This window comes from Paraburkholderia sp. RL18-101-BIB-B, from assembly GCF_046026985.1.
In the GTDB taxonomy this organism is placed as follows: domain Bacteria; phylum Pseudomonadota; class Gammaproteobacteria; order Burkholderiales; family Burkholderiaceae; genus Paraburkholderia.
In genome coordinates this window covers 1-53,897 of the sequence record NZ_JARESV010000041.1, presented here as the reverse complement: position 1 = coordinate 53,897, position 53,897 = coordinate 1, and the positions used below count along the sequence as shown (strand labels likewise).

General features: G+C 60.6%; 66 protein-coding genes and 6 pseudogenes (1 of these 72 running past the window's edge). 24 read left to right on the top strand and 48 right to left on the bottom strand.

Annotated features, from left to right (window positions below):
- The 11 genes from P0D73_RS35720 to P0D73_RS35670 form a co-directional block, all read right to left on the bottom strand.
- On the bottom strand, positions 1–761 hold the 5' portion of the coding sequence (locus P0D73_RS35720; RefSeq protein ID WP_408292494.1) for a F0F1 ATP synthase subunit gamma. The gene continues 85 nt to the left of window position 1, outside the view; the window shows 761 of its 846 coding nt (coding positions 1–761); its start codon is at positions 759–761; its stop codon lies beyond the left edge, outside the window.
- Positions 758–2,335: a F0F1 ATP synthase subunit alpha gene (locus P0D73_RS35715; protein WP_408292496.1), complete on the bottom strand. Its 1,578-nt coding sequence runs from the start codon at positions 2,333–2,335 to the stop codon at positions 758–760. The genes P0D73_RS35720 and P0D73_RS35715 overlap by 4 nt, the downstream gene beginning before the upstream one ends.
- Positions 2,313–3,062 (bottom strand): F0F1 ATP synthase subunit delta, encoded by a 750-nt coding sequence (locus tag P0D73_RS35710; protein WP_408319149.1) that lies wholly within the window; start codon positions 3,060–3,062, stop codon positions 2,313–2,315. The genes P0D73_RS35715 and P0D73_RS35710 overlap by 23 nt, the downstream gene beginning before the upstream one ends.
- A gap of 9 nt (positions 3,063–3,071) precedes the next feature.
- Positions 3,072–3,320: a F0F1 ATP synthase subunit C gene (locus P0D73_RS35705; RefSeq protein WP_054037454.1), complete on the bottom strand. Its 249-nt coding sequence runs from the start codon at positions 3,318–3,320 to the stop codon at positions 3,072–3,074.
- Positions 3,317–4,015, bottom strand: a complete 699-nt coding sequence (locus P0D73_RS35700; RefSeq protein WP_408319147.1) for a F0F1 ATP synthase subunit A — start codon at positions 4,013–4,015, stop codon at positions 3,317–3,319. The genes P0D73_RS35705 and P0D73_RS35700 overlap by 4 nt, the downstream gene beginning before the upstream one ends.
- Positions 4,012–4,293 carry an N-ATPase subunit AtpR gene (locus tag P0D73_RS35695; RefSeq protein WP_408295683.1) on the bottom strand — a complete coding sequence of 94 codons (282 nt, stop codon included), beginning with the start codon at positions 4,291–4,293 and terminating at the stop codon, positions 4,012–4,014. The genes P0D73_RS35700 and P0D73_RS35695 overlap by 4 nt, the downstream gene beginning before the upstream one ends.
- Positions 4,286–4,600, bottom strand: a complete 315-nt coding sequence (locus P0D73_RS35690; protein WP_408295680.1) for an AtpZ/AtpI family protein — start codon at positions 4,598–4,600, stop codon at positions 4,286–4,288. The genes P0D73_RS35695 and P0D73_RS35690 overlap by 8 nt, the downstream gene beginning before the upstream one ends.
- Positions 4,597–5,055, bottom strand: coding sequence for a F0F1 ATP synthase subunit epsilon (locus P0D73_RS35685; protein WP_408319145.1), 459 nt, complete (start codon positions 5,053–5,055; stop codon positions 4,597–4,599). The genes P0D73_RS35690 and P0D73_RS35685 overlap by 4 nt, the downstream gene beginning before the upstream one ends.
- Positions 5,052–6,545, bottom strand: a complete 1,494-nt coding sequence (gene atpD, locus P0D73_RS35680; protein WP_408319143.1) for a F0F1 ATP synthase subunit beta — start codon at positions 6,543–6,545, stop codon at positions 5,052–5,054. The genes P0D73_RS35685 and atpD overlap by 4 nt, the downstream gene beginning before the upstream one ends.
- 133 nt (positions 6,546–6,678) lie before the next feature.
- Complete coding sequence (locus P0D73_RS35675; RefSeq protein ID WP_408295671.1) at positions 6,679–7,116, bottom strand: hypothetical protein; 438 nt, start codon at positions 7,114–7,116, stop codon at positions 6,679–6,681.
- A gap of 22 nt (positions 7,117–7,138) precedes the next feature.
- A complete protein-coding gene (locus tag P0D73_RS35670) occupies positions 7,139–7,651 on the bottom strand; it encodes a flavodoxin family protein (RefSeq protein WP_408319141.1) in 513 nt (170 codons plus the stop codon).
- Positions 7,652–7,956: 305 nt separating this feature from the next.
- On the opposite strand from P0D73_RS35670, the gene P0D73_RS35665 reads away from it, so the two are divergent.
- Together P0D73_RS35665 and P0D73_RS35660 are read left to right on the top strand one after the other, a co-directional pair.
- Positions 7,957–8,196 carry a hypothetical protein gene (locus P0D73_RS35665; protein ID WP_408319139.1) on the top strand — a complete coding sequence of 80 codons (240 nt, stop codon included), beginning with the start codon at positions 7,957–7,959 and terminating at the stop codon, positions 8,194–8,196.
- Between the two features lie 101 nt (positions 8,197–8,297).
- Positions 8,298–8,672, top strand: a pseudogene (locus tag P0D73_RS35660) (universal stress protein); the annotation flags it as partial.
- 90 nt (positions 8,673–8,762) lie between these two features.
- On the opposite strand, the gene P0D73_RS35655 reads toward P0D73_RS35660, so the two are convergent.
- Complete coding sequence (locus P0D73_RS35655) at positions 8,763–9,239, bottom strand: universal stress protein (protein WP_408319137.1); 477 nt, start codon at positions 9,237–9,239, stop codon at positions 8,763–8,765.
- A gap of 188 nt (positions 9,240–9,427) precedes the next feature.
- Complete coding sequence (locus P0D73_RS35650) at positions 9,428–9,721, bottom strand: hypothetical protein (RefSeq protein ID WP_408294520.1); 294 nt, start codon at positions 9,719–9,721, stop codon at positions 9,428–9,430.
- Between the two features lie 39 nt (positions 9,722–9,760).
- Here P0D73_RS35650 and P0D73_RS35645 point away from each other — a divergent pair, with 39 nt between their 5' ends.
- Together P0D73_RS35645 and P0D73_RS35640 are read left to right on the top strand one after the other, a co-directional pair.
- Positions 9,761–10,543, top strand: coding sequence for a helix-turn-helix domain-containing protein (locus tag P0D73_RS35645; protein ID WP_408434962.1), 783 nt, complete (start codon positions 9,761–9,763; stop codon positions 10,541–10,543).
- Between the two features lie 92 nt (positions 10,544–10,635).
- Positions 10,636–11,667 carry an Acg family FMN-binding oxidoreductase gene (locus P0D73_RS35640; RefSeq protein ID WP_408319131.1) on the top strand — a complete coding sequence of 344 codons (1,032 nt, stop codon included), beginning with the start codon at positions 10,636–10,638 and terminating at the stop codon, positions 11,665–11,667.
- A 279-nt stretch (positions 11,668–11,946) separates the two neighbouring features.
- Here the strand turns inward: P0D73_RS35640 and P0D73_RS35635 are convergent, their stop codons facing one another.
- Entirely contained in the window at positions 11,947–12,126 is a 180-nt protein-coding gene (locus P0D73_RS35635; RefSeq protein ID WP_408294512.1) for a DUF2964 family protein, read from the bottom strand.
- Positions 12,127–12,479: 353 nt separating this feature from the next.
- On the opposite strand from P0D73_RS35635, the gene P0D73_RS35630 reads away from it, so the two are divergent.
- Positions 12,480–12,749, top strand: a complete 270-nt coding sequence (locus P0D73_RS35630) for a hypothetical protein (protein WP_408319129.1) — start codon at positions 12,480–12,482, stop codon at positions 12,747–12,749.
- Positions 12,750–12,754: 5 nt separating this feature from the next.
- Positions 12,755–13,423, top strand: a complete 669-nt coding sequence (locus P0D73_RS35625; protein ID WP_408319175.1) for a hypothetical protein — start codon at positions 12,755–12,757, stop codon at positions 13,421–13,423.
- 25 nt (positions 13,424–13,448) lie between these two features.
- Here the strand turns inward: P0D73_RS35625 and P0D73_RS35620 are convergent, their stop codons facing one another.
- The 7 genes from P0D73_RS35620 to P0D73_RS35590 form a co-directional block, all read right to left on the bottom strand.
- A complete protein-coding gene (locus P0D73_RS35620) occupies positions 13,449–13,724 on the bottom strand; it encodes a hypothetical protein (protein WP_408294507.1) in 276 nt (91 codons plus the stop codon).
- Positions 13,725–13,763: 39 nt separating this feature from the next.
- A complete protein-coding gene (locus P0D73_RS35615; protein WP_408319127.1) occupies positions 13,764–13,919 on the bottom strand; it encodes a hypothetical protein in 156 nt (51 codons plus the stop codon).
- 41 nt (positions 13,920–13,960) lie between these two features.
- Entirely contained in the window at positions 13,961–14,650 is a 690-nt protein-coding gene (locus P0D73_RS35610) for a CBS domain-containing protein (RefSeq protein WP_408294501.1), read from the bottom strand.
- A gap of 487 nt (positions 14,651–15,137) precedes the next feature.
- Positions 15,138–15,392, bottom strand: a complete 255-nt coding sequence (locus P0D73_RS35605) for a UDP-glucose 4-epimerase (protein ID WP_408294498.1) — start codon at positions 15,390–15,392, stop codon at positions 15,138–15,140.
- A gap of 57 nt (positions 15,393–15,449) precedes the next feature.
- A complete protein-coding gene (locus tag P0D73_RS35600) occupies positions 15,450–16,100 on the bottom strand; it encodes a BON domain-containing protein (protein ID WP_408294495.1) in 651 nt (216 codons plus the stop codon).
- Between the two features lie 34 nt (positions 16,101–16,134).
- On the bottom strand, positions 16,135–16,491 hold the full coding sequence (locus P0D73_RS35595; RefSeq protein ID WP_408319173.1) for an Hsp20/alpha crystallin family protein: 357 nt from the start codon (positions 16,489–16,491) through the stop codon (positions 16,135–16,137).
- Positions 16,492–16,667: 176 nt separating this feature from the next.
- Positions 16,668–16,820 (bottom strand): hypothetical protein, encoded by a 153-nt coding sequence (locus P0D73_RS35590; RefSeq protein ID WP_408319125.1) that lies wholly within the window; start codon positions 16,818–16,820, stop codon positions 16,668–16,670.
- A 295-nt stretch (positions 16,821–17,115) separates the two neighbouring features.
- On the opposite strand from P0D73_RS35590, the gene P0D73_RS35585 reads away from it, so the two are divergent.
- Positions 17,116–18,237 (top strand): PAS domain-containing sensor histidine kinase, encoded by a 1,122-nt coding sequence (locus P0D73_RS35585; protein ID WP_408319123.1) that lies wholly within the window; start codon positions 17,116–17,118, stop codon positions 18,235–18,237.
- On the opposite strand, the gene P0D73_RS35580 is transcribed toward P0D73_RS35585, so the two are convergent.
- The 3 genes and pseudogenes from P0D73_RS35580 to P0D73_RS35570 all read right to left on the bottom strand — a co-directional run bounded on the left by P0D73_RS35580 (position 18,200) and on the right by P0D73_RS35570 (position 20,864).
- A complete protein-coding gene (locus tag P0D73_RS35580; protein WP_408319121.1) occupies positions 18,200–19,042 on the bottom strand; it encodes a potassium channel family protein in 843 nt (280 codons plus the stop codon). The genes P0D73_RS35585 and P0D73_RS35580 overlap by 38 nt on opposite strands.
- Positions 19,043–19,472: 430 nt before the next feature.
- Positions 19,473–20,493 (bottom strand): annotated as a pseudogene (locus tag P0D73_RS35575) (alcohol dehydrogenase catalytic domain-containing protein).
- Between the two features lie 95 nt (positions 20,494–20,588).
- Complete coding sequence (locus tag P0D73_RS35570) at positions 20,589–20,864, bottom strand: DUF1488 family protein (protein ID WP_408294477.1); 276 nt, start codon at positions 20,862–20,864, stop codon at positions 20,589–20,591.
- Positions 20,865–21,098: 234 nt separating this feature from the next.
- On the opposite strand from P0D73_RS35570, the gene P0D73_RS35565 reads away from it, so the two are divergent.
- From P0D73_RS35565 to P0D73_RS35545, 5 genes and pseudogenes are all read left to right on the top strand, one after another.
- On the top strand, positions 21,099–21,434 hold the full coding sequence (locus P0D73_RS35565; RefSeq protein WP_408294475.1) for a c-type cytochrome: 336 nt from the start codon (positions 21,099–21,101) through the stop codon (positions 21,432–21,434).
- Between the two features lie 68 nt (positions 21,435–21,502).
- The gene (locus tag P0D73_RS35560) at positions 21,503–21,877 is read left to right on the top strand and encodes a DUF3564 domain-containing protein (RefSeq protein WP_408319119.1); all 375 of its coding nucleotides are present in this window, start codon (positions 21,503–21,505) and stop codon (positions 21,875–21,877) included.
- A gap of 37 nt (positions 21,878–21,914) precedes the next feature.
- A complete protein-coding gene (locus P0D73_RS35555; RefSeq protein WP_408294469.1) occupies positions 21,915–22,391 on the top strand; it encodes a hypothetical protein in 477 nt (158 codons plus the stop codon).
- A 554-nt stretch (positions 22,392–22,945) separates the two neighbouring features.
- Positions 22,946–23,193, top strand: a pseudogene (locus P0D73_RS35550) (transposase); the annotation flags it as partial.
- Between the two features lie 692 nt (positions 23,194–23,885).
- Entirely contained in the window at positions 23,886–24,608 is a 723-nt protein-coding gene (locus tag P0D73_RS35545) for an IS6 family transposase (RefSeq protein ID WP_408434960.1), read from the top strand.
- A gap of 225 nt (positions 24,609–24,833) precedes the next feature.
- On the opposite strand, the gene P0D73_RS47025 is transcribed toward P0D73_RS35545, so the two are convergent.
- Positions 24,834–25,019, bottom strand: a complete 186-nt coding sequence (locus P0D73_RS47025) for a hypothetical protein (protein ID WP_459252578.1) — start codon at positions 25,017–25,019, stop codon at positions 24,834–24,836.
- 260 nt (positions 25,020–25,279) lie between these two features.
- Between P0D73_RS47025 and P0D73_RS35535 the strand changes: the two genes are divergently transcribed.
- Entirely contained in the window at positions 25,280–25,465 is a 186-nt protein-coding gene (locus tag P0D73_RS35535; protein ID WP_408182695.1) for a hypothetical protein, read from the top strand.
- 113 nt (positions 25,466–25,578) lie between these two features.
- Here the strand turns inward: P0D73_RS35535 and P0D73_RS35530 are convergent, their stop codons facing one another.
- The 5 genes from P0D73_RS35530 to tnpA form a co-directional block, all read right to left on the bottom strand.
- A complete protein-coding gene (locus tag P0D73_RS35530) occupies positions 25,579–25,962 on the bottom strand; it encodes a response regulator (protein WP_408182697.1) in 384 nt (127 codons plus the stop codon).
- Between the two features lie 106 nt (positions 25,963–26,068).
- Positions 26,069–26,590 carry a sensor histidine kinase gene (locus tag P0D73_RS35525; RefSeq protein WP_408434958.1) on the bottom strand — a complete coding sequence of 174 codons (522 nt, stop codon included), beginning with the start codon at positions 26,588–26,590 and terminating at the stop codon, positions 26,069–26,071.
- A gap of 196 nt (positions 26,591–26,786) precedes the next feature.
- Positions 26,787–28,355: an IS66 family transposase gene (gene tnpC / locus P0D73_RS35520; protein WP_408295879.1), complete on the bottom strand. Its 1,569-nt coding sequence runs from the start codon at positions 28,353–28,355 to the stop codon at positions 26,787–26,789.
- A 30-nt stretch (positions 28,356–28,385) separates the two neighbouring features.
- On the bottom strand, positions 28,386–28,730 hold the full coding sequence (tnpB, locus tag P0D73_RS35515; protein ID WP_408295877.1) for an IS66 family insertion sequence element accessory protein TnpB: 345 nt from the start codon (positions 28,728–28,730) through the stop codon (positions 28,386–28,388).
- On the bottom strand, positions 28,727–29,161 hold the full coding sequence (gene tnpA, locus P0D73_RS35510) for an IS66-like element accessory protein TnpA (protein WP_408434956.1): 435 nt from the start codon (positions 29,159–29,161) through the stop codon (positions 28,727–28,729). The genes tnpB and tnpA overlap by 4 nt, the downstream gene beginning before the upstream one ends.
- Here tnpA and P0D73_RS35505 point away from each other — a divergent pair.
- On the top strand, positions 29,151–29,480 hold the full coding sequence (locus P0D73_RS35505) for a hypothetical protein (protein WP_408434954.1): 330 nt from the start codon (positions 29,151–29,153) through the stop codon (positions 29,478–29,480). The two genes, tnpA and P0D73_RS35505, sit on opposite strands and share 11 nt — an antisense overlap.
- Before the next feature lie 1,119 nt (positions 29,481–30,599).
- On the opposite strand, the gene P0D73_RS35500 is transcribed toward P0D73_RS35505, so the two are convergent.
- The 10 genes from P0D73_RS35500 to P0D73_RS35455 all read right to left on the bottom strand — a co-directional run bounded on the left by P0D73_RS35500 (position 30,600) and on the right by P0D73_RS35455 (position 38,761).
- Positions 30,600–30,920, bottom strand: coding sequence for a Rieske (2Fe-2S) protein (locus P0D73_RS35500; protein ID WP_408182701.1), 321 nt, complete (start codon positions 30,918–30,920; stop codon positions 30,600–30,602).
- Position 30,921: 1 nt separating this feature from the next.
- Positions 30,922–31,290: an SUF system Fe-S cluster assembly protein gene (locus P0D73_RS35495; protein ID WP_408294196.1), complete on the bottom strand. Its 369-nt coding sequence runs from the start codon at positions 31,288–31,290 to the stop codon at positions 30,922–30,924.
- A gap of 8 nt (positions 31,291–31,298) precedes the next feature.
- Positions 31,299–31,754 carry a Fe-S cluster assembly sulfur transfer protein SufU gene (gene sufU, locus P0D73_RS35490; RefSeq protein ID WP_408294193.1) on the bottom strand — a complete coding sequence of 152 codons (456 nt, stop codon included), beginning with the start codon at positions 31,752–31,754 and terminating at the stop codon, positions 31,299–31,301.
- Positions 31,751–33,004, bottom strand: coding sequence for a SufS family cysteine desulfurase (locus tag P0D73_RS35485; protein WP_408294190.1), 1,254 nt, complete (start codon positions 33,002–33,004; stop codon positions 31,751–31,753). The genes sufU and P0D73_RS35485 overlap by 4 nt, the downstream gene beginning before the upstream one ends.
- Positions 33,001–34,335 carry a Fe-S cluster assembly protein SufD gene (gene sufD, locus P0D73_RS35480; protein WP_408319106.1) on the bottom strand — a complete coding sequence of 445 codons (1,335 nt, stop codon included), beginning with the start codon at positions 34,333–34,335 and terminating at the stop codon, positions 33,001–33,003. The genes P0D73_RS35485 and sufD overlap by 4 nt, the downstream gene beginning before the upstream one ends.
- Positions 34,332–35,123: a Fe-S cluster assembly ATPase SufC gene (gene sufC, locus P0D73_RS35475; RefSeq protein ID WP_408294184.1), complete on the bottom strand. Its 792-nt coding sequence runs from the start codon at positions 35,121–35,123 to the stop codon at positions 34,332–34,334. Before sufC ends, sufD begins: the two co-directional genes overlap by 4 nt.
- 43 nt (positions 35,124–35,166) lie before the next feature.
- A complete protein-coding gene (gene sufB / locus P0D73_RS35470; RefSeq protein WP_408319105.1) occupies positions 35,167–36,615 on the bottom strand; it encodes a Fe-S cluster assembly protein SufB in 1,449 nt (482 codons plus the stop codon).
- Complete coding sequence (locus tag P0D73_RS35465; RefSeq protein WP_408319171.1) at positions 36,612–37,118, bottom strand: SUF system Fe-S cluster assembly regulator; 507 nt, start codon at positions 37,116–37,118, stop codon at positions 36,612–36,614. Before P0D73_RS35465 ends, sufB begins: the two co-directional genes overlap by 4 nt.
- Positions 37,119–37,312: 194 nt before the next feature.
- Entirely contained in the window at positions 37,313–37,771 is a 459-nt protein-coding gene (locus tag P0D73_RS35460) for a helix-turn-helix domain-containing protein (protein WP_408319169.1), read from the bottom strand.
- A gap of 336 nt (positions 37,772–38,107) precedes the next feature.
- Entirely contained in the window at positions 38,108–38,761 is a 654-nt protein-coding gene (locus P0D73_RS35455; RefSeq protein ID WP_408294177.1) for a protein-L-isoaspartate(D-aspartate) O-methyltransferase, read from the bottom strand.
- A 282-nt stretch (positions 38,762–39,043) separates the two neighbouring features.
- On the opposite strand from P0D73_RS35455, the pseudogene P0D73_RS35450 reads away from it, so the two are divergent.
- Positions 39,044–39,624: pseudogene (locus tag P0D73_RS35450) on the top strand (HoxN/HupN/NixA family nickel/cobalt transporter); the annotation flags it as partial.
- A 512-nt stretch (positions 39,625–40,136) separates the two neighbouring features.
- On the opposite strand, the gene P0D73_RS35445 reads toward P0D73_RS35450, so the two are convergent.
- On the bottom strand, positions 40,137–40,577 hold the full coding sequence (locus P0D73_RS35445) for an aminotransferase class V-fold PLP-dependent enzyme (protein ID WP_408320834.1): 441 nt from the start codon (positions 40,575–40,577) through the stop codon (positions 40,137–40,139).
- A 3-nt stretch (positions 40,578–40,580) separates the two neighbouring features.
- Entirely contained in the window at positions 40,581–40,904 is a 324-nt protein-coding gene (locus tag P0D73_RS35440; protein ID WP_408182717.1) for an aminotransferase class V-fold PLP-dependent enzyme, read from the bottom strand.
- Positions 40,905–41,391: 487 nt separating this feature from the next.
- On the opposite strand from P0D73_RS35440, the gene P0D73_RS35435 reads away from it, so the two are divergent.
- The 3 genes from P0D73_RS35435 to P0D73_RS35425 all read left to right on the top strand — a co-directional run bounded on the left by P0D73_RS35435 (position 41,392) and on the right by P0D73_RS35425 (position 44,250).
- Complete coding sequence (locus P0D73_RS35435; RefSeq protein ID WP_408294170.1) at positions 41,392–42,156, top strand: hypothetical protein; 765 nt, start codon at positions 41,392–41,394, stop codon at positions 42,154–42,156.
- 1,304 nt (positions 42,157–43,460) lie between these two features.
- A complete protein-coding gene (locus P0D73_RS35430) occupies positions 43,461–43,730 on the top strand; it encodes a hypothetical protein (RefSeq protein WP_408182720.1) in 270 nt (89 codons plus the stop codon).
- A gap of 304 nt (positions 43,731–44,034) precedes the next feature.
- Positions 44,035–44,250, top strand: a complete 216-nt coding sequence (locus P0D73_RS35425; RefSeq protein ID WP_408294166.1) for a hypothetical protein — start codon at positions 44,035–44,037, stop codon at positions 44,248–44,250.
- A gap of 79 nt (positions 44,251–44,329) precedes the next feature.
- Here P0D73_RS35425 and P0D73_RS35420 read toward each other — a convergent pair whose 3' ends face one another.
- On the bottom strand, positions 44,330–44,767 hold the full coding sequence (locus P0D73_RS35420) for a hypothetical protein (RefSeq protein WP_408294163.1): 438 nt from the start codon (positions 44,765–44,767) through the stop codon (positions 44,330–44,332).
- Between the two features lie 177 nt (positions 44,768–44,944).
- On the opposite strand from P0D73_RS35420, the gene P0D73_RS35415 reads away from it, so the two are divergent.
- Positions 44,945–45,337 carry a hypothetical protein gene (locus P0D73_RS35415; RefSeq protein WP_408294160.1) on the top strand — a complete coding sequence of 131 codons (393 nt, stop codon included), beginning with the start codon at positions 44,945–44,947 and terminating at the stop codon, positions 45,335–45,337.
- A gap of 253 nt (positions 45,338–45,590) precedes the next feature.
- Positions 45,591–46,586 carry a flagellar motor switch protein FliG gene (gene fliG / locus P0D73_RS35410; RefSeq protein ID WP_408294157.1) on the top strand — a complete coding sequence of 332 codons (996 nt, stop codon included), beginning with the start codon at positions 45,591–45,593 and terminating at the stop codon, positions 46,584–46,586.
- A gap of 69 nt (positions 46,587–46,655) precedes the next feature.
- On the opposite strand, the pseudogene P0D73_RS35405 reads toward fliG, so the two are convergent.
- A pseudogene (locus tag P0D73_RS35405) lies at positions 46,656–47,198 on the bottom strand (DUF2968 domain-containing protein); the annotation flags it as partial.
- Positions 47,199–47,328: 130 nt separating this feature from the next.
- Here P0D73_RS35405 and P0D73_RS35400 point away from each other — a divergent pair.
- Positions 47,329–47,709: a hypothetical protein gene (locus tag P0D73_RS35400; RefSeq protein WP_408294154.1), complete on the top strand. Its 381-nt coding sequence runs from the start codon at positions 47,329–47,331 to the stop codon at positions 47,707–47,709.
- 134 nt (positions 47,710–47,843) lie between these two features.
- On the opposite strand, the gene P0D73_RS35395 is transcribed toward P0D73_RS35400, so the two are convergent.
- Entirely contained in the window at positions 47,844–48,116 is a 273-nt protein-coding gene (locus P0D73_RS35395; RefSeq protein WP_408182728.1) for a hypothetical protein, read from the bottom strand.
- 131 nt (positions 48,117–48,247) lie between these two features.
- Between P0D73_RS35395 and P0D73_RS35390 the strand changes: the two genes are divergently transcribed.
- Entirely contained in the window at positions 48,248–48,511 is a 264-nt protein-coding gene (locus P0D73_RS35390) for a mechanosensitive ion channel family protein (RefSeq protein ID WP_408182730.1), read from the top strand.
- A 60-nt stretch (positions 48,512–48,571) separates the two neighbouring features.
- Here P0D73_RS35390 and P0D73_RS35385 read toward each other — a convergent pair.
- Positions 48,572–49,817 (bottom strand): annotated as a pseudogene (locus P0D73_RS35385) (AsmA family protein); the annotation flags it as partial.
- Here P0D73_RS35385 and P0D73_RS35380 point away from each other — a divergent pair.
- On the top strand, positions 49,786–50,091 hold the full coding sequence (locus tag P0D73_RS35380; RefSeq protein WP_408182738.1) for a BON domain-containing protein: 306 nt from the start codon (positions 49,786–49,788) through the stop codon (positions 50,089–50,091). The pseudogene P0D73_RS35385 and the gene P0D73_RS35380 sit on opposite strands and share 32 nt — an antisense overlap.
- 383 nt (positions 50,092–50,474) lie before the next feature.
- Here the strand turns inward: P0D73_RS35380 and P0D73_RS35375 are convergent, their stop codons facing one another.
- Positions 50,475–51,920, bottom strand: coding sequence for an IS1182 family transposase (locus P0D73_RS35375; RefSeq protein WP_408320838.1), 1,446 nt, complete (start codon positions 51,918–51,920; stop codon positions 50,475–50,477).
- Between the two features lie 325 nt (positions 51,921–52,245).
- Positions 52,246–53,268 (bottom strand): IS110 family RNA-guided transposase, encoded by a 1,023-nt coding sequence (locus P0D73_RS35370; RefSeq protein ID WP_132379554.1) that lies wholly within the window; start codon positions 53,266–53,268, stop codon positions 52,246–52,248.
- Between the two features lie 339 nt (positions 53,269–53,607).
- On the opposite strand from P0D73_RS35370, the gene P0D73_RS35365 reads away from it, so the two are divergent.
- Positions 53,608–53,897: hypothetical protein (locus P0D73_RS35365; protein ID WP_408321454.1), on the top strand; the 290-nt coding region annotated here is incomplete at its 3' end.

Below are 53,897 nucleotides of genomic sequence, written 5' to 3'. Positions count from 1 at the left end.
AGTTCATCGAGCGTGTCCCTCACGTTGGCGCGCGCAGCCATCATCGCGCGCACGCGCGCTTCGTTTTCGGCGGCGAACGAGAGCATCAGCGCCTCGCACAGCTCCACATAGACATAGGCTTCGACCAACCCGGCGAGCAGCCGCTCGGCCGGCAACGTGAGCAACGGCGGCTGGCTGCGCCGCACCGCCTGGAAACGCGAAAAATCAAACGGAATCAGGCGATGCTCGACGATCTCGCCATGCGCCGCGATGCCGGGCACCGCGTGAATGACCGACACCTTCGTAGCCGTCTGAGGCTCGAGACGTTGATAGAGCGCATCGGTGATACGGTTGGCCAGTGTGGCCACGTCGTCGGCATGGGACGCGGCCGGCGAACTCCATGCAAACGTGAGGTGACGTTCATTGGCGGCGATCTGGCCACGCGTTCCCACGAGCAGAACTTCGCTGTGCGCCGACGCAAGTCGGAACAGCGTGTGGTCGAGGATCTCTTCATTGAACGCGCCAACGAACCCCTGCTCCGCGCAGAGCACGATGAAGATCTGCGCGCCGTGATCCGGTGCACGCTCAGGCACTCCGCCGCCGTGAGCGAGTACGGCGCCAATCGCGGCGCCCACTGTCGACGCCGAAGAACGGATGCCGGGCAGCCGCTTCTGGGCTTCCCGCGAGCGAGCCGCGGCAATCCCACGCATAGCGCCGATGACGGCGTCGAGCTGGCGGGCGGTGACGCTGCGTGATTCGATTTCGGAGAGTTGGCCGCTCATGTCGGATTCCCGGTTCCGGAGGGCCCACCGGCGACCGGTGGCGTCATCTGTTGAACGAGCTCGCGAACCGTGACGACCAGTACAGCCTGGAGTGCTGCGTCAAACGGTGCGGACGATGAACGCGCGCGAGCCTGCGCCAGTTCCGATTGCACGCGCGGGCCCTGCAGTCGCGCGGCTAGTTGCGTTCGCACTTCAGCGATGATCGTGGCAGGCGCGGCGTCGAACACGCCTGCCGCGAGTGCCGTAAGCAGCGCGATCTCGTCGAGCGTGCGCAAGGCGCTGAAACGCGGCTGGGCAATCAGTGCGCGGATACGTTCGCCACGAGCGATCTTGCCGGCGACACGCGCGTCGGTCAGACCGCCAAAGCGGCTGAACATCTCGAGCTCGAGAAACTGCGCGTAATCGAGCCGCAGACGCCCCGATACGTCCCGCAGCGCCGGGTGCTGCGCCTTGCCGCCGACCCGGCTCACACTCAAGCCCACGTCGACGGCCGGGCGCTGGTTCGCCGCGAATAGCGCGGCATTCAGCACGATCTGCCCATCGGTAATGGAAATCAGGTTGGTCGGGATATAAGCGGACAGGTTGCCCATATCCGTTTCCGCGATCGGCAGCGCCGTCAGGGAGCCGCCGCCGAGTTTGGCCGACAGCCTGGCCGCCCGTTCGAGCAGGCGGGCGTGTACGTAAAAGATGTCGCCGGGATAGGCCTCGCGTCCCGGCGGTTCGCGCGTCAGCAGCGCCAGTTCGCGGTGGGTGGCGGCATGTTTGGTGAGGTCGTCGATAACGACCAGCGCGTGTTGTCCGCGGTCGCGAAAGTACTCGGCTATGGTGAAGCCCGCGAACGGCGCGATCCACTGCAACCCGGGCGCGGACGATGCGCCGGCGACCACGAAGATGCAGCGTTCGGGCGCGCCGTATTGGCGCACGGATTCGATCACTCGCTGCACGGCGGTCGTACGCTGGCCGATGGCGATGTACACGCAGATCATGTCCGACTGCTTCTGATTGACGATGGTATCGATGGCCAGCGCGGTTTTCCCGGTGGCGCGATCGCCGATAATCAGTTCCCGCTGGCCGCGGCCGATCGCGAACAACGCGTCGACGAGCAGCACGCCGGTTTCGACTGGCTCGCTGACCAGGTCGCGTTCGATGATCGCAGGCGCGGGCCGCTCAGCCGGCATGCGTCGCGCGGCCACGACCGGCTCGTCACGGTCGAGCGGCCGTCCGAGCGGGTCAATCACGCGGCCCAGCAGCCCCTCGCCAACCGGCACTTCAAGCACAGCGCCGGTACGGGTCACGCGAGTCCCTGCTTCGACTGCGCTGCCGTCGTCCAGCAGCACGACGCTGATTAGGTCCGTGTCCAACGTGTGCGCGAAGCCCGTCGCGCCGCTTTCGAAATGCAGCAGTTCGTTGAGGGCCGCATCAGGCAGCCCGGAGACAAAGGCGATGCCGTCCCCGAACCGTTCGACGCGCCCGAGCGTCTGCGCATGGGGCGCCACCGCCGTGCGGGTCAGCGTAGTGCGCTGTTCCGTCAGCCAGGGATCGTCGGCCATGTCAGCCGGGCGCATGGTCGCCATCCAGCAACGCCGTTCTGATTCGCGCGAGATCGGCCCCGAGACTGTTGCACACCACCGCATGGTCGGCCCGCAGTTCCAGCCCGGCAATGAGGAGAGGATCGACCTCGATCTGTAGCGACACAGGTCGCTCCAGGCTGGCCGCGAGCACCTCGCGGCAACGCTCCTGCCCCGGCTGCGTCAGTGCGCGCGGCGCGAAGACCTTGAGCGCGGTGCCGTTCGCACCGAGCTGTGCGCGAACCGCTTCGGGCAGCTGCACAATGCCTTCGGCGAGACCCTCGATGAATCCGCTCACGCGCGCACTTTCGGGCAGCCTGGCGAGCAACTTCGCCGCGATATCGACGGCCAGCTGCGTAGCCCGCCGCGCCACCAGTTTGTCCTGCTCGACGCGCGCCGCCCCGGCCTGGGCGATGCTTGTCGAGCGCACCTTGTCCGCCTCGCTTTGCGCGGCGCACAGTAGTGCCGCTTTCTGCGCCTCCGCCTCCACCGCGATTGCCTTCAAGGCGTCGCCGCGCGCGGCGGTGAGCTGCTGCGTTTCGCGAGCCGCGGTGTCGCGTTCCAGAACCGCCGCCCGCTTTGCCGCTTCGGCATCCGCTATCAGTGACTGAGCCGCCTTCTGACGCTCGGCGATGATCCTCGCTACCGGACGGAACAGGAAACGCGCCAGCAGCCAGATGAGGACCAGGGCATTGATCGTCTGCAGCGCGAGCGTCGACCAGTCGATTCGCATGACCGGCGCCTACTTGACGAACGGATTGGCGAACAGCAGCAACAAGGCGATGACGAGGCAATAGATCGCCATCGTCTCGATCATGGCCAGCCCGACGAACAGGGTGCGCGAAACGGTGCCAGCCGAATCCGGCTGCCGCGCGATCGCGTCCATTGCGGCCGCGACGGCGCGGCCTTCGGCCAGTGCCGGCCCGATCGCGCCGAACGACACAGCAAGCGCGGCGGCGGCGATGCTGACGACTTCAATGAGGTTATTCATGAGGTGTTGCCCTGTTCGACGCCGACGGGATCATGGGTATCGCTGATCGCTGCACCGATGAACACCATCGACAGCACCGCGAAAATGTAGGCTTGTACGGCGCCGGTGAGCAGATCCAGCGCCATCAAAGGAATCGGGACGAGCAGGCCCGCGAGGGAAAGGATGATGCCGATCACGAACACGCCGCTCATCACATTCCCGAACAGGCGCACTACGAGGGAAAACGTTCGCGTGATCTGCTCGACGACGTTCAACGGAATCATCACCCAACTCGGCTCGGCGAAGGCCGCAAAATAGCCCGCGGTGCCGCGCGTGCGTATGCCGTAGAAGATTGTGGCGCCCAGTACGATCAGCGCGAGCGCGGCGTCCGTTTCGAGGTGCGCGGTGGGTGGCGTCACGCCCGGCACCAGTGCGGACCAGTTGGCGATCAGCACGAACAGGAACAGCGTGCCGATCAACGCGCGATACCTGGCGGGACTCGTCTGCATGGTGTCGCGGATCTGCTGATCTATAGTGTCGACCAGCAGTTCCAGCACCGTTTGCGTCTTGCCAGGCGTGAGCGAGAGGTTGCGGCACAGCAAGGCGGACAACGCGGTCATCAACGTCATCAGTGCCCAGGTTGTAAGTACCGGCCCGGTGATGGAGAATACACCGACCTGCAGGAGCGGCGCGGTTGCCAGTGGTGAAGCGGTCATGGCCGGCCTCCGTGACGACGCATTGCGATTGCGCGCGCGAGCAGAATGCCTGCCATGCCCGTCAGCAGCGCCAGTGCGCCGAAATGCGCGAGCGTCAGCAGCAACGCACCTGTGAGCGCGAAACGGGCAAGCTGAAGCGCCAGCGCGGCTGCCGCGCGGCCTTCGGCAAACAGCGGGCCGTTCCAGCGCAGCGACATGAAATGCCATGCGCCCGCTAACGTGCCGACCGCGAGTCCAAGCGCGGCCTGCGCGACGATCGACGACGGTGCGCTATTCATGGTGCCCTCCTTGCTGCCGGTGCATCCATTTCCAAGCCGACCAGAAGCCGACTACGGCGCCGAGCATCAGAAGCGGTGCCGAAAAGAACACCCGCGTGCCGAAGGTTCGGTCCAGCCAGTGTCCGAGCGCGAGTCCCATCAGCGTCGGCAGGACGATCGCCCAACCGAGGATGCCAATCTGTCCGAGCCTGCTGCCGAGCGATGGCTCGGGTTCCGCCCGGCCGCGCGAATCACGCTCGGCGGCCTCGCGCGCTGCGCCGGCCATCCTGTCGTGCGGGTCGTGCTCATCGGTAGGGTGCGGGTTCATCGCAGATGCGCTCCCATGCCGGATCCATCGGCACCATCGATGCCCGGGCGCGGGCGCAGATAGCTCAGCATCTGACGCACTGCGCGCGCATGCAATCGCAATTGCTCGACACGGGCGCGGCGTGCCGCGTCGTCTTCATCGGCATGACGGCTGCGCACGCCGGCTTCCAGACTGTCCAGCGAATCACCGGGAATCGCCTCGCGGCAGGCGATCGACACCTGAACGCCGCCCGATACCAACAGCACGCCGCCGTCCACTGCGCAGTAATGGGTGACGCCGTCCGCACAGGTCCAGCGCACCACCGACGGCGTCAGCAGCGTCACGAGGTCGGCATGTCCGGCGCGGATGCCGAACGAGCCGCTTTCGTCCTGCGCGCGCAGGGAAACGATCTCGACGGCGTCGAACCACAGCGTCGAAGGCGTCGCGACGGTCAGTGTCAAAGGCGCGCGGCTCATGGCACCTGCTCCACGGCACGCGCGCTGGCGTCCGGTGCGACGGCGTCCTGTGCGGCGGCCGCCGCTTCCTTGCGGCGACCCTCGTCGAGTATGCCGATCATGTAGAGCGAGCTTTCCTGCCACGTATCGCACTCGCCGGCGAGGATCGCCTTGCAGCCGGCAATCGTGTCGGCGATCGCCACGGAACGGCCCGCTTCACCCGTGAAGGCTTCGGTGACAGCGAAAGGCTGGGTCAGAAAACGCTGCAGGCGCCGCGCACGCCCTACGAGCACGCGGTCGTCGGCGCCCAGTTCCTCGATACCAAGCAAGGAGATGACGTCCTGCAACTCGCGGTAGTGCTCTATGATCCGGCGCACCTCGATCGCAACCGCCGCGTGTTCCTCACCGACTACGAGCGGGTCGAGCAGGATCGATGAAGATGCGATCGGATCGATGGCGGGGTACATCCCCTCCCCGGCCATCGCGCGGGACAGCACGACCATGCTGTCGATGTGCGCTGCGATCGCGGTCACCGCCGGGTCGGTGAAATCGTCGGCGGGCACGTAGACGGCCTCGATTGCAGTGACCGACACGTCGCCAACCGAAACAATACGTTCCTGCAGACTCGCGACTTCGCTCGCCAGCGTAGGCTGATAACCGACTCTTGAAGGCATGCGCCCCAGCAGGCCCGACACCTCGGCACCCGCCTGCACGAAGCGAAACACGTTATCCATCAGCAGCAGCACATTCTGGCGGCGTTCGTCGCGGAAATACTCGGCGATCGTCAACGCCGTAAACGGTACACGCCAGCGTGCGCCGGGTGGTTCATTCATCTGGCCATATACCAGCACCGTGCGCGCCAGGACGCCAGACGTGCGCATGTCGAGCAACATCTCGTGCCCCTCGCGCGAGCGTTCTCCGACCCCGGCGAACACCGAAATGCCCTGATAGCGCTCGACCATTGCATGGATCAACTCCATGACCAGCACCGTCTTGCCGACGCCCGCTCCGCCGAACATTGCCGCCTTGCCACCCTGGGCGAGCGGCGCGAGCAGATCGATCACCTTGATGCCGGTGGAGAATAGCGTCGTCGAGCCCGTCTGCGCGGCGAGCGGCGGCGCAGCGCGATGAATCGGACGGCGCTCTATAAGCGCGGGAAGTGCGGGACCGTCGTCACGAGTCGCGCCCGTCACGTCGAGGAGCCTCCCGAGCACCGCCTCGCCGACCGGCGCCGCAATGGGACCGCCACAGGCTTGCACGCGCGCGCCACGCCGCAATCCCGCCGTCGCTTGCAACGCTAGCGCGCGCACCGTGGTTTCGCTCAGGTGTGTCTGCACTTCGGCGAGCACCGGCGCGAGATCGTCCGACAGGATGAGTAGTGCGTCTTCGATGGGAGGAAGCGGACCATCCGCAAACCTGACGTCGACGACCGCGCCCCGCACTGCGACGACGCAGCCGTCGTTTGCAGTCGACTGTCCTGCTGATGGATCTGCTTCTGGATGAGTCGACATAGGGATCCCGTAGCAGGTTCGAACAGTCGCAAGGTAACGCCGCGATCGGCCCGGAAAAATGACCTTTGTCAAACGTATCGCAGTTGATAACTTGCGATCCGCAGGCAGGAGGCTGGGCCGTCCTTGCCCATCGTCACGACGCGCCGACGAATGCGCGGAAATTCATTTCCACCGCACGGATCTGCTCGGCGCAACTTCTGTACAGCCAGCCCGGGTTGCCATCTGCCCGATACATACCCCGGCACAAACCCTTGAGGCTGATCGTCGAGGCTCCTCTTTCGTCGGTCGTCCGCGTCGCCCACACATAGACGGCGCCAAACATGTGTGGCTCGGCCGTTTCGATCACCGTTTCGTCGGCGTGGCGAATCGGCGTCACCGAGCGCAGTGCAACATACGTCCTGGTCAGGGTCCAAAGACGATCGCAATCTGCGCGCGTGGAACATTCCACCGACGCATGGGCGCGCGCTTCGTCGAGCTGAATTTCCGTATCGCGAAGCGCGGCAACGCGTGCCTCGGTGGTGCACGCCGCGAGTCCGGCGATCAGAAGGGCGAGGATCAATCTATTTTCCATGTCCGCTCATTCCCCCGACGAATCAACACGCCCATTCGAGATTTCGCGATTTGGCGATGTGCCGCTTGAGGTCACTGACAAACACGGCAAGGGCAGCGTGCACACCGTGAAGCGCCTCGCTCGCAATGACCTTGCATTCGGCGGCGGCTGGCTTGCCCACAATCTGCTGCATCTCACGCAGCGCTTTGTCAGCGCCCCGCCCGCCGAAGCTGCAAAAGAACGCCACCTGCGGCAACCGCGCTCGATTCTCCATGAGGTAAGAACGCAACGGGGCCGACACCGAACCCGCCCACACTGGCGAGCCGATGACAACGAGATCGTACGCCGAGACATCCCGCCCCGCCGGTACGATTTCAACGTGCCGCTTGCGGATCGCATCGACTAGCGAGCGCAGATAGCCGCCGGGTCCTTCGCGATTGCTGCAGTCGCAGATCTCCTCGAGATCGGCGTCCAGCATCCCTGCAAGTGCCGACGCAAGCGAACGCGTGGTGTCGGTGCGCGAGTAATACACGACAAGAACGTTAGCTTCGGACATTTTGATCTCCGTACCACGTGCCGTTATGCGTTCACATGCGGGATCCGCAGTACCTGTCCCGAGCATAGGCGTGGCTAGGAGAGTTCTCATGATCCATGTCAAGCATCGAACTCGACCGTCATTATTGCTCCATTGGCGTGTAGGGAATGCCTGACATGAGCGTAGGACGCCCTACGCGCAGCTCAGCGTCACCTGATTTCTATCCACCGTGCCCTGACCAATACTAACTTTCAGGACAGCAGCAATCGAAAGCCCTGCGACGCTCGCGATAAACGTGCCGAGGTTGACCTGTAAGGAGACCAGCCATGCCGAACGATACTTTATCCGTCCATGCCACTGCGCAGGCCGGACAAGCGCAGGACACACGCGATACCGCCAGCGAACTCGACGAAATTCTCGCGCTGGCCCGCGACTCCGGAATGCTGATCACGCTGGACGGGCAAATCGGGCGCGAGAAATACCAAAGCATCGCGGGCTCACTGCACGCCTTCAAACGCTTCGCTGAGGCGCTCTGCAACAACTTCGGTCAACGCGCGGCAACGTGACCAGCATGCGGCCTATTCACCAAAAGAGGTGAGGCATGAAGCTGACTTTTCTAGGCGCGGCAGAAACTGTCAGCGGCTCGAGGTATCTGCTGGAGGGAGCCGGCCTTCGGGTGCTGATCGCCTGGGACGGCAGCCGCGAAAGCGCCCGCGCCCTCACCGACGCGATGCAGGTTATCAAACATGCGAAGTTCGTCACCGTAGTGACCGTGGAAGCAGGGCCGACACACAGCGAACCTGCCGGCATCGACTTCGCCGCGTGGCTGGAACGGCACAACATTCAAGCGGGATTTGCGACCGCCCCCTGCGTGTCCGGCGTCTCCGCAGGTTCACTGCTACTGAATATGCTTACCGACCGCCATATCGACCTCGTGGTGATGGGCGCGTACGGCCATGCGCGCGTACAGGAACGACTTTTCGGCGGTGTGACACGAAGCATGCTTCAGTCGATGACGGTACCGGTGCTGATGTCGCATTGATCCGACGCCCGGGGACTCATGGGAGCACAGGGGTACGCGGAAAGAGCCCCTCGCGCAGTTTTGAAGCGCCTGCTTGCTGGGCGCTTCCCCTTAAAGGCTTGATGGGATCTCGTCGATCGCAAACTCGCGCCGAACCATGAGAACCGGTACTTTGGTACGGCGCAAGAGCGCTTCGGCCACGCTGCCCAGCAACAGGCGCCCGATTCCATGCCGGCCATGCGTGCCCATCACCACCAGATCGGCCTCGCACTCTTCGGCGGCACGGCAAAGCACACCGGCAATGTCCTCGCCATACGCATCGATGGTGCGCGTGAGGCCGCGCACCTTGCGCTGCTCGAACATCGCGCGCGCGTCTTCCAGCGTAGCCCTGGCAGCTTCCGCGTCGGCCGTCGTGCATGGCTGCGCATCGATAAGCCCGGTGCCGACATCGACCAGCCGCGCGGCATGTTCCGCTACGAACACCGCGGTCACGATCGCCTGCGCCGCTTCAGCGATTTTCAGTGCTTCTTCGAGCGCGAGCTGGGCCGCCTGACTGCCGTCGATTGCAACGAGAATCCGTTTGTACATGACTTTCTCCAAGAATTCGCCTCGCTGCAAATGGCTGCGGTCAGCAGGCGTTTCGTGCTTCAGTCTGCAGTTGCGCACCAAAACGCGCTTGACGAAGATCAAGCGCCGCAACCTGCCTCAACGTGATTGCAAGTCGACCGCGTTCCTCGCAACCTCCAGAACAAATGCTCAGTGAAATTGCCGATACGTTATGTGTCAGTAGCAAGACGGTGAGTACCTTTCAATTCCTGGATGCGCCAAAAAATCTCGCGTAGGAAATCCCCTACACGGCTTCGTGCTCGCCTACCTGAAGTTCGTTCCCCGCCGATATCAATTTGAGACAGCGCGACCGATACTTCAATCATGCATTCCAGCCACTCATCTTTGGCGACGGATGGCGGCACGCCCGGCCGCAGACTTGCCTCCCAAGCGTCGCGCGGTAGTTCTTCGACAAGACGAACGAATTTGATCTTGCCTGCAATACGATCAAACGCATTGCCCACGAGCTTTCGCACATGTCCTCTATTAGACAGGAACACACCATGTCCGACGTCGCTGAATACCCAGAAATCATGCCGATCGCGCGCGTCCCGCTGCATGTACTGAAGAATTCAGCGCCTGCAACGTCAGCCAGAGCCCGCACGGTTACCAACTGTTCCGCCTGTACGATGCACGCGCTCTGTATGCCGCAAGGCCTGACGCAGGCAGAAACAGACAGGATGGAAGCGCTGATTAGCACTTCGCGCACCATCAGAAGTGGAGAGTCACTTTATCGCGCCAACGACTCGTTCCAGAGCATCTACGCAGTGCGTGCCGGTTCATTCAAAACCATCGTCATGCATCGCGACGGGCGCGAACAGGTCACCGGCTTTAGTCTCGCTGGCGACGTGCTTGGCCTCGACGGTGTGTGCTCGGGAAGGCATAGTTGCGACGCCCTCGCCATTGAAGACAGCAAGGTCTGCATCAATGCCTTTCATCTGCTCGAAGCGATGTGCCGCGATGTGAAGACGATCCAGCAGCATGTGCATCGCCTGATGGGCGGCGAGATCGTCCGCGAGGCGACGCTCATGATGCTGCTCGGCACGATGTCCGCTGACCAGCGAGTCGCCGCATTTCTGCTGAATCTGTCGGGCAAGCTCAAGTCACGCGGCTACTCGCCGGCGGAATTTCATCTGCGGATGACGCGCGAGGAGATCGGCAGCTACCTCGGAATGAAACTCGAAACAGTCAGCCGGATGTTTTCCAGATTCCAGAAAGACGGGCTGGTGGATACGCACGGTAAGCAGATCAGGATTCTCGACATGGAAGGCCTCGCCCGTGTCTAGTTTGTGCCGCGGCTGAGATCGCGGGACGCGACAAGACTGCGCAAGATGGATTGACGAGACAGCACATCGAACACGCGCGAAGGAGACCCTGAATGAACGCAATTTCCCAACCAACGGCATGGTCCGTCGACCCCCGGCAGCTCGATGAGCATGCGAGTATCGAAGAAAAACTGCGCTTTGCGCTTCGCTATGCGGTGCTGGCGCCGTCCAACCACAATACGCAGCCTTGGCATTTCATCGTCGATGGCGACTGTTTGACGGTCTGTGCCGACCGCACGCGAGCGTTGCCCGTCGTCGATCCATTCGACCGCGAACTGATCATCAGCTGTGGCGCGGCACTGTTCAATCTGCGGGTTGCATTGAGCCGCTTCGGGCTGGCTTATGCGATCACGCCGTTTCCCGCGCCGGCCGACGTAGACGTGTTGGCGCATTTGCGCATTGTTCCCGAGGGCCACTGCGACAACAGCCTCATCCCGCTCTTCGACGCGATCCAGCAGCGCGTCACGACTCGCGACACCTTCGTCGACGAACCGGCGCCACCCGAATTCCAACGACGGCTCCTCGAGGCTGGGGCGGCGGAAGGCTGCGACATCGTCTGCGTCGAAAGCGCAGCTGGGCGCGAAGATCTCGCCGCGCTAATCGGGGAAGCCGATCAGACGCAATTCAAGGATCCGCGATTTCGCAGGGAGCTCGCCAGTTGGGTCCATCCTGGGCGCAACCAGGATGGCATGCCGGCGTTGTCGGCCGGCATGCGCGGCTTGCTCGATCTCGCGGTGCCGCTCGTCAGCTCGGTGATTCGCACGTTCGACCTAGGCGGTGGCGTGGCCGCGGCGCATCACGCACTGGCCATCGGCTCGCCGTTACTGTTGTGCATCACTACCGGAACCGACGACGCCCCCGCGTGGTTCACTGCCGGCCAGGCGCTCGAGCGGGTGCTGTTGACCGCCGCCGCCGCCGGCATGACGGCCTCCTATCTGAATCAGCCTATCGAATCGACGCCGCTGCGCGAGCGGCTGCGCGCCGTTCTCAATCTGGACGGCATGCCGCAACTGCTGATACGCGTCGGCCGCGGCGCACAGGCGCCCCATTCGCCACGGCGTCCGCTCGCCGACGTGATGTCGTAGCGCGTATACCCGCAGACCGCCAATCGCAGCTTTTGTCCCCGGCAAAAGGCATATGGCCGCTGCGCTCATGATCGGCTTGCCGCCGTTTTCGTGCAGGCTGCGCGCAGCCCGCTCGAGCGGATATCGTTGCGCAATGAACGCGCCACTTGCGTCGTCTTCGCATAACGTCCGCCAATTCACCAAAAGGCACTTTTCATAGTGGATTTTCACGCAGGGCGGCAAAAGCGCGGGCACTGACGTGGGGACGCCCCCCTTACCCGCGAGGAGCAAAGTGTCGTCTCAAGTCGTGGGCATCAGCAGAACAACGAAACTGGCGACGCCTAGAATCAGTGCCAACGCGCCATAGTCGATAAAAGCTTGACTGTCGAACAACAGGCCGCGGATAGTCGCTCCCATCCCTGCCAATGCCGTGAAAACGGCCGCCGCTGCCAGAATGATTCTGGGTTCTGCCCGGCCCATGATTCCTCCCCTGCCTCGATGCGCGTGATTCCCTACAGGTACGACATGCACGAGCCGTCAATGATCAGTTCACGATCGACGCAACGCAGGTATTGCGATTGATTTGCATCAAGCGCCGGCCCCTCTTCCCTCCCGCCCTTCCCGTCACTGATGTCGCGGCGATTGATCCCGGTCAACTCCTGCGGACACACAGCGCGCTTAATGGTTGGTGACGGTGTCGTTAGACCGTCGAGGACAGCCAGTTCGAAGACTGGCTGCATCCAATTGACAGGCCATTGCCCGCTACGAGGCTGGAACCGAAACTCGTCTCGCGTACCGACAGACACCCACCCATACCTCCTGGAGGTAACAGTATGAAACGAAGTATCCTGGTCCTATCAATCGCGCTGGCGACGCTCGGCACGACACCGGCGTGGGCTCAAAACGCGTCCGCGGCCGCCGCGCAAACCACGGAAAGCACCGACAGCATCGTCCAGATGAGGAGTGAGATCCGCGCCGCGAATTCCACATACAACGCAAGAGTGAAGGCAGCAAACAAAGTCCGCGATCAGGCGGTTGCCAAAGCGCGCGCTGAGCGCGACAAGGCCATCGATGCTGCGCGCTCGGGAAGCAGCACTAGTTGAGCGGCGTGTGGCCGGCTGTTGTAGTGTTTGTATGCAGCATCCGGCTGCTGTCCACGCAGCCCCAATCTCTTAACCGCAACGGAGTTCGTGTGGACAAGCGGATACAGCATATTTTGAATCAGATCAGCGCGCTCGAGTCGGAACTTCAGACCGAGTTGCATCAAAGGGAGACAAAGCTCTTTTATCGAATCACGGGCAAACGCGTTGAATTCGATGAAGCCGTTGGCAAGATTCACCGCGAGTCGAAAGCGGGCATCGTTCACTGGATTCTCGATAGCCGACCGCAAAATTCTTTCGCGGCACCGTTCGTCTACGTGCTCATTGTGCCCTTGGTGTTTCTCGAACTTTGCATCTCGATTTACCAGGCCCTCTGCTTTCCAATCTACCGCGTCGCTAAGGTCAAACGTGTCGACTACATCGTATTGGATCGCTCGCAACTCGGCCTTAACTTTATGGAGAAGTTTCACTTCGCGTACTGCGAATATGCGAATGGCCTCTTCGCATACGGTACAGAGATTGCCTCCCGCACGGAGCAGTACTGGTGCCCCATCAAGCACGCCCACAAAGTGCTCGGCACCCATGCAAGATACGAACGTTTCCTGGCCTATGGTGATGCGGAACAATATCAGGCGCGTCTGAAGCAGTTTCGCGAAGCGTTGCGCCAGCAGGAGTAATTGCGCGCTTATCTGTCGTCGATGTTTAAACCGCGCACAGGTGTCGCACCCGGTCGAATGGTGTCGGGCCATTCAGCCGTCGCAGTTGTGGTGTCGGCCAGCACGTCGCACAGCACGAGCGACTGGGTGGCCAGGCTGCCGAGCAGTTTGTCCGCGACATGCGCCGTGGCCGAACCACGCCAGCCGGTTGCGGCGGTGTGGAATCTCGCTGGAAATCAGACATAATCTCGAAGAACTGCTGGCTGTACGACAGCGCCTGGGCGAATCCCGCTGGCGCGAGCAAGGTCGACAGGCACAGCATCTCCGGCAGATTGCCCGCGACGCATGTGCGCGCAAGGCCCTACAGTGTCTCAACGAGGCCAAATAGGATTGCCTGAAGATTTGCCGCGGTCAGCCGTTCAAAAGCGTCGCAGCAAAGACTGGTGATGCCGAACAGTTGGTCGAAGGCACTGCGTTGCATACCGAGCCGTTCCGCGGGAATGGTCTGAGCCATCATGCCTCCAAGGCTTACGGCCGGCCTGTGCCGGCCGAAGTTTGCTAGATGCCCGGCATCACGGGATACGGCTCGGTGTGATCGGCCACGCGCTTGACACCAGGTATGTTTTGCGCGGCCACGCGAACCGCTTCGACGGTCTCCAGCGAATGGAATACGCCCCACAGATGCACGACGCCGTCGGCGACGACAATATTGCGCCCGGCGAAGCTCCATTTACGCCCCGCGAGTTCGCCCATTAACATCGCGCGAATCTCACCGTCAGAGAGCGACACATCCGACGCCGACTCCTCCGGCACGCTAGCGAGTGCCTGCACGACATTGGCGCGGCTCACGATACCCACGAGCCGTCCCGCTTCCGTGACGGGCACGCGTTTGATGCGCCGCGTCTCAAGAATGCTGGCCACTTCGCGAAGCGGCGTGTCGGGCTGAACGGACACCACCGCAGTGGTCATCACGTCGCGCACCTTTGCCGCATGGGTCTTGATGTAATCCCGTGCTTCGTGGCTCGCTGACCAGAAATCGAGCCAGGAGGCCCGTGGGCGCTCGTCGGTACCAATTTCGGTGCGGCGGAGCAAATCGCCTTCGCTGATCATGCCCGCGATCTGCCCGTCTGGATTGAGCACCGGCGCGCCGCTAATGCCGTTGCCGACAAAAATTCTGGCGACCTCTTGCACGGTCATCTCGGGTGTGACCGATATGACGTTACTGGTCATGACATCGGATACGCGCATGGTAAGCCCCCTGAACGGTTAGGATCCTTCAGTGTGTGGGGACGGCCCGTACCGGCCGTCTGTATCCGGCCATCGGCAAGCCCTCACGTGGTTTGAGATTAGGCCCGCCTGACATACCATCATTTGACATGGATCATATCGAAGGCCGTTGTGTGCGCCTGTCGATCCGCCCGCTGTAACAATGCCTCGCCGCCTGATTCAGTTCAGATCACCCGGCACCAGCCTTCTTGTCGAACAGGCGGCATACAGTTTGGTTTGTCCATGGAGCAAAACGATCAAGCTTTCAACGATGCGCAACTAGCCGCAACGGTTCCGAGCGCAGTTGCAGCGGTCCACGCCGAAATTCACTCGGACGAAAGCCATTCCAACGCCGTGAATTTCGACTCGGAGTTCGAGCGGGATGTGGGATTCGACAGTCTTGCTCGCGCAGACCTCTCTTTGCCCGGATCGAGCAAGCACTGCATGTGCGCGTGCCGCTCAAAGCGGTTCAACGGTTCTGACACCCGCTGATCGACAAAGTGTTGGACATCTTGAGCCGAAGCCACTCCATACCTTCGCGCAAGCCCGCCAGAACGGCTTCGCGCTCGGTCGGAAAAATACCGCTGTGCTTGAACTCGTGTTTGAAGATTCCATCTGATGTGTGATGGCTGAGTTGGATAGAGCAATCAAAGCCGCCCGCTGCGGGATGTGTGGTTGCGGCGACTGACCAGTCGCCGTCGCCCACGTTAGCTGAAAGCGTCATCAGTTGCTCCCTGTTGATGCGTCGTCGAAGTGAAGCACGCGGGGCAGGCAAGCATCTCTACACCACCGTCAGATTGTCGACGACCGCGCGCACGCCCGGTGCCGACCACGCCGCCCCGCGCGCGGCCGAGCGCTCAGCCATCGAGTCAACCATGCCGGTGAGCGTGACCTTTCCCTCGTGCACCTTCACGCCGATGTGTTTCGCCTCGCGTTCGGCGTGGCGTTGCAGCGCCTTGCCGATCTGTTCGCCGATATCCTGCGCGGCCGCGTCGCCGCCTATCTGAATGAGGTTCGAGACACCTGTCACGCCACGCATCTGTGAAATCGTGCGCGTGGCGACGTGACTCTGGTAGGCCCAATCGACTTCGCCGCTCAATGTCACCCAGCCCTTTTCGACCTGCACCTTGACCGCTTCCTCGCTCAACCCCACAGTCCAGTGCATGATCGCGCGAACGGCGTTGGCAACTTCCTCGTCAGTCCTCACGTCCGAATGCAACAGACGAACGTCCAATTCCACAACGACGGCCTTCACCCCGGCCACACGCTGTGCGGCTTTTTCCGCCGCGAGCTTCTCGGCATAGCTTGTCAGATGGCCCGATAGCGTCACGACGCGATCACGCACTTCGACGCCGATGTCCGTGGCGTTGACCGCCGGATCCCAGGTCAGTTCGTCTTCGACCTGCCGTTTCAATTCCATGTCCGACTTCATTGCGTGCTCCTCAGTTGCAAATAGCTATTCGGCGTCAGTTGATCTGCAAGCGCTTGCGTTCGGATGGCGCTCTCTTCGGCAGCGTCAGAGAAAGCACGCCGTCCCTGTACTCGTCCGCGACCGCCCTCTCATCGATTTCGCTTGCTAATGAAAACGCACGGCTGACGCTGCCCGTATCACGGCCCCGGCGAATCACATGCTCGCCGTCTTTCATTTCCTGATTCTGTTCGACTTTCATGCTGCTGATCGAAACTAGGTTGCCCTCGAACTTCACGTCGATGTCTTTGCTTTCAGCGCCCGGCATTCCCGCCTTCACGGTGTATGCGCTACCGCTTTCAGTTAGTCGGCCTCCGGCCCTGCTCCACACGGAACCGGGTCGAGGCCGGTGCATTCCGGCGGCGCTTCGTTGGCGGGCAATCACTGGTCTCCGCACTCGCATCGAGCATCCCATATGACTGACTTTAGGCTCGTCTGAGCGACACCGATTGACATGCATCAAGCGACACGCACCGCAGGCCAACGCACCTGAAAGCATGATTTCGGTCAAGCCGGAACAGGGGGCCGCGTCTATTCTGAAGCCAGGCTCGCACGTCGGATGCGCTGCATCTCGAACTCGTAGGCCTGCCGGCGCGCTTCCTGGCTGAAACTGGGCATTTGCAGCGCGAAGGCTAGATTCGCGCGGTACAGATCGAACCGTGTAACGGAATTGCCAGCCATCATGGATCTCCCGAGGTGGTGAAGCGGTCCGTGCGTGCAAAACGCGGGCGCGGCAGCGGTGCGTCCAATGTAGGCGCGGCTGTCAGAAGTCGGTTGACCTGAATCAATCGCAAGGCGGCTTGCCGCGACAGCGAGTGCAGTGTGCTCCGCCGGGCCGTTTTCGCGGTGCGCTTACAGCGGCGAAAACGCCCTGACGATAGGCGGCAGCAGCGGCATTATTCGGCGTAGACTTAGTTTGTTCCTGCTTTATCTGAATTGAACCGATCGATCGCATCTCACACCTTTGTCGGAGATACCGGTGGTTTTCAACTGGAACGATCCAAAGCGCAGTGCCGGATCGGCGAACGATTCCGACGTGCCGCTGGAGGACCGCTATCCGTTGCTGATAGACGCGGTGCAGGATTATGCAATCTTCATGCTCGATCCTACGGGACGCGTGGCAAGCTGGAACAGCGGCGCGCGCAAAATCAAAGGCTATGTGGCCGACGAAATCATCGGCCGACATTTCTCGATCTTCTATATGCCTGAAGACGTCGCCGCCGACAAGCCGGGCCGCGAACTGGTTCTCGCGACCGCGCAAGGCCGCGCGGAGGACCAGGGGTGGCGCGTGCGGCGCGACGGCTCACGATTCTGGGCAGACGTCACGATCACGGCCGTCCACGATACGTCCGGCGCCCTGCTGGGCTTTGCCAAGGTCACCCGGGATATGACGGAGCGCATGCGGCTCGCCGAACTCGAGCACGCCAGCGAATTGTCTGCACATATGCAGGTCGCCCGCGAAGATGAGCAAAGACGCATTGCACGTGAGTTGCACGACGATCTCGGCCAGCAACTCATTGCGCTCAAGATGGGCATCATTGCGCTCAGTCAGCGCCTCGCCGCAAATGGGACCGATCCATCCGGATCCGCCGCCGCGATCGCCTTGCAAGGTCAGATCGACAGCATGATCGCATCGCTTCGCCGCATTGCCGCGAATTTGCGGCCGCCCATGCTGGACGATCTCGGTCTCGCGGCGGCACTCGAATGGCTGGTGGACGATTTCACGCAGCGGTTTCACATGTCCGTCAAGTTCCATACCGATATCGACGACGCGACCGTCGCGCCGTTTGCGGCCAGCGCGCTATACCGCATCGTGCAGGAAGCGCTGACGAATGTGGCCCGGCATGCGCAGGCAAGCGAGGTGCTAATCGAGGCATCGAGCGATGCTGACACCTGCACGATTCATATCGAAGACAATGGCCGCGGTACGGTCGTGGCTGACGCTGGCAAGCGCGGTTCATTTGGACTGCTCGGCATGCGGGAGCGGGTGCGCCAACTGCACGGCACCCTGAAGATCGATAGCGCGCCCGACAAGGGATTCAGGATCGCCGTGCAGATACCGATCAATGCGATTCGTCCGGATGAGAGCCCGCCAGTTTGACCATCTCGAGCGGAACGCTGGCAGTACGCGCTTCGCCGCCCAGCGTCTGCACGTCTTTTCGCAGCGCGGCGATCTCACCGCGTAGCGCCTTGATGTCACGATGCATCTCGCGCCTCAAGATCCGCTCTTCCTGTTCGACGAACACCGCGGCGATGCTGGCGAAAACCAGCGACAGGAGTCCGTAGCCGAGCAACACGACGAAGGCGGCGAAAACGCGCGATGCAGGCGTGGTCGGCGCCAGGTCGCCAAAGCCGACTGTCGCGCTGCTTTCGAAAGCGAGCCAGATGCCTTCGGCGTATGTATGTACGCTCGGTTCGAGCCAGTAAAATCCGGCGCCTGCGAACACGAGCAGCAATGCGGCCGTTAGCAGCAGCAGCCACAGGCGGCCAGGCGAGAAATAACTTCTCAACGACACCACGATGCGCACCGCCACGAGCCCCACGAACAAGATGCGCAACACCCATTCGACCGACGACCACGGCGCGATTCCTCCCACCACACTCGCCGCTGCCGCCACAGCAATCAGAACGTCGTAACCATTGCGTCTGAGGAACCGCTGCGGTTTGTGGCTCAGACAGGCCATACGGGTCAGGACCGCCGCGAATCCAGCAGACATGCAGGCGTAGAGCGCGCGCCCGCCCAGCTGAAACCCGGATGCAGTCGCCAGTTCGAAATAGAACGCGGGAATGGCGAGCACGGTGAAAGCGAATAGAACCCACTGCATCCACCGCCATGCCCGCACGGCGCGCGCATTGTCGTGCGGGTCGACGCCGGCAAGACCCGCAACACGCAAACTCTCCTTCATGTCGACACCGCCCTCAGCAGCGCAAAAGCTGTCGCCCGCCCGCTTTCCATTTCCGCTTGGTCATTTTTCATTCAACGGCATGACGTACCGTTGCCCTCAAACTCGCCTGTTCTTAAAAGTACGGGTATGACGAAGTAGATGATTTGACCTGGATCATCGACCGTCATGCGAGCAGCATTCTGCTCGCCGTGGTGACAGTTGACCGATGAAAGAAGAATTCATCATCGTCCCCGCGGTGCTGTTGCGATTGATTTCCATCAAGGCTGCCGCGCTTCGTCTCGCTCGCGAGACTCCTGCCATGAACGCGTGCGGCGCTCCGCTCCCCCCTTGATATGCATCAAGAGGCGCCGCCCGCCACTCGGTCATAGTCGCCCTGCACCCACGCTGATTCGCCGCGAACCGCAAACGACGGAGCGCAGGCGCCGGCGCCTCATGGCCAACAAGAGCCCGCCCTCATCGGTAAAGCGTTTCGCGCTTCACCGTCTTCATGACTCATGTGAGGAGTATGTCTACCATCGATACCGCTCCACCCAACGCCGCCGCATTGCAGATTCCGCTCGCACGGCATGCCAGCATCGACGGCATGGAGGCTGATCGCGCCCTCGTTGCCGAGGCTGGCCAGGATCACGAAGCGTTCTGGGCGTCGCTCGCCCCACAGAAACGCATACGGGAACGACGGAATGTCGCTCATGTGAATCCCGCCGCAGACCACCACGCCCTCCTTCGCGACCGCTTGCAATGCTTGCGGAATGAGCGCACCGACCGGTGCGAAAAGCAACGCCGCATCGAGCTTGTCGGGCGGCGCCTCGTCACTGCTGCCCGTCTAAGCCGCGCCGAGACGCAGTGCGAGTTGCTGGGCTGCGTGATCGCCGGAGCGCGTGAACGCATACGTGCGTTGCTGATGACGCGCAACCTGCGCGACGATATTGCGCCGCGGCGCCAAAACCGTAGATGCCGATCCGCTGCGCGCTGCCCGCCATGCTCAGGGTGCGATAGCCGATGAGACCGGCGCATAGCAGCGGCGCCGCCTCGATGTCCGTGTACTGCCCCGGCAGATGAAAGCAGTAGCGGCTGTCGGCGATGGTGCGCTCAGCGTAACCGCCGTCGATCGTATAGCCTGTGAAGCCGGATTCGTCGCACAGATTTTCCCGCGCCGACAGGCAGTAGCGGCAATGCCCGCAGGTGTGGCCGACCCACGGCACCCCCATCCAATCGCCAACGGCGAACCCTGTCACGCCCGCGCCGAGCCTGGCTACCGTGCCGACGATTTCGTGGCCTGGAATGACCGGCTGTTTGGGATGCTCGAGTTCGTGGTCCACCAGATGAAGATCGGTGCGACACACGCCGCACGCGTGAATATCGATCAGGATCTGGCCGGGACCGGCGGCGGGATCGGGCACCTCCTGCTCCCGCAGCGATGCTGCGCTACCGTCGAATACCATCGCACGCATAAGATGCTCCTCGAACTTGCTCCAGCGGCCCACTACAGGGCTTTTGCTGGCGTGGAGCATTTAAAGAAGCGTTGCGCTCCGCCGCCCCGCCGAATTCACCCGCAAAAGCGGAAGTAGCCGCTGTGCATCAGAACCGGTTTGGCGCCGATCTCGTTAAGCAGTCGCCTGGCTGCGTGTTCGATCGGATGCCGGTTCGAGTTAAATGCGGCGATCAGATCGTCTTCGCGCAGCGACGCGGCGCCGAAATGATCTTCGAGGGCTTCGGCGGTGATCGCGCACTGGACGCGAGCACCGTCCACTTCGGCCGGGAACGCGACGACGAGGTCGCGCGCGCAATACTCCGGATGTTCCTCGGGAAAATGAATCTTCATGACCATCACCAGGTTCGTTGCGCAGGATCTGACGCTGGAACGGCGTGTCTGCACGCCCACGCACGTGCAACACTTTCTTGGCCGCCCATTCTGTGCGACACCCGTCTGTCGCCAGCATAGGAGTTAAGCGCGATACATCAAATTCACGGCTTGCGTCCTGGTTGACCGAGGTCAACGGCACGCAAGTCACCGCCTCTACACTGACCTCATTCCCCTTGCAAAGGAGCGCGTGCCATGAACGCCCTATCCCGAAGTTGTCTGGTGACATGTGCAGTATTCGTGCTGACTGGCTCTGCTGCGCACGCCGAAACGGAGCCGACCGCGCTTGTCGATCAGCAACACTGCATGTTCTGCCACACGCGCGATGCACCATTCCTCGCGCCGTCGTTCCAGCAGATCGCCGAGCACTATCGCAACGTGCCGAATGCGCAGTTCATGCTCGAGCACAAGCTGCGGCTCGGCGGCAAGGCGCATTGGGGCGATATGGCAATGCCGCTGCCAGCCGATCGCGGCGGCCCGTTGTCGGCGGAGGATGCGCATACGCTGGTGCAATGGGTATTGAGTCAATGAGATTGCCTTCGCGGGGACGACCCGCAATCCGGCTTCATTCAAAGTAAGCGTTCGTTTCGGAGATTCACATGCGCCTCACTATTCATCTCGACACGTTCGATCGTGTCCATCCGATGGCATTTGCAATCCTGTGGCTGGACAAGGACACGCGGCGATGGTCGCGCGAAGGACACCTCGGTCTCGATCTGCCCGAATGGGGCGTACTGCATGTGGATTGCGGCAACACGCTTGTGTGCGGGTCGGAAGGTTCGGCGCCCGTTTGCGTGCTCGAAGGGCTCGATCTGAACGACTCCGACGGGCCGTTCGAGGGCGAAACCGGACGTGCACAATGGTGCGCGGAAAGCGGCCGCGACCTAATGTCCGGCCACTGGCACGTCCAATGTATCGACACCGATCAGATAGAACCGGAGCACGGTCTCTTTGCCGCCGGCAACGACGTGTGAAGTGCAGACGTCACCGGCACCTGGAGGAGCCAACGCCATGGGACTCACAACCGATCTGCACGGCGTCCGTCACGCGTACGGGCTCTGTTTCGTGCGTGCGCCGTGGGCTTATTTCACGCGTTTGCCCCTTGACCAGCAATGGGGCGACGGGTGGGAGCGTGCACCCTTCGAGAGGCATGCGGGCCTGCCCTACGAAGACACCGCGCAACAGATTCTGACCGTCGCTTTCGACGGGCCGTTGCTGCCGCCCGACGCCGGATACGACGGCCGCGCACGCAGCGTGAACGAGATCAATCGAGGCGACGCACCATGGCTGCGCACGCAGAATTTCATCAGCAACGCGCCGATCAGGATCGCCGCGGGCGTGTCGCTCGAGAAATTCGTGGAACTGGTCGAACTGGCGGGCGGACATGTATTTGCCCCGCTTGGCTGGGGGGCACTGCGTCTGGAGCCGATCGTACCAACCGAGTCTTCAAGCGCTGTAACGTGCCAGCGCCTGATCGATGCTCCATGACCGGCATCACACAAAGTTGCGCGCTTACATATCGCCGCCGTTCGCCGTAGTAAGCAACTGTACAAAACATGCGGTGTTGCCAGCCAGGGCAGCGATGCGGTAGCAAAGCAACTGTCGCATTCTGGAACTGCGCCTGAAGCATTCTCTGCGGACCGCTCCTGATGACGTTGCAACCTTCGATTCGCGAAAATCTCATGCGAAGAACCTCGACCTGCTGCTTGTAGTTCAGTTCAATAGGCAACGATCATGGCAGGAATAGATTCAGGTCCGCCGGGCAGCCGCTCTCAGGAGAAAATATCCCGGATCTCTGAGATTGAGCCACCTACACCCCGAAGTCGGCATCTCAAACGCTACGAGCTGATACTCCAAGAGTGCATCCAGATCGACGGGGTTAGGTCGTCCCGATCCGGCGTCTCCCTGCAGAAGTATTAAGGACACGAACTCATGCGGACTGAGCATTTTCGTATCCTGCGCGATGCCCTGCGGCGAATAGTCACCAACCCGATAATCGCGTTTTTGAACAAGTGCGCGGCAATCCTCCCCCTTCAGGGGGCCGCATCCAGCGCATCCACGCGAGCGTCGCGAACGCGCGTCACGATTTCCTGCACAAAACATCGAACACGATCAGCAGGAATCACGCGACGATCGCCGTCGTAGACTTACAAGTGCGCAACATGAGCAAGTCGGCGAGCCATACGGCCAACGCGCCGGGTCGCTATGTCCGGGCAAAGTCGGGACTTAAAAAGGCCATCCTCGATGAGGGTGGTTCGAGTTTTGCCGCCAGTTGAAGTACAAAACCGCGCACCTTGTGACGGCGATCACTAAATCGTGTTCCGCTTGCGTCACTCATGTGGACACGATAAGTGATTACGATACGCCGTCGACGCGCATTTTGTCGCAGGTGCTGGATTCCACGTGGATATCAATGGGCAGGTGGCGAGCGAGGCGCTCGTCACGAAGGAAGACAGTGTTGTATTGTGCAGGTGGGAGACAAGCTTCGCGAGCTCGCACTGATCAAGTCTTACAGCGATAAGTTTTGCTGCCAGGGCGACTTTGCTTTCCGCTGCGACTGGGTTTGGGAAAGTCCCCTCAAGTCAGCATGTGTCGACCGATCGTGAAGTTCATTAACTCCGCTGGCTGCTCGGCGGCGCCATCGTAACGGGAACGGATATCTGGACAACGCATCTTAACGGCAGAATCAGTTTACAAAGATAAGCACTCGACCAATCTGCGTTACTCGCGCTGGCATCGAGATGCGTAGGCGCGAGCCATTTTTCAACAAGAGATCGCAAGGTAATGCGGCTGGTGTTCATGGCATGCTCCCGAAATCGGTTCGAACTGCGACGGAAGACTGTTTTACAGGTCCGTGAAACTATTATTGGATGGGCGCAGGTGAAGTTAAATCAGAGCCGCCTGAGAGTAACGTAGCCAAAAGGCTGTGTCGCAACAAGGCTCTGCGGTAAAATTCGCCGTTCGATACTGACGGCGAATCCGATGGCCAGGAAGAAGAAAACGGCGCGCAAGACACTTCCCGCAGACATTGGTAAGGTGCTCAAACGCGTGCACTATCCGCTGGATGTGATCATGCTGTGTGTGCGGTGGTACGTGGCGTATTCGCTGAGCCTGCGCAAGCTCGAGGAAATGATGACCGAGCGGGGTATCGCGGTTGACCATTCCACGGTGCATCGCTGGGTGATCAAGCTCGTGCCGCTGTTTGAAAAGGCATTTCGCCGTCGCAAGCGCCCGGTGGGCAGGAGCTGGCGCGTAGATGAGACCTACGTCAAGGTCAAGGGACAATGGAAATTTCTATACCGCGCCGTCGACAAGGCGGGCAGCGCAGTCGATTTCCTGCTGCGCGCCCATCGCGACAAAGCCGCAGCGCATCGCTACTTAAAGAAAGCGATTGATCAGAACGGCGAGCCCGAAACGATCACGGTGGACAAGAGCGGCGCCAATCTGGCCGCCCTCGAAGCGCTCAACGCCGGGCGACCAACACCGATCAAAATCCGGCAAAACAAATACCTGAACAACATCGTCGAGCAGGACCACCGCGCTATCAAACGGATCATCAGACCGATGATGGGCTTCAAGGATTTTCGCTGCGCGCGCATCATCCTGTCCGGCATCGAGATTGCGCACATGATTCGTAAAGGGCAGATGCATGATGATGGCGTCGCTGCGACTGATGCCGATCAATTCTATTCTCTTGCGATGTAGGCAGTCCTCTTCATTGCGGTCATTTGCTCAGCTTACCTTCCTTTAACGCGACACTACCGGGCCGGGACCGGGAGATTTGGGGACGGGCTGCCGGCGAGATTGACCGCGAGGATCAGCATCAGGAATGAGGCGTCGCAAGCCAAAGCTGTTCGGATTGTGCCGGTGACTCACACTTCAGAGGAGCGACTGATTCTGTGGGCGTCGGAAGGCGCATTCGGAACGCGCTTAGCGAGTGACGAAAGACTTCGGCATCAACTCGCCGGGCATTGCGCTCGCCCTCGATTTGCTCGACCAGATCGACACATCGCAGGCGAGAATCGCGCGCTCGTAGCGCGACAACGTCATCAACGAGAAAACGCATTCGATTCCCCCCGGCGAGGTGACGCCCATCGCGACGACAGTCGTCGCCATTGTTGATGTTCATCAATTCTGGGAGGGGATGAAAGTTGGGTGGGCGCGAGTGTCAGGACGGGACGAGTTCTGGTGATCTGAAGTGCGAAAACCGGTTGACAAAACATCGTTCCAATTGACCATTGAACGGGGGGACGTCGGTCATTCGCGCGGTACAGTGGCCAGCAAGTCATCAGGAAACTTGAGCATCCCCAAAGCACAGTGCACTTCACAACAAAAAATCGGCCAGAATAAGCTCGCTACATCTGCGAGGGAAGGCGATGAAGTCGATCAAATTGCGTGTGCCGCGAGAAGAGGCAGCCGATCTTCCCGACGACCTGGCGGCCTGGGCGAGATTCACCGGCGTTGATCCCGGGATAGCTGTAATCAGCGAACCGGTTACTACGACAGATGCAAGTTCGCCCATCCTGTACGCGGTCTACATCAGCGAGAGCTTCTTCGAGTAGTTCCCTGAATGGCGAATGTACGTAGACCAATAAGCCCGGGGAAACCCGGCAAAGTGACTTTGAACGGCTCAGTTTGTTAAGGCTTGTTCGACGAATTACACAGGATTCGCTGCTCAGCATGGAGCAAGCCCATGGTTGATGGCAGCCAGGATGATCGGCAGCAGAACCGGCTTCACGAAATAGTGATCAAATCCGGCGCGCATCGACTCAGCCCGCTCAAATGGCAACGATAGGCCACTTACCGCGACAAGCAGCGGCGCAGGTATCGCCTGAACACGTCGGATCGCTATCGCCACCGCGCGGCCGTCGAGATGCGGCATTTCGATGTCGAGCAACACTGCGGCCGGATACCATATGCAGTATTCGGCGAGCGCGTCAGCACCGTTCCTGGCGGTCCGGATTTCAAAACCCCGATCACAAAAAAACAGTGCATACCCCGCCAACATATCTGCATCGTCGTCAGCGATAAGCAGGCGTGCGCCCACAGCGATGGACATTGGCTTCCCCTGGTTGCTTTCTTATGAGCAATTTAAGGTCCCGGATACGGGTCAGTTCGCCGGTTTGTCGCGATTCACATAGGGCGAACCGTCAGAACCATACTCATCATGCCGTTAACGCATATCGCGGCAGAGTAATGGTGAAGACGCAGCCGGTGCCCGGCATATCGCGGACGCTAAGAATTCCGTTGTTGGCCTCAACATTACGCCTCGCGATTGAAAGACCTAGCCCCAGTCCGGTTCTATCCTCGCCGTTCTGGGTGAACGACAGAAACATCCTTTCCGCATCACCGGGTGGGAGACCACCGCAATGATCCTTCACATCGATCAGGATGCGATCCGACAGCGCGTAGGCGTCCAACGTTACTTCGGTGTGGTGGTGAGTGAACTTAAGGGCATTTTGCAGCAGGTTTCCGACCGCCGAATAAAGCTGGTCACGATCCCCGCTGAAGGCAAGCCGCGAATCCACAGCAGAAACCGTCAGTGCGCATCCACGAGTCTGGGCCACAAGGTCAGCGGCATATTTCACCTCAGCGATGAAGTCCGCAACGGAAAACATCCTTGATTGCAAGGAAATTCCAGCTTCCGTACGAACCTCGTCCAGCGAGTGATCGATAAGATCGCGCAAGCCGTTCAGGCTCCGCTCCAAAACCGACCCCGTAGCCCCGGACAGGTTTAAATTTCCGGTCTTGGCTGCGGTAAACGCAAGCGTCGCGGTTTGAAGAAAATTACGCAGTTCATGTGCGAAAAAAGTAAGCGGCTCGCCTGGGCCATTCGTCCATTCGCTTCCGCGTGAGGCATGATGGTCATCAGGACCTGCCCGGTCAGGTAGCGGGAGCCGGTGGACTTGCTGGCTTGCGCAGCTTGTCGGTCACACGCCAAGGCAGGAGTTCGTCAATACGATTGATTTTGTGGTCAGCGATGTGAGTTAGCACATAGTCCAGGTAGGCACGCGGATCGATGTCATTCAATGTGCAAGTGCCGATCAGCGAGTACATCGCGGCTGCCCGTTCGCCGCCACTGTCGGAGCCAGCAAATAAAAAATTCTTCCGACCCAGGCTCACACAACGCAGCGCATTTTCGGCGATGTTGTTGTCGATCTCGAGCGTACCGTCTTCGCAATACAACGTCAGTGCGGCCCACTGATTGAGCGAGTAGTTGATCGCTTTGGCTGTATCGGACTTCGACGACAGCGTGTTGAGCTTCGCCCTGAGCCACGCTTCATAGGCTTGAAGCAGTGGCCTGGCTTTCTCCTGCCGTATTCGCCGCCGTTCGGCCGCCGGCTTGCCGCGTATGGTGGCTTCGATGCTGTACAGCTCGCCGATATAGTTGAGCGCCTTTTGCGTCGTGTCAGACGGCGTGCGCACGTGAATGTCGTAGAACTTTCTCCTGGCGTGGGCATGACACGCCGCCTCACGTATATGGCCACCGCAGAACAACTCGTCGAACCCCGCGTAGGCGTCTGCCTGCAGGATCCCCTTGAAGCCGGCGAGATGGGTTTGAGGGTGGATACCTTGCCGATTGGGCGAGTAAGCGAACCAGACTGAGGCCGGTTCCATTAAACCCGAGCGGTGATCGTCTCGCACGTAGACCCACAGCCGGCCGGTACGCGTTTTCCTGTTGCCCGGTGCAAGCACCGGGATCGGCGTGTCGTCCGCATGCAGCTTTGTGGCGGCCGTCGTATAGCGGCGCAGCGCCTCTATCAGAGGCTCGAACAACGCCTCGCACTGGCCGACCCAGCGGCCCGTGCTGGCCCGGTCCAGCGCCACGCCGTCGCGCGCCGCGATCGCCGATTGCCGATACAAGGGCTGGTGGTCTGCGTACTTCGCGACCAGAATGTCCGCCAGCAGGCTCGGATGCGCGATGCTCCGCCCGATCGGCAGGCCCGGCATGGGCGGCTGTGTGATGGTGCTGCAGCATGGGCAAACCAGTTTGCGCCGGATCGTGCGAATGACCCTGAACGCCGCTGCGACGCGGCCGAGTTGTTCGGACACATCCTCGCCAAGCGTCTGCATCGGTTGACCGCAGTCCGGGCAACTCGACTCGTACTCGAGTACGTGATCCTCGCGCGGCAGATGCGCAGGAAGCGCTTGTCTTGATGCCGCAACGCTCGTCGCCGCACTTGAGGCGCACGCGTTTGCACCGTGGGCCTGCGCGCGCTGCACATCCGCTACGCCGCGCCCGGCAGCCAGATCCTCGAGTTGAGTCTCGAGCGTCTCGATCTGCCGCTGCAACTGCTCGGACTTGCGACCGAACTGCATGCGCCTGAGCTTGTCGATCTGTGCCTTGAGCTGCTCGATCTCGACATCCCGTTCGGCAAGCATGCTACGGGCCTCGACCAGCAGGGCCTTCAGGAGTTCGACATCGTCAGGAAGATCGGCGCCGTTCGACATGCGCCTTAGTTTACGAGTCTACCGCGCGGTTTACAACATCGATAACGCGACGGTGCGACGGGGCTGTCTCCAATCGATGCCCTCAAGAAGCATCGACAGTTGTGCAGAGCTCAGATGGACCTTGCCACTGTCGGCCTGGGGCCAGATAAAGCGGCCTCGTTCAAGCCGCTTTGCGAGAAGCCAGATTCCGTCCTCGGTTGCCCAAAGGATCTTCACCAGATCGCCGCGACGGCCCCGGAAGATGTAGACGTTGCCGCCCAACGGATTCTCTTCGAGCGCTGTTTGCACCTTTGCGGCTAGCCCCTGAAACCCCGCGCGCATATCGGTGACGCCCGCAGCGATCCAGATTCGCGTACCTGCCGGGAGGGAAATCATGACCGCAGACTCCCCAGCACGATCCGCAAGATATCGCCATCGACCAGGCCGTCCACCTTGACTACCGCGCGACCGATCCGGATCTCGATCGTGCCGGCAGTTGCTACAGGCTTCGTGTCCTGCGCTCGAGCTTCTACCAGAGATGATGCAGCGACCTCCGCTGGCGTGTCGCTTACCAGCACGACCGGGATGAGCCCAGCAGACTGAGCTTGCTGCTCGGCCAGATATCGCCGCCGCCAGGTGAACAGCATGTTCGCATTGATGCCGTTCTCGCGCGCCAGTTTCGCGACTGATACGCCGGGCTCGCAAGCCGCTGCCGCCAGTCGCTCACGAAGCTCCCGGGCGTAATTCGGGCGGCCCATCCGGGTACCCGGCTTCTTCTCTTCAGACTGTGACAAAGTGATGCCCATCAGTTCGGAAATGATGGGCATCACTTTGGTGTCTATCTCAGTCACCGTCCACAACGGCCGGCGCGAGCCGCTTACCGAAAAAACCCAGTCGCTCATGCATCTGGACGGCTTGCCTGTCCGCGACGGCGAAATCGCGCTGATAGCTGAATTCCGTGACCGCGTCGGCGACGGCATTGTCCAGGCAGCGCTTCAGGCGGCGGGAAACGAAGCGATTTTCGCTTTCTGGTCGAAGGGATTTGGGGCAATGTGGGACGCAGGTAGCGCATTGCACGAGCAGACCAAGGCTGCGGTGAAGGAGACTGTGGACGTCATCGACAAAGCCCGCAAGCCGGTAGCCTAGGCTTAAAACGCCAGGCGCCTCTCATGTGCGGAGAGGACCGCAGTCATTGTCCTGTCCGCAGATGGTCCACTCGACAGGAAATCCGGGAAATTGCAACCCGAGCGGGAATAGCTGACCTGCGTATCAAGCGAAGAAACTGGAATGCAGGCACACATACCAGATGCGTCTGCCGCAGAAAGCCGGCACAGACATGTCGGTGCCACAGATTTTTGACGGGACACCCCACTATTGATCTAAGGCGCGCATGGAAGCTGAAGTCTACAAAGGGTACGCCATCTGGGGGCACGCCATCCGCGAGCATGGAAATATCTTGCGGCCGGCGCGATATGCCGGCAACGGGACAATCACAAAAGGCTCAAAATTCGTCGAAGCCTCAGGTGTTCTTGGAAGCTTTAAGACCGACGAGGATGCCCAGGTCGCTGGACTTGCGTGGGCGCACGCGTGGATAGAACGCCACGGGTAGTCAGAACCAAGTCGGCGAAAGCCCCGATGCTTCGCAAGTTTCCGTATACGGGTCTCCGTGGCGCATGGTGCTTCATTCCCCTGTGACGTATCCGTACGAAGACCTGCACTCTTGCGGGCGTCTCGCGCAAAAAGAGTCTCATCCAACTGATGGCTTTATTTGTTGATGTCTCATGCCGCTATTCGCAGGGAAACTCTAGACTGCGGTGAACACATTGACCAGTTCCACGTTGGGTTGCGTGCAGTGCGATAACGGTATAGCGGGCATCCGCTCAAGAACTGCGGAAGCCCGCCAAGTACTCACAAAAGTGCCCTCCAGTACGACGTTTTTCATCCGTGCACCGAGACGGGTCGTCGTCCGATGATCGCGACAATGGCTTTCGGTATCTACGCATACTGGTGTTTTAGCCTAACGCATGCTGCGTCGCCCGGCAGCCGCATTAGCCGAATTAATGCACAACTTGAACGCGCTAGCAAAATTGATGGACATCCAGCTGTTCGCCCGTTGATGAAACACATCGTTTGGCAGTGACGGCACTCTGGCCTGCCAGCCTTACTGGGCGCGGGCCGCAGCGCTTCCTTCGCTAGCAAATGCTGTGAACATGGCTAGCAGAATTAGCGAACATCAACAGGAGTCGTCCATCACATCAGAGCCCCTCAATCCCACCGCACGTCACGCACCTGAACGATGCCCGCCTCGATCCGCACCGGAAACACAACCACATCCTCATAAGCCGGCGGCGCCAACACCTTCCCCGTCCTGATGCAAAACCGCGCACCGTGGCGCGGACAGATAACCACGTCGCCTTCCACCAGACCGCCTGTCAGGATGCCGCCGTCGTGCGGGCAGATATCCTCGATTGCATAGCAAGTGCCGTCGACATTGAACACGGCAACCTGCGCGCCATCGACCTCGACGCTGCGAACACCGCCGACCGGGAAATCCTCAATCGCGGCGACATCGACCCAGTCAGACATATCAAAGCATCCCCAATTGCAGGCGTGCCGCGTCCGACATTCGCTCTCTCGACCACGGCGGATCCCACACCAGCTCGACGTGCACGTCGTTCACACCGCTCACCGAGAACACCGCATCCTCCACCGTCGCCGGAAAGGTCTGTGCGACCGGGCAGCCGGGTGCGGTCAAAGTCATGCGGACCTCGACACGGCCTTCGGCTTCGTCCACGTCGAGACCGTAGACAAGCCCCAGGTCGTAGATGTTGACCGGAATCTCCGGGTCGAACACGGTGCGCAGCGCGTCGATCACGCGTTCTTCAAGACGTTCTGTTGTTGCCCCACTGCCAGGTTGTGCGGCCTCGGCGCGCTTCAGCCAGTCGAATGTACTCATCGTCTGCCTCACTCTGTCGAAACGGGGCGGTCCTCGTCGTGCAGCGCCGCATGCAGCGTGTGCCATGCAAGCGTCGCACACTTTACGCGCTCGGGAAATTCGCGTACACCGGACAGCACCGTCAGCTTGCCCAACTCCGGCGCGACTGCCGCCTGCCCCGCAGCCGGCGTTGTCACCATGTCGTGAAAGCGTCCAAACAGCGCTTCGGCCTCTGCTTCCGTTTTGCCCTTCAGCGCCTCGGTCATCAGCGACGCGGACGCCGTCGCAATCGCACAGCCCGCGCCTTCGAAACTCGCCTCCTTGACGAGGCCATCCTCGATTCGCAGATACAGCGTGATGCGGTCGCCGCACAACGGGTTATAACCCTCGGCCTTGTGATTGGCGTCGGCCAGCCCATGACAGTTACGCGGCCGCCGGTAGTGGTCGAAGATGACTTCCTGATACAGATCGCGCAGATCGCTCATGAACCGAATATCTCCTTGACCCTGCCAAGCCCTTCGATCAGGGCGTCGATATCTTCGCGCGTGCTGTAGAGGGCAAGCGACGCGCGCACTGTCGCCGGTACGCCGAACCGCTGCATCACCGGCATCGCGCAGTGGTGACCCGCACGCACCGCGACGCCGTGATGATCGAGAATTGTGCCGACATCATGCGCATGCACGTCGTCGAGCACGAATGACAGGATGCTCGCCTTGTCGCGTGCGGTACCGATGAGACGCAAGCCCGGTATCGCCTGCAATGCGTCCGTTGCATAAGCGAGCAGGCCGGCCTCGTGCGCGGCGATCACTTCCATGCCGATGCTGTCAACATAGTCAAGCGCCGCGCCCAGCGCAATCGCGCCGGCAATGTTCGGCGTGCCTGCCTCGAACTTCCACGGAATCGCGTTGTATTCCGTTTTCTCGAACGTCACCGAACGGATCATGTCGCCGCCGCCCTGCCACGGCGGCATCGCTTCAAGCAGTGCGGCCTTGGCATACAGCACGCCGATGCCTGTCGGCCCGTACACCTTATGCCCCGAAAACGCGTAGAAATCACAATCGAGCGCGCGGACGTCGACCGGCAGATGCGAGATCGCCTGTGCGCCATCCAGCAGCACCGGCGCGCCCTTCGCGTGCGCCGCTGCAACGATCAGCTCTACCGGATTGATGCTGCCGAGCGCGTTAGCCAGATGCGTAATCGCGACCAGCCGCGTATGGTCGTTCAACAAGCGCTCGTACGCGCCGGCATCAAGTGCGCCCGTATCGTCAATCGGCACGACTTTCAGCACCGCCCCAGTTTGCTCGCAGACCATCTGCCACGGCACGATATTCGAATGGTGCTCCATCGCACTGATCAGGATTTCGTCGCCAGGCTTGAGCTGCGGGCGCGCAAAGCTCTGGGCGACGAGATTGATCGCTTCGGTCGTGCCACGTACGAACACGATCTCGTCCGGACGCTGCGCGTTGATGAAGCGTGCGATCTTCGCGCGTGCTGCTTCGAACGCTTCGGTCGCGCGCTGCGACAGCAGATGCACGCCGCGGTGCACGTTGGCGTTGCTATGCCGGTAGTAAGCGTTTTCCGCGTAGATGACCGAGGCCGGCTTTTGCGTAGTCGCGCCATTGTCGAGATAGACCAATGGCCGGCCATGTACACGCTCGCCCAGAATCGGAAAATCGGCCCGCCAGTGCTCGACATTGCGCGGATCTGGCGCCTGCATCTGTCCAATCGGCTTCATAGCAACTCCCTGATGCGCTCGCCTTCCGGAGTGCGCGCGAGCAGCAGATTTTCAAGCCGACCGCGGAGCGATTCGATGCGCACACGTTCGACAATGTCGCGTGCAAATGCGTAGGTCAGGAGCGCTCGCGCCATGCGTTCCTCGACGCCGCGCGCACGCAGATAGAACAACTGGTTCTCGTCCAGTTGACCGACCGTCGCGCCGTGTGTGCATTTCACATCGTCGGCGTAGATCTCGAGTTGTGGCTTCGTGTCGATTTCCGCGTCGCGCGACAGCAGCAGGTTGTAATTCGCCTGATGCGTGTCCGTTTGCTGCGCATCGCGATGCACGATGACGCGCCCGTTGAACACGCCGCGCGCGGCGCCGTCGAGCACGCCACGGTAGTATTCGCGACTCGAGCCATGTGGCCCTCCGTGATCGATGCGCGTGTGGTGATCGACGTGCTGCCGGCCACCAACGAAATAGAGACCGTTCAATGTGGCTTGCGCGTTCGCGGCGTTCAGGCCCGTGTCAATGCCCGTGCGCGACAACGCGCCGCCGAACGCGAACGCATGCGAGGTAAAACAGCTGGCGCGTTGCTGCGCAGCAGCGACCGACGCGATATGAAACGCCTTCGTGCCTTCCTGCTGCAACCGGTAGTGCTGCACATCTGCCTGTTCGCCTGCGACGATGCGGGTAACCGCATTGGTCCAGTACTCGTCATCGCCAAACCCTACAAAGTGCTCGACGATCACGCAGCCTGAGCGTGCTCCCGCAAGCACGACATTGAACGGCTGCACCGCAAGTCCCTCTTCGTCGGTCAGGAACAGCATGTGCAGCGGTTGATCGATGACCTCGCCAGGCGGTAGCACGACGGCAAATCCATCCCTCATAAACGCCGTGTTGAGCGCGGTAAAGCCGTCGGCATACGTCTGCGAAGCGATCGCAGCCTGCAGTCGTTGCGGTATTTCTCTCAACGCCCGCGTGAGCGAGCCGACAAACACATCATGCGGCAAACCAATCAGTTTCGACAGCCGCGGCACATGGTGACCGTTAACGAATACCAGTCGATGGCCAGCCGGGTCCAGCACGAGTCCATCGACGATGCGTCGCACGTCGCTATCATCGGTGCGGCCGGTGCGTTGCGGCGCGAAATGCCAAGGACGCTTGCCAATCGCCGACACGTTCGTGTACTTCCAGTCCTCGTGCCGCGTGGTCGGAAGGCCCAGCGTGTCGAACTGTTCGAAGGCGCTTCGGCGCGCGGCACGCAGCCACGGCAACTCGGCGCCGGGCAACGTCTTCGCGAGTCGTTCAAAAGCCTGATGGAAATGGTCGAGAGATTCGTTTTTCATGGATGTCCCGCACTCACTGCACTGGCTGCACCGGCTGATTGCACGGCCTCATCCTCGATCCAGCCATAGCCCTTGCGTTCCAGCTCCAGGGCCAGTTCACGCGGCCCTGACTTTACGATCCGGCCGTTCGCCAGCACATGTACGCGATCCGGCACGACGTAATCCAGCAAGCGCTGATAGTGCGTGACCAGCACAATCGCCCGTTCGGGGCTGCGCATGCTGTTGACGCCCTGCGCGACGATCTGCAGCGCATCGATATCGAGTCCGGAATCCGTTTCGTCGAGAATGGCGAGCCGGGGCTCCAGCACCGCCATCTGCAGGATCTCGTTGCGCTTCTTTTCTCCGCCGGAAAAACCTTCGTTGACTGCTCGGTACAGCAGGGTCTCGTCCATCTGCATCAACGTCATTTTTTCCTTGACCAGTTGCAGAAATTCCATCGCGTCGAGTTCCGGCTCGCCACGATGCCGGCGCTGCGCGTTCAACGCCGCCTTCAGCAGATAAACGTTGCTCACACCGGGTATCTCAACGGGATACTGAAACGCGAGAAACAGGCCTGCGTGCGCGCGCTCTTCGGGCGCGAGCACCAGCAGATCGCGGCCGAGATACGAGACCGTGCCGCCGGTGACGACAACGTCCTCACGCCCAGCCAGTACGTGGGCAAGCGTGCTCTTGCCCGAACCATTCGGGCCCATGATCGCGTGCACCTCGCCGGCCTTCACGCTCAGATCGATGCCGCGCAGAATTTTCTTGCCGTCGACTTCGACTTGCAGATTGCTGATTTCAAGCATGGTTCGAATCCCTCGCGAATCGCCGTGGGCCAGGTGCTAACGGTTAGCCCACACTGCCTTCCAGGCTGACGCCGAGCAGCTTCTGCGCCTCGACGGCGAACTCCATCGGCAGCTCCTTGAAGACTTCCTTGCAGAAACCGTTCACAATCATCGACACCGCATCCTCCGCAGACAGCCCGCGCTGCCGGCAATAGAACAACTGGTCTTCGCCGATGCGTGATGTCGACGCTTCGTGCTCGACCTTCGCGGTCGGGTTCTTGACCTCGATATAGGGGAACGTGTGTGCGCTGCAACGGTCGCCGAGCAACAGCGAATCGCACTGTGTGTAATTGCGCGCACCCTCGGCCGCACGGCCGACCTTCACGAGGCCGCGATACGCATTCTTTCCGCAACCCGCTGAAATGCCTTTCGACAGAATCGTGCTACGCGTATTGCGGCCGAGGTGAACCATCTTCGTCCCGGTATCGGCCTGTTGATAGTGGTTGGTCAGCGCCACCGAATAGAATTCACCGACCGAGTTATCGCCCTGCAGGATCACGCTCGGGTACTTCCACGTGATCGCCGAACCGGTTTCCACCTGAGTCCACGAAATCTTCGAATTCGCCTCGCGGCAATCGCCACGCTTGGTCACGAAGTTGTAGATGCCGCCCTTGCCTGACGCATCGCCCGGATACCAGTTCTGCACCGTCGAATAGCGGATCTGGGCCCCTTCCAGTGCAATCAGCTCGACCACCGCGGCATGCAGTTGATTTTCGTCGCGCATCGGTGCGGTGCAGCCTTCCAGATAGCTCACATACGCGCCTCTGTCCGCGACGATCAGCGTACGCTCGAACTGCCCGGTGTTCTGCGCGTTGATGCGGAAGTACGTCGATAGCTCCATCGGGCATCGCACGCCCGGCGGGATATAGCAGAACGAGCCGTCGCTGAACACGGCGGAATTCAGCGCGGCGAAGAAATTGTCGGTGTGCGGCACCACGGAGCCCAGATACTTCTGCACCAGTTCGGCATGATGCTGCACGGCGTCCGAGAACGAACAGAACACAATGCCGAGTTCCGCGAGCTTTTCGCGGAACGTCGTGGCTACCGAGACGCTGTCGAACACCGCATCCACCGCGACGCCTGCCAGGAGTTCGCGTTCTTCCAGCGGTACACCCAGCTTTTCATAAGTACGCAACAGTTCCGGATCGACTTCATCGAGACTCTTCGGACGATTTTTCTGTGCCGTCGGCGCGGAATAATAGACGATGCCCTGGTAGTCGATCGGCGGATGCCGGATTGTCGCCCAACGTGGCTCGGTCATCGTGAGCCAGTGCCGATAGGCCACGAGACGCCATTCGAGCATGAATGCCGGCTCGTCTTTCTTTGCGGAAATGAGCCGGATCACGTCCTCGCTTAACCCGCTCGGCAACGCGTCGGCCGCCAGGTCGGTCACGAAACCATGCGGGTACTCGCGACTGATCAGTTCGTCGAAACCGGTTGTAGATGCGCTCATGCATGGCCTCCGTCGGTCGTTTTGCGCGACAGTTGCGTCGCACCCGCGCGGCGGCTGGGAATGCTGCGCGCCCGGATCGCGCTGATATCAACCGCGCGCAAGGTCGGACCTGCCATGTCCGCCAGCGTGACCTGCTGTAACGCCTCGCAGATCACGCGATTGACCTTCTGCCAGTTGGCCCGCACCGCGCACGCCGCCTCCTGGACGCACAAGCCAGGCAACGTGCTGCATTCGGTCACCCCGATCGGCCCGTCGACCGCGGCGATCACCTCCGCCAGCGTGATCCGCTCGGGCGGCCGCGGCAGCAGGTAACCACCTTTCGTGCCGCGCAGCGACTCCACCATATCGCCCCGCGTCAGGATTTTCAGCACCTTTGACACCGTAGGTATCGCGACTCCGGTCGCCGCCGCAATGCTGCTTGCGCTGTGGACTGCATCCGGATCGCGCGCCATCGCGGTCATGATCACTGTGCCGTAGTCGGCAAGTTTGCTCATGCGCAACATCCGAATATCTCCCGTTTTAATCAGGACCTGTTTAGTACTGATTAGACCGAAATGGAATCGGCTCGGTTGCAGTGAAACCATCCTGCGTGGGGCCTGGCCGCGTCGCCAACCGCTTCCCGTGTCCCGGGAAACATTTCGATACACGACACGTACCTTGATTTCATTCTAGACCTGTCTGCAACACATTGTCAGGGCTATAAAAATATCAAAAGCCCAAACGAGCCTGGCAAACCGGGGGCGTCCATGGCAGAGCCCTCATACAGACATCCGACAAGCTCACCCGCAACGCTCACACGATCAGACTCCGCAACCTGCGGGAGCGGCTTGCGCAGCCGAAAACCCATCTGTCTGAACGGTCTCTGGCACTGCCGAACGCCCAGCTTGATCCCGTAGCGCTTGCGCAAATGTTCGGACAGGACTGGTCCATCCCACAGGCCCGCTTCAAATTCGAAGTCGCGCGGTGTCCTGCGCAGATCCGCCTCAATGCGATGCCATTGCGATTCGTCCAACGCACGCGGACGTCCGGGCCGTTCGCCTTCTGGCAATCCGTCGAAACCGCCCTGCTCGAAGCGTCGGACCCATCGCTGAACTCTCGTGGCGGCCTGACCCAACAAGTGGCCCACTTCGGTGCACGTGTACCCGTTGCTGACCAGCGGCGTGTTTAGAAGGTAGCCAGATCAATGGTGACGATCCCGTGGTTTTAGTGGACGACAGAGCGCCGCGCGGAGGTCGTGGTGGCGGTGCCCGAACCTGTCTTGTCAGGTTGCTACTAAAGGTATTGGCCTATTGGGCGCCGCAAGCTAGAAAACGATATCAATGCAGATCCGTCGAGCGACACATAGCCGCTAATCACGCTTTGGCTTTACTCCAATCCGATGGTCGCGGCTCTATATATCGTGCGGTGCCCTGTACGGCCTGCACGGCGTCATCTGATGCCGGTAAGTGCTCGGGCCGGGCCAGCACCAGATTGGAACCGGGCGGCCGAACACTTAATGATCAGGCCAGCCGTCTTCGCCGACTAGCGGTACGAAGCTCACTTCGCCGAGCGAGCGCTCGTGATAATCGTGTTCGCTGTAGCGGACCAGTTTGATCAATCGCTGATGATAAGGCTCGCGTCCCACCGGCATGACGATCCGGCCACCGACCGAGAGTTGCAAACGCCACGCCCGCGGGATACGCGGACCGCCGGCTCCCGCGATAATTGCATCGTACGGCGCATAGGCGCCCAAGCCGACAGTGCCGTCTCCGAGATGAACGGTCACGTTTGAAATGCCCAACCGCGCCAGCGTCTTGCGAGCGGTGCTGGCGAGCACCGGATCGCGTTCAACGGAATCAACATGCGCCACGATTGCGGCCGCAATTGCGGCGGCGTACCCCGAGCCCGTGCCGATGTCGAGAACCCGGTCGTGGGGACCCAGTTCGGCCGCCTCGATCATTTGCGCGACGATGCTGGGCTGCGAGATCGTTTGGTGACTCGCGATGGGCAACGGACTATCGTCGTACGCGCTTTCACGGAGGTGCTCCGCTACGAATTCCTCGCGCGGCACATGACGCATCGCGGATAGCACGTTGGAATCGCAGATGCCGCGGGCCGCGATTTGCCATACAACCATCCATTCCCGGGCTTCACTGAAATCGATCATTGCTGCTCTCCTCCGATGGTCGTGCAGGTTTTACGGCAGGCTCCGCATACCTTCACCGAGAGATCCAGACGGGGCGCGCCGGCGGCCGCACGCACCCGGCGTCGCGACATCCTGCATTCGGCAACGCACATACCGCACACGGGATTCTCACGCCACCGACCGCGGCGGTCGCCGATGCAGGCAGCCGCAGCGCCGCTTCTTCGCAAAGCGATACCCATACGGAAATTGTGCACTCCTGGCGCGCTGACTTCACTACGTATCGGTGACCGGATCGTCCAGCGACGGCGTGACGAACGTCTCGTCGAGGAAGACCTCGATATGCTGCTCAACAAGCGCGGTTTCCTGTCGCGCATTTTCCGTCCGCTATTCCACCTGGTCTCGCGCAGCTGGCACATGCACCCGATCGGCTTTCTGTTCGGCCTGGACTTCGATACGGCGACGGAAGTGGTGCTGTTCGGTATTTCCGCCCCTCAGGCTGCTGAGGGCATGTCTTTCGCGACCATCCTGATCTTCCCCGCGCTGTTCACGGCTGGCATGTGCCTCGTCGATACCGCCGACGGCGTGCTGATGCTAGGCGCTTACGCTGGGCGTTCATGAAGCCGGTCCGCATGCTGTACTACAACATCACGATCACGTTCGCTTCCCTAGTGGTGGCGATGCTGATCGGCGGCATCGAGGCGCTGGCGCTCATCGCGGACAAGCTCGACCTCAAGCGCGGTTTCTGGGGTCTGATCGGCGCGGCGTCGGACAATTTCGGCCTGCTCGGCTACGCGGTGATCGGCCTTTTTGTCGTCAGCTGGCTGGTGTCGGTGCTGTTCTACAAGCTCAAGCGTTACGACGACATGCCCGTCAACCTGGGCTGATCGGAGATCGGCTCAACTGTCCGGGCGCGCAATGGGTTCGGCTCAGACATGCGGATGATCGCGTGCCGATCGGACGCGTCGCCATGATGATGTCGCGCGTTCGATCGGCACGGGAATTATGTGCGGTGAATACGCCGTGCCGGAGACATCGCACTCGTCCGTTTCATTATCAGCCGCTCAAAGCGGCCGCAATGGCGCCAAGATCGGTCATTCGGTAGCCCCGGATGATCGTCGCTTCATGGCCGAACCCGGTCCGATGCTGAATGGATAATCGATCCACCGGAGGTCGTTCGGCGTCCGGCTCAGGTCGACCCGAGGCGGCCGGTCGGGCTGCCGCGCCGAATGGCCGCTGCGGCTCCGTCATGAGACATCCAAGCAGCAGTGCCAATAGCCACCGGCGCTGGCACTGCGGGCCTTGAGGGCGACACGGCTACGACGCGCTCGCCGGCTTTCCTCCCAGGCCGGGCCGACCCGAGATGTTTTAACAGGAAATCCCGACCTTTGGGCTGGTGTCAGGCCGAGCCAAGCTTGACGACTTGCATTAGCGCCTCGACAAAGACATCCAGTTCGTTTTTTAGCATGTAGATATGCGGCGACACTCGTATCCCGTCGAGACCTTGTACGCTCCGACGCTTGACGTGGACTTGCCAGGTGTTTCGAAGCTCCTCTTCGATTTTCCTGGCATCCATTCCATCGATGGAGAACAGGCTGACCGCGCCCAGATCGTCCGTGTGCATTGGCGTGTGCAACCTGAAGCCGCGGACATCGCGCGCAATGGTCGTCCAGTATCGGGTCAACTCCCGCAACCGCGTATGAACCTTGTCGGTGCCAATCTCCTCACGAAATCGAATTGCGGGGGCTATTCCCGCCTGTACCGCGGAACTATAGGTACCGAGGTTCCAGTTGTCGGATTTGTCGATGCGAAGCGGAGGTGGATCGAACGGTGCCAGCAACGGTCAGGTTTCATCAATCCGGCTTTGCCTGACGATCAACATGCCGTTGCCCACAGGAGCACCGAGCCATTCATGAAGGCTCGTCGCGAAAAAGTCGCAATCGAGCTCGCGGAAGCTCACTGGCATCCGAGCGAATGTCTGTGCGCCATCTACTACGGTGATGATGTCAAGAGTCCGGCCGAGACTGCAAAGGCGCTTGACCGGCAGGACGCGGCCGGTCCAGTGGAGCATGTGGGTTAATCCCGCATCCAGCAGCGCTGCTACGGCAGGCGGGCCTGCAAAGTCCGACGCATTCGTCACAAGCGCAACCTGTTGCTCTTTCTTCACAGCCGCTCCTCCTGGTGGTTCCAAACCCGCGCGATCCGATGGGCACCAGCGACCGCCCCTTCCTCGCGTATAGCTATGGCGAATCCCGATGTCGGCTCAGCGTTCCATACTCAATGTCCGGCCCGTTTCGATATCGCCTTCAGCGAATCGCGTCATAAGTTACCCCGTCTCCATGCGTTGAAACAGTTTAGGCGTTCAATGCGCGGCGCTCGCACCTTGAATCTGGCGTTACCCTCTTCTCATCGATCTATGCATTATCTGTCACTGATTCCAAATCGATCACGAACGATCTAGGACGGTGCATCTAGCTTCTGGCCGAAGCTTGCCGATTGAGCGAGCAAACGGTGGTGGCCACGACCGGCAGACCCCGTCTATTTAGGAAGCGGACCGGTCCTGAATATCTTGCGCGCCTCCCCTCGTTCTGGTCCGGCTGCTGCCCTGGATCAGCATATTTTGTCAAGATACTCACCGCCGTACTGAAGCGATTGTGACGAAAACACACAACGCCAATTTTGCTCTGATTACTGCGCAAACGATTGCTTGTACTCTCTGCACCTCTTTCTCTGAGGCGCATCGTATGCGGCAGGAATGGCTTGAATTTCTCCAGCGAGTCGACTGGAACACTCCGGTAACTTTGGCGCTGACATCAGCGGCAGTCGGTTCTGTCATAACGCTCGCCTGGATTTCAGCGAGGGATGCTAGGGAGCGCAAGCGTCAGCGACGCGATACTGCACTGGAACTAGCGTTATCGCTGGAAAGGTACGCCCGAACCTGTCGGACAATGATGCATAAGGCCACCTGGGCAGCAGCGGAGCCAGTCGGCCATTTGAGCCGCGAAGCCAGTAAAGGCGTTTCCATTCCCACCTTTGCCTACCCGGACAGGTTTCACTGGCATGTCTTGAGCCGCAAAGTTATCTCAGAGCTCCGTGAGTATCCGGCGACAGTGCACGCCGCTCGGGAGTATGTGGAAGCGCTTCGCGAATTCGGCGAGCCAATCGACCTTTGTGGTCAGGTTGAATACGAATGTACGAAGGCCGCGATGGCAGCGCTAGCCCTTGCTCGGGCCACGCGCCGGCGGCACGGAGCCACGAGGTGGAAGCCGGACGCCAAAGACTCAGCCTTGGAGCGCGAACTGTCCGACTTCATCGCGAACGCTGAAGAAAAGCGCAAGGCGTCGCTCGAGCGTCGAATGGAGTTTACAGTCGATCGGCGAGTTGACGTGCAACGGTTCAAACAGGTGCTAAGCGCCTAAAACATCGTGAGCTCGGACCCGCCTACGCGGATAGTTTCCGTAACGACCCGATATAGATAGTCCGTCCCGCTTTCATCGAGACTGGTGGGACTGGCAGCGAGCTGCCAGTCGAGGCGGGACACGCACTCGTGGACTACGAATAAGTCGACCCAAACGCCTGGACGATTGCCGCTTTAGCTTCGACCCATGATTCGCCCTTCTCCTCGCAATCCGTCCCGAAAAAAAAGATTGAACGGATATCTATGGTTTCGGAGGCCGGTGCCGATAAGACCGCTCATAAGCCCCCCGCCAGACGAGGCTTCCCATGCCATTTGATTTTATCGCCAGCCGCCCGCCCCGATTAAAACGTACTCTCGTTATCCTGGTTGGCTGTACAGGCGTACTTGCCAGCTTGTCGATTTGGGGCCGGGTGCCCGCCGACGTACTCGCCGACGCGGATAGAGAGGTCGCCCACTTCGGCCCCGCACTAGTGGGCACCGCGTGTCCGGTCGAAGGAGCAGTCTCAAGGGACGCCCGCGGTACCTTTCTCATGTGTTGGAAACAGGTCTGGAGCAAGCCGTAGATCCTACTCCATATCGCCCCGGCGTCTCTGGCGTAACGCATGGCGGACAACCGGGATTTTCTGATTGAAGGTCCGGCACGAGGCTAGACGCAACGGAAGAAGACCAGAGTGTCGTGTGCCTTGCGTCCGAACGCATGTGACCGAAGCTTCGGTTAGGGAGCGTACCCGAAGATGCGCCCGTCGCAATGCGCGCAATCCACTCGCTCGGCGAACCGGTCGATGTACCGGTCCGCAACCCACAGTGGCGGTGCTCGCTATCAACGAATTCTCCAATGGAAAGACTCTTCCGGGTCCGTAGATTCGCACGAGCGCTCGCCCACACGCTGACGAAAAAAAGCCGACAGGTCGTGTCGGCTGAAGGATTCCGGCTATGCCGAAGGCCATGCCAGAACCTGTGCAGCGCAGATTATTGCACTGTCTGGCTCCCATGCGGATGGCATGCTAACAAAGGGTTTACCCCGGTCAAAATATAGGAATGGATGCCGTAATACATGTTGATTTCATTCATGCCGTGACGGCGGGTCGACATGGAAAGGCAAACGTTTGCCCAAAAACTGTGGCTGCTATTGCTCCCAAGCCTCGTCTGTCTGACCGCCATCAAGGGATTCGATGTTGCACCAGCCGCATCGAACGAACAGAGCGTCGATACCCGGGCGCGATCGCGCGTTTCAAGGCGGCCATGACACACACTTCAAGATGCTTCGGGCTGACATCCTTATCTGCCCGCTGAGGAAAGTTCAACATGTTCGACGCCGAAGTTGCCGCGACGCTCCTGAACCGGTGGGACCGTAAACGCACATACCCAGGAGATCAGTCATCGCTGGACCTCTTGCAGGAAGGCAAGCTGCATTTCAGGCATGAGGGCGGCGACGTCCACGCACATGGTACTGACGCAGACCGGCGTCTTCGCGTTGAATGCCTGACGTTCACCGACGGCTCCCGCGCCTTGCGCGTCACCGGTGCAGATGGACAAGGCGGCTGGACGCGGTGGACTGCTGCTGAGCCGGTGTGAAAGCGCGAAACGAGCGCACGTAGTCACTACCCGGTATCGAAGGAGAAAGCCGATGTCGACATGGCCTGATCGCACGCTGGATTGGCTCTTCGTCCTCGCCTACGTCCTGATGGTGATATGGCTAAATTACCTGCAGCAGATGTTGTGTCACATGTAGCGTGTGTCGCGTCCCAGCGGATGCCAGAGCGCCGTCGACGTCGAGCAGGCTGATGGAAACAGCCACTGATCTCTTGCGAATGAGGTGTCTGCTGCGGTCCACGACAGCTCGTGTGACATTCCGGATTTCAGAGGATCGCGAAAGGAGATGAACGTGAACATGGTGAAGACCGAGATTGGACAACTGGAGAAGGCACTGAACGCTCTGGTTTGTCGCCCACGACTTATCCGTCGCGACTACTGGATATCGCAGATCGAGTGCCTGCTGACACGCCCTGGGCTGTCGGCGCAGGACCGGCAACGACTCCGCGCGCTGCTCAACCTGCTCGGCACGCCCGTCGCGGGATGCAGTGTCTCACTATAGCAGTGACCGGCATCGTAGAGTCTTTGAGTACGGTCACGACAAGCGAGCTGATTCGCTGAACACGCCTGCCGCAGTTGCGTCAATTGCTGCTGGTGTCACACGTCAGAAATTCGCGGACAACGTTGTGCGGCACCAGGCGTCGTCGCGTCGACTGATTGCCTGCAGTGTCCGCGCGATCATGTACGGCGAACGCGTCTATTGAGCTTTCGGAAATCATCATGTTTAACGAGTCGAAATACGTATCGCTATGTATGAACAGGGCCTGGACCAGTGGACGCGTGCCTGGTACGGCGAAGCCGTTGAAGCGGGATTTATCCGCCCGCACTATCATCCCGACCCTGTGACCATAAAGCGTCTTCGGGGCTATTTCGGCGCGGGCCTGTCGCCCTTCGAAGCCGCCCAGGCGTGCTTTGGCCGCAAACACTAAAGTAAGCCGGCTATTGCCTCCCCATCCGGTAGCCACATCTGCACGAAAGGCAGAAAGCGACCTGAACAGTCCAGCGAATTTCTCATCCAACAACACTTGTCACGCCCGCATGAGCGCCACCTCGACCGGCATCTCACAAACACCGCTACCCAGTCCAGATTTGCACCGGCTGGCTAACATCTCACGTCCGGCCCCTTCCTCAGGAGGTCGCAAGGCTTCGTCGAGAACGGATCTCGCGGTCACACCCCTGGCGGATCTGTCGAGGGCATGCTGATGACGCGCACGCAGCCGGGCTGCAGCGAAGGCTGCGTTGTGTTGCCACCAGAAGTCATCACGGCGCTCAAAAACCTCTACATTGTTTCGAGCGCGCTCGCGCAGCGAGGCACTCACGCTCAGGAAATCCGGGATTCCCAATGGCGGGCAATGTTTCAACGGGCTCACGAGGCGAAGACGGCGCTCGACCAGCACGGGGAGAGAGCTGAAACGCATGCGATTGTGCTGCTTCGACAGATGACACAGGCATGCCAGGGTCTGGTTGATCGGCACGCGACCCGACAGGAGATTCCCTTCGCCGTGTGGCGCGAAGTGGGCAGGCTTGGGCACGATGCTTACGAGTGGGTCAACCTGAACCTACCCCGCCGGCGAGGCACCGACGCATGAATCCCGCACCGTTCAGGTCAGCGTACCGTGCCGGACTTAAAGCGGACTGGCTCGCGCAACGTGTCCGGCATGTACTTCCGGCACGCCCTGGCTGGCCCACGGGCCGTCGTCCTTTAAGATCTCCGGGACGCATGCGACCGACGGATGGAGCATTGCTCCCAACGTCGGGAGAGCAACGGAACAACGCGCGCTTGCCGGAAACAAGAGATCAGAAGATCGCCGCAATCGTTGTTAGCAAGTCACGGAGTGGTCAGTGAACGCCGAAGGAATCAACAAGGCCGCGTTGCTGCTGATGTCGCTCGGTGAAAACGAGGCGGCCGAAGCCTTCCGGTTCCTCGGCCCACGTGAGGTGCAGAAGATCAGCATCGCGATGGCCGCGCTGAAAAACGTCACGCGCGGTGCCGTCGACACTGTACTGCAAGACTTCATCAAGGAAGCAGAAACGCACACGACGCTATCGCTTGACTCGAAGGATTACATCCGGTCGGTGCTGACGAGGGCGCTCGGCGAAGACAAGGCTGGCAACGTCATCGACCGCATTCTGCAGGGTGACGACGTTGGCGGCATCGAAGGCCTGAAGTGGATAGATGCGCGAGCCGTCGCGGAACTGATCAAAAACGAACACCCGCAAATCATCGCAACCATCCTCGTGCACCTTGGCCCGGAGCAGGCTTCTGACGTACTCGCATGCTTCACCGAACGGACGCGCAACGACGTGCTGCTGCGCATCGCCACGCTCGACGGCATCCAGCCGGCTGCATTGCGCGAACTCGACGATGTGATGACAGAGTTGCTGTCTGGCAGCGGTAACGTGAAACGCAAGGCGGTTGGCGGCGTTCGCGCGGCAGCGGAAATCCTCAACTACCTGTCAACCCAGCACGAAGAATCGGTAATCGACAACGTACGCAGCTACGACGACGATCTCGCGCAAAGGATCATTGACGAGATGTTCACGTTCGAGAACCTGGTCGAGCTCGATGATCGCGCGATCCGGCTGCTGCTCAGGGAAGTTGGCACGGAGACACTGGGGATCGCACTGAAGGTCGGGCCGCCCGAGCTGCGTCAGAAATTCATGGCGAACATGTCGCAACGCGCGGCGGAGCTGTTTTCCGAAGATATGGACACACGCGGCCCGGTGCGCCTGTCGGAAGTCGAAGCACAACAGCGCAAGGTTGTGCAGGTCGCGCGCGACCTCGCCGGGAGCGGCGAGATAGCGCTTGGTGACAAGGCTGACGACATGTATGTCTGAAGTGCCTCCCTGCGCGAACATCCCGATGAGAACCGGACGGGTCGTGCTCCTGCAGGGAAAGACTGAAAATCAGTGTGAGCCTGCCAGGCCGCTTTCCAGCTGACTCTGGAGTTCGCGCACCTGCCGCTGCGCGGACCGCAACTGGTCCTGTGCGGCAGTTTTCTGCTGTGCGAGCAGGGTAGCTTCGGCACGCGTCTTCTGCTGCTGGTTGGTGACGATTGTCTGCTGCTGACTCGCTACATCGAGGTCGGCCTGCAGGCGGTTCGCACGACCCTGCGACAGCGCAATCATCCGCTCGATGAACGCCTTTTGCGCCTCGAGCCGGCCGCGGCGAATTTCGACATCGGACAACTGCACGGTCTGACGCACGAAGTCCTTGTAGATCAGGTCGGCGTGGGTTTGGTCCGGTGTCTTGATGACGCGCCAGAAGTTCTTCTGCTGGAACAGCACGACGTAATACGTCATTTCCTTGCTGTAAAACAGCAGGCTCGCACCGTAACTGCCGTTGTACGTTGTACGCAGTTCGCTCAGGTCCGAACCGCGAATCATCTGTTGCAGCTCGACGACGTTGCCGGCGGCGGACTGCTTCGCCTCGCTCGGATTCAAGTTCGACAATCTCCGGTTCGCCGCACAGCAGCACCAGCAGGCGCAGCAGCGCTTCGCGCGATGGCGTGAGACGCCGCGTGTCCGCACCTGCGGCTTGGCAAAGTAGTAGGTCGAAGCCGGCGCGCATGGCGACGTCATGGTCTTCCGGTGTTTCGACCTTCTCGGCGAGCAATACCTTCCCGTGTTGCCTGACGATGCTGACAAGTTCGTTAAGGTCCTCGCGCGTGCAGTCGAGAAAGTCGATCTTGACAATATCGACGCACGGCAGCAGTTCGGCCAGACGCGGGGTGACCTGCGAAACATCATCCAGTGCGAGCCGGAAGCCCGCTCGCCGCAGGTCGCTGCAATGTCGGCCGGCGGACCGGTGTCGATGCTGTTGGTCCGACTTCTTCGTGGCAGTACGGGCGCACAGCAATGCACTGAGCAGGCGCATCGGACACTCGGCGCAGAGCGCCGGTCGAAGCCGGTCGCCCAGAGGCGCAAGACCGAGCGATGGAGCGATCCAGCCGAATGGTGAACAGACCGACCTGACCCGTCGTCGGCGGCGACTGTCGGAATACCGGTGGCAGGTCGCCGAAGGCGTCATCGAGCTGTTCAGTCTGAACGGCGAAATCTGGAAGGAGTCGTCGCTCCGCCCGCGCAGGGTTTGCGCTATTGGGCCGCTGTAAGTTTGTGGCCCGTCCTCAATGCCTGCCAGCCCGTCTGCGGCTCCTTCCGCTGATCGCTTACCTGCTCGATGCCGCTTTTCAACACCGCTTCACAAAAGGCCAGGCGGGCTCGGTAGTAATCTGCGTGCATCTGAGCGTCAAGGATGCGTTGTTCAGCCTGGAAGAGTTCCAGACGCAATTCCCGCAACGCTTTTTCGGCTTGCTTCTCCGGAGTAAGCGCGTTGCGTACAGCCCAGCTGGTTATCCACCGCAGCATGATGAACTCCTCTCATCGTCAGGTGACATTCCGCCGGCTTCAAATCGGGCTTTCACGCCGGGGGCACAAAACGCCACTGTCCCGACCACTTCTTCATACAGCCACTGGTGAGTCAGCGCTATCAATAATCAGTGAGTACCTGTGCGTCACACTGCGCGGTAGATCACGTTGTTGCGAAAATTTCCCGCCGCCCATGCAAGGGGTTGGCCACGCTGAGCGCCTTGCCGGACATCATTGCGGCCGTGATGAGTCTGCTCGCGGCGTTTTACGTGGCGCGCTTCGTTGCGTCGCTAGTGGAGAAGCTGCTTGTCGCAGCCGGCGTGGACGGGCTACGTTCTCCGCAGACAGGGGTCTGCAAGTTACACAAGCAAATCACGCCTCCTGGCGCTACATGAGAGTGAGGTTGGCGCGCGACATGGGAATAGCGTCTCAGGTGTGCGGCAGGAGGCACGCCTTCAATTGCCCTTGAAAACCGCTGCGCCACCGGTCCGGGAGGAGGACGGGTCCCTCGCTCCATTCGCCTGCTCGCGCCCAACAGCCGCCGCCCCGGAAGCCCCGGATGCAGCCGACGTTGCGCTCATATACGCCGGCGCGAGCTTCGTCTTCTGTCGTATTCCCGGCGATGGCGCCGTCGCGCGCTTCTCCATGTCTGCCAGCATCTGCTGGCACGGCAACGGCCGATTGTCGCTCGGCTGGAGCAACGCGATCACCGCCGCAAACGGATTCAGCAAGCCCAGTCCCGCCGCCGCCCTGCCATGCGCGACCAGCGCCCCGGCCTTCCTGCCGACTTGCGGCTCCTTGAAACTGCCCTTGACGTACAGCGGCGAGCGCAGCGAGATCACCCGGAACCCTTTGGTGTGCGGATGAATCGTCAGATTCATGGTCTCGTCTCGCAAGTTCACGTTTCCGTCCATCTCGACCACCGCATCGTCGGTGTCGAGGGCGAATACGCGCGAGTCGAGCACACCATTGGTGGCGACGAAGTCGGCCGCCGCGCAATTGATCGTCACGTCTCGATTGCCGAACAGCTTCTCGTACACCACGTTCGCCACGTTCAGCCCGGCCGCCTCCATCAGCAAGCGACTCACCGCGCCGTCGGTGATCAACATCTTCACCTCGCCGTTGGAGGTCGCGGCGAGTGCCACCGGCGAGTTGCCGGTGGCCAACAGCGCCGCGTCGCCGTTGACTTCGCCGAGCGCCGTCCGCATCACCGCGAATGTCGGGAACAGCTGCTTGAGCCGCAGATGCCGCGCCTGCAGCGAGAACCGCCCCTTGAGCGGCTTGCTGCTGCCGTCCAGGTGGATGGTCGAAGCGAGGGGTGCCGCCCGCCACGCCGAACTTCAGCGGATCGAGCATCAGCACGCCGTCCTGCATGACGAGGTGGGTGGACAGAACAGTGATCGGCAGGCTCGCGGTCTTGACGATGCGGCGTCCAGTGAATCGGACGTCAGCATCGATCGCCTTCCAGCGGTCAGTGCGGAACTCCTCGACCGGCAGCGCCTTGTTGGCCGGCTGCGCTACGGCGTCGCCGCGCCTGGCCTTGCTGGCGTTCGTGTCGGCACCGACGAGTGGTGCGAGGTGGGAAAACTGCAGCAGGCTCGACACCAGCGTGCCAGACAACAGCGGGCGGGGTTCGCGCGAGACGTACACCAGCGAGCCGTTCAGGTCGCTGCTGCCGACGCGTCCGGTGAAGTTCTCATACACCAACGGCTGTAAGTCGACGGCGACGCCGTCCGTGACCGCGCCGGGGGAGATCGCCACTGACGACGCTGCGCTCGCCGCCCGGGTGAAGCGGGCGCTTGTCGCGGACCAGGGGCTAAGATCGTTGTCGATGAGCGTCGCGACGTATCGAGGCGTCGTGCAGTTGTCAGGATACGTGGATTCGGAGGTACGGATTCAGAAAGCGCTTGCCGTGACGCGCGGCGTGCCGGGGGTACAATCCGTGAGCAACGATCTGCACCTCAGGCCGCAATGACGCGCGTTCGCCGGAAACAGATGACGAACGGATAACGCAGGAGAGCGCTCCAAAGCGAGGGCTGTCTCACAAGCGACAAGATCCTGGCGCGAGACAGCAATGTGTGTGCTCGCGCGATCGGCGGTTCCGCCTATGGCATAGTGCATCTGCGCTTTGACGACAATTCCCCTGCGCTCTATCACGGTCACCGGTTTCCGGGCCGACCGTGATCGACCCAGGCCGTGTGGAAACGCCAAGAGAGTTTCAATGCACGCGGTTCCAACCTCGCATCGCACGTGTGGCGGTTTGCATGTTGACAGTTCATTCGGCGATGACGAACTGCTGAAGGGGTCTAGCGCCCTTTAACTGGCGATTGTGAGCTTGTTTTTAAGGTCGATGGGTGCTCAGGCACCCACCAGCCGCATCGCTTTCATTGTCCTTTTGAATCCCAGGATTCTCAGCACTCTCATGAGGTTGTAGGCAAGCACGTTCAGACTCATCTCGGTCCCCACGTTGGGCAGCCGGCGTGTCAGGAAGTGCGTGTAACCCATCCAGTGCTTGAACGTCCCGAAGACATGTTCGACGGTGCGTCTGCGTATCGTCATTGCCTCTGGCGTTTTGTCGAGTTGACGTTGAACACCTTCCAACACGGACTCGTGCTCCCATCGGGTGATTCGCCGATATGGACTTGGCGTGCATTGTGATTTTATTGGGCACTGAGGACAGGCGCTGCTCCAGTAACGGCGCAATTGCATACCGTGTTCCTCCCCGGTGAAACGGTAGATTGCCCGTTCACCGGCTGGACACTGGTATTCGTCGTCCCGCGCAATGTAGATGAAGTCAGCCCTATCAAATCGACCATGGCATTTCGCGCTTGATGTCGTGGGTTTCGGCAGCATTACCGCGATCCCGGCATCCACACACTCTTTGATCTGAGGCCCGCTATAGTAGCCACGATCGGCGACTGCCCGCAGTCTGCTCTTGCCCATCGCATCGCGTGCAGCTTTCGCTATGGGGCTGAGTTGCGCCCGGTCGCTGCCAGAGTTTGTGACCTCGTGAGCAACGATGAGGTGGTGTTTGGCGTCTACTGCCACCTGTACGTTGTAGCCGACCATTCCCGAGCCTTTGCCGCTCGTCGCCATGGAGCGCGCGTCGGGATCAGTCATCGAGAGTTGGCCATCAGGCTGCGTCCTGAGTTGCTCCTTGATCTGATCGAGGTTTCGCATCTGTTCGCGCAAGCGTGCGATCTTGTCCTGCAACCGGGTCGTCTTCGCTTCCAGCTCAGCGGGTTGCGTACGATCGGCAGTCTCCAGCGCGTTCAGATACCGCTGGATGCTCTCCTCGATCTGCTTCTGGCGCTTGTCGACCTTACCCTCTGTGAAGTTGCGATCGCGGGTGTTGACTGCCTTGAACTTGCTACCGTCGATGGCAACGAGCGCCTGCGAGAACAGCTTCAGTTCGCGGCATAAGACGACGAAGCGGCGACATACGTTGCGGATGCCGGTGCCGTTGTCACGGCGGAAGTCAGCTATGGTCTTGAAGTCCGGCGCCAAACGGCCCGTGAGCCACATCAATTCAACATTGCGTTGGCATTCACGTTCCAGGCGGCGGCTCGACTGGATCCGGTTCAGGTAGCCGTAGATATAGATCTTCAGCAGCACGCCTGGATGATAGGACGGGCGACCTGTAGTCGACGGCATCGCTCCATCGAAGCCCAGTGATTCAAGGTCAAGCTCTTCAACAAACGCCTCGATGATTCTGACCGGATTGTCCTCGGCGACAAAGTCATCGAGGCACTCTGGAAGCAGCGTCACCTGCTTGCGATCTTCACCTTCTATGAATCGCTTCATCCGGTCACCCAGGCTGAATGAGTTAATCCAGTTTAGGCGATCATGGTGTTTTCACACAGGCTTATATGGACACCGCCCGGTTTGCCAAGTTGATCTTATGTGATACGTGAGCGAGGTATCGGCTGCGGTCTTATATGCGGCCTTCTGCAAGCCGAAGCTGCGGGCCCTGATGGAATTCGCCAGGAACGTCCTCATCTCGGCCACGTGCTTGAAGCACAAGACTGTGTTCAGGTTTGCGTTCCTGCGGTCCGACCTGTCGCGCCATCACATTGAAATCAACCCAAGCAACCTACCAGTTCCTCAACGCTTCAAAGTGCTCATCCTGCTATGCAGGTCTGTTGCTCACATGATGCGCTTCGTACGAAGTCCCGTGAGCGAGGATCGCCCAGGCGATTCTCGCCATTTTGTTCGCCAAGGCCACTGTTACTACATTTGCTGGTCGTCGCACCTGTATTGCCTTTTGCCATGCGGTGGGTACCTTGGTGTGACACAGAACAGAGCGCGCCCCATGTATCAGCAACGTACGCAAGTATGGGTCGCCACGTCTGGAGATCGAGCCCAGCCGTATCTTTCCGCCGGTACCATTCTGACGGGGAACAAGTCCCAGAAACGCTGCGAACTCGCGCCCGGACCTGAATGTCTTCGCATCTCCAATTGTTGCTACCAGGGCCGTTGCGGTCAGGCGGCCGATACCCGGCACTTCGGAGATCGCACGACATGCCGCTTCGTGTTTCTGCCAGACGCCAATCCGCTTCTCGAGTTGATCGATGTCCTCCTCAAACAGGTTGATGCGACGCAACTGTTCGAGAAGGTTAAGAAGTATCGATCGTGGCAGTGTGTCTTCGAGTTCTGCCATGCGATTTCTGATCTCGTCGAGTCCTGCTACGCGTCCTGCGCGAAACGTTACGCCGAATTCATACAGCAGCCCACGCAGCTGATTTATCTGCATCGTTCGAAATTTGACGAGCAACGAGCGCATACGATGGAGGCTTAGCATCACTTGCTGATCCTCTGTCTTGGCGGCAACCGTGCGCATGCCGGGTTGCTGCACTGCAGTCCAGATTGCCCGGGCGTCGGCCGCGTCAGTCTTGTTCGTTTGCACGAAAGGTCGAATGAATTGGGCGTGTAATAGCACCACCTCATGTCCGAGCGCGCGAATCTTACGTGCCCACCAGTGAGCACTTCCGCAAGCTTCGAGGGCAACGCGACCGGCGGGGCGCTGCGCCAGAAATACAATTAAATCGTCACGTCCGAACTTCCGATTCGCGATCTCGCCAGTTTGGGCGTCGACCCAGTACATCTGGAACACCCGCTTTGCAATGTCGAGTCCGTATGTCGTAGCATTCATCTGGGGCCTCCGCTCCTTAAGTGGTTGTGTCGCAACTCCACTTTGGCACATTGATGCCGTTCGGTCCTGGAGGCCCTCAATCGTGCCCAATTCCCCGGAGGGAGGGCGGTGTCCATTCCATCTCGACCCACTACGGACGTCGGACCAAGCCCGACTTAGCCGTCCGATTCTAGGGTGCAGCGGTCATTCACTCGGCGACCTGGATCTGCCCTTCTTTGTCGGCCGCAATCGTTACCGCCCTTACCGGCACGGATGGCCTCTCACCGTTGCGATCCATATCCTTGCATGCAGCGGGCGACCATCCTTATTGGCCGATGATGAAGCGCCCTCGGTCAGTGCGTGACCGTCAGCTATCTGGGCGATGCTGTTGAAAAAGTCGCTGCTCTGCTTTCTCAAATCGCCGGTGAGAAAAACGACCCCTTAGATCGGCCTACAAACCGCTGGCGAACGCCGGTTAAGGGTAGGAAGACCCCTAAAAACCTTTTGAGAGAGACGGTCAGCGACTTTTTCAAAGCATCGGCCGACTCCTGTCTTTTATGTTTTCAGCATAAACCCACGCAGGGCCGTGGCATAGCCGAGCGCAATCAGGAGCGGGAGAAGCAGACTCGCGATGATCTGCACCAAGCCGC

Coding starts and splice junctions, on each gene's coding strand:
- P0D73_RS35395 (WP_408182728.1), bottom strand. CDS start 48,116: ATGCTGCGGTGGATAACCAGCTGGGCTGTACGCAACGCGCTTACTCCG.
- P0D73_RS35465 (WP_408319171.1), bottom strand. CDS start 37,118: ATGTTGCGCATGAGCAAACTTGCCGACTACGGCACAGTGATCATGACC.
- P0D73_RS35605 (WP_408294498.1), bottom strand. CDS start 15,392: ATGACGCTTTCAGCTAACGTGGGCGACGGCGACTGGTCAGTCGCCGCA.
- P0D73_RS35710 (WP_408319149.1), bottom strand. CDS start 3,062: ATGCGAATCGACTGGTCGACGCTCGCGCTGCAGACGATCAATGCCCTG.
- sufB (WP_408319105.1), bottom strand. CDS start 36,615: ATGAGCGCATCTACAACCGGTTTCGACGAACTGATCAGTCGCGAGTAC.
- P0D73_RS35615 (WP_408319127.1), bottom strand. CDS start 13,919: ATGATGGCTCAGACCATTCCCGCGGAACGGCTCGGTATGCAACGCAGT.
- P0D73_RS35610 (WP_408294501.1), bottom strand. CDS start 14,650: ATGCGCGTATCCGATGTCATGACCAGTAACGTCATATCGGTCACACCC.
- P0D73_RS35640 (WP_408319131.1), top strand. CDS start 10,636: ATGAACGCAATTTCCCAACCAACGGCATGGTCCGTCGACCCCCGGCAG.
- P0D73_RS35545 (WP_408434960.1), top strand. CDS start 23,886: ATGGCCAGGAAGAAGAAAACGGCGCGCAAGACACTTCCCGCAGACATT.
- P0D73_RS35690 (WP_408295680.1), bottom strand. CDS start 4,600: ATGAACCCGCACCCTACCGATGAGCACGACCCGCACGACAGGATGGCC.
- P0D73_RS35675 (WP_408295671.1), bottom strand. CDS start 7,116: ATGGAAAATAGATTGATCCTCGCCCTTCTGATCGCCGGACTCGCGGCG.
- P0D73_RS35580 (WP_408319121.1), bottom strand. CDS start 19,042: ATGAAGGAGAGTTTGCGTGTTGCGGGTCTTGCCGGCGTCGACCCGCAC.
- P0D73_RS35600 (WP_408294495.1), bottom strand. CDS start 16,100: ATGAAGTCGGACATGGAATTGAAACGGCAGGTCGAAGACGAACTGACC.
- P0D73_RS35535 (WP_408182695.1), top strand. CDS start 25,280: ATGAAGTCGATCAAATTGCGTGTGCCGCGAGAAGAGGCAGCCGATCTT.
- P0D73_RS35375 (WP_408320838.1), bottom strand. CDS start 51,920: ATGAAGCGATTCATAGAAGGTGAAGATCGCAAGCAGGTGACGCTGCTT.
- P0D73_RS35645 (WP_408434962.1), top strand. CDS start 9,761: ATGTCCGACGTCGCTGAATACCCAGAAATCATGCCGATCGCGCGCGTC.
- tnpA (WP_408434956.1), bottom strand. CDS start 29,161: ATGCCCATCATTTCCGAACTGATGGGCATCACTTTGTCACAGTCTGAA.
- sufD (WP_408319106.1), bottom strand. CDS start 34,335: ATGAAAAACGAATCTCTCGACCATTTCCATCAGGCTTTTGAACGACTC.
- P0D73_RS35630 (WP_408319129.1), top strand. CDS start 12,480: ATGAAACGAAGTATCCTGGTCCTATCAATCGCGCTGGCGACGCTCGGC.
- P0D73_RS35715 (WP_408292496.1), bottom strand. CDS start 2,335: ATGGCGACCATGCGCCCGGCTGACATGGCCGACGATCCCTGGCTGACG.
- P0D73_RS35370 (WP_132379554.1), bottom strand. CDS start 53,268: ATGAATGCTACGACATACGGACTCGACATTGCAAAGCGGGTGTTCCAG.
- P0D73_RS35670 (WP_408319141.1), bottom strand. CDS start 7,651: ATGTCCGAAGCTAACGTTCTTGTCGTGTATTACTCGCGCACCGACACC.
- atpD (WP_408319143.1), bottom strand. CDS start 6,545: ATGTCGACTCATCCAGAAGCAGATCCATCAGCAGGACAGTCGACTGCA.
- P0D73_RS35620 (WP_408294507.1), bottom strand. CDS start 13,724: ATGCTGTGCCTGTCGACCTTGCTCGCGCCAGCGGGATTCGCCCAGGCG.
- P0D73_RS35665 (WP_408319139.1), top strand. CDS start 7,957: ATGCCGAACGATACTTTATCCGTCCATGCCACTGCGCAGGCCGGACAA.
- P0D73_RS35595 (WP_408319173.1), bottom strand. CDS start 16,491: ATGCACCGGCCTCGACCCGGTTCCGTGTGGAGCAGGGCCGGAGGCCGA.
- P0D73_RS35415 (WP_408294160.1), top strand. CDS start 44,945: ATGCTGATGACGCGCACGCAGCCGGGCTGCAGCGAAGGCTGCGTTGTG.
- P0D73_RS35685 (WP_408319145.1), bottom strand. CDS start 5,055: ATGAGCCGCGCGCCTTTGACACTGACCGTCGCGACGCCTTCGACGCTG.
- P0D73_RS35565 (WP_408294475.1), top strand. CDS start 21,099: ATGAACGCCCTATCCCGAAGTTGTCTGGTGACATGTGCAGTATTCGTG.
- P0D73_RS35485 (WP_408294190.1), bottom strand. CDS start 33,004: ATGAAGCCGATTGGACAGATGCAGGCGCCAGATCCGCGCAATGTCGAG.
- P0D73_RS35500 (WP_408182701.1), bottom strand. CDS start 30,920: ATGTCTGACTGGGTCGATGTCGCCGCGATTGAGGATTTCCCGGTCGGC.
- P0D73_RS35430 (WP_408182720.1), top strand. CDS start 43,461: ATGTTCGACGCCGAAGTTGCCGCGACGCTCCTGAACCGGTGGGACCGT.
- P0D73_RS35425 (WP_408294166.1), top strand. CDS start 44,035: ATGAACGTGAACATGGTGAAGACCGAGATTGGACAACTGGAGAAGGCA.
- P0D73_RS35655 (WP_408319137.1), bottom strand. CDS start 9,239: ATGTACAAACGGATTCTCGTTGCAATCGACGGCAGTCAGGCGGCCCAG.
- P0D73_RS35705 (WP_054037454.1), bottom strand. CDS start 3,320: ATGAATAACCTCATTGAAGTCGTCAGCATCGCCGCCGCCGCGCTTGCT.
- P0D73_RS35635 (WP_408294512.1), bottom strand. CDS start 12,126: ATGGGCCGGGCAGAACCCAGAATCATTCTGGCAGCGGCGGCCGTTTTC.
- P0D73_RS35560 (WP_408319119.1), top strand. CDS start 21,503: ATGCGCCTCACTATTCATCTCGACACGTTCGATCGTGTCCATCCGATG.
- tnpB (WP_408295877.1), bottom strand. CDS start 28,730: ATGATTTCCCTCCCGGCAGGTACGCGAATCTGGATCGCTGCGGGCGTC.
- P0D73_RS35505 (WP_408434954.1), top strand. CDS start 29,151: ATGATGGGCATCACTTTGGTGTCTATCTCAGTCACCGTCCACAACGGC.
- P0D73_RS35495 (WP_408294196.1), bottom strand. CDS start 31,290: ATGAGTACATTCGACTGGCTGAAGCGCGCCGAGGCCGCACAACCTGGC.
- P0D73_RS35570 (WP_408294477.1), bottom strand. CDS start 20,864: ATGAAGATTCATTTTCCCGAGGAACATCCGGAGTATTGCGCGCGCGAC.
- P0D73_RS35590 (WP_408319125.1), bottom strand. CDS start 16,820: ATGATGGCTGGCAATTCCGTTACACGGTTCGATCTGTACCGCGCGAAT.
- P0D73_RS35455 (WP_408294177.1), bottom strand. CDS start 38,761: ATGATCGATTTCAGTGAAGCCCGGGAATGGATGGTTGTATGGCAAATC.
- P0D73_RS47025 (WP_459252578.1), bottom strand. CDS start 25,019: ATGGCGACGACTGTCGTCGCGATGGGCGTCACCTCGCCGGGGGGAATC.
- P0D73_RS35555 (WP_408294469.1), top strand. CDS start 21,915: ATGGGACTCACAACCGATCTGCACGGCGTCCGTCACGCGTACGGGCTC.
- P0D73_RS35700 (WP_408319147.1), bottom strand. CDS start 4,015: ATGACCGCTTCACCACTGGCAACCGCGCCGCTCCTGCAGGTCGGTGTA.
- P0D73_RS35530 (WP_408182697.1), bottom strand. CDS start 25,962: ATGTCCATCGCTGTGGGCGCACGCCTGCTTATCGCTGACGACGATGCA.
- tnpC (WP_408295879.1), bottom strand. CDS start 28,355: ATGTCGAACGGCGCCGATCTTCCTGACGATGTCGAACTCCTGAAGGCC.
- P0D73_RS35400 (WP_408294154.1), top strand. CDS start 47,329: ATGGTCTTCCGGTGTTTCGACCTTCTCGGCGAGCAATACCTTCCCGTG.
- sufC (WP_408294184.1), bottom strand. CDS start 35,123: ATGCTTGAAATCAGCAATCTGCAAGTCGAAGTCGACGGCAAGAAAATT.
- P0D73_RS35695 (WP_408295683.1), bottom strand. CDS start 4,293: ATGAATAGCGCACCGTCGTCGATCGTCGCGCAGGCCGCGCTTGGACTC.
- sufU (WP_408294193.1), bottom strand. CDS start 31,754: ATGAGCGATCTGCGCGATCTGTATCAGGAAGTCATCTTCGACCACTAC.